This window comes from Sphingosinicella humi (genome assembly GCF_003129465.1).
Taxonomy (GTDB): domain Bacteria; phylum Pseudomonadota; class Alphaproteobacteria; order Sphingomonadales; family Sphingomonadaceae; genus Allosphingosinicella; species Allosphingosinicella humi.
Map to the genome: position 1 here is coordinate 55,360 of NZ_QFFF01000002.1, position 57,428 is coordinate 112,787.

The 57,428-nt window shown below is 66.5% G+C and carries 50 protein-coding genes and 1 riboswitch (2 of these 51 only partly in view); of the genes, 35 read left to right on the top strand and 15 right to left on the bottom strand.

What is annotated here, in order from left to right; all coding sequences use genetic code 11:
• The 4 genes in view from DF286_RS13605 to DF286_RS13620 are tightly spaced (at most 14 nt apart) and all read left to right on the top strand, a layout consistent with a single transcriptional unit that may run on beyond the window.
• Window positions 1–1,025 carry the 3' portion of a heavy-metal-associated domain-containing protein gene (locus tag DF286_RS13605; RefSeq protein WP_243444885.1) on the top strand. The gene continues 217 nt to the left of window position 1, outside the view, so the window shows 1,025 of its 1,242 coding nt (coding positions 218–1,242); the start codon falls outside the window, past its left edge; it ends in the stop codon at window positions 1,023–1,025.
• A gap of 7 nt (window positions 1,026–1,032) precedes the next feature.
• On the top strand, window positions 1,033–1,653 hold the full coding sequence (locus tag DF286_RS13610) for an HdaA/DnaA family protein (protein WP_109272471.1): 621 nt from the start codon (window positions 1,033–1,035) through the stop codon (window positions 1,651–1,653).
• A 2-nt stretch (window positions 1,654–1,655) separates the two neighbouring features.
• Window positions 1,656–3,827, top strand: a complete 2,172-nt coding sequence (locus DF286_RS13615) for an RNA degradosome polyphosphate kinase (protein ID WP_109272237.1) — start codon at window positions 1,656–1,658, stop codon at window positions 3,825–3,827.
• A 14-nt stretch (window positions 3,828–3,841) separates the two neighbouring features.
• Window positions 3,842–5,299, top strand: a complete 1,458-nt coding sequence (locus DF286_RS13620) for a Ppx/GppA family phosphatase (protein WP_109272238.1) — start codon at window positions 3,842–3,844, stop codon at window positions 5,297–5,299.
• A 142-nt stretch (window positions 5,300–5,441) separates the two neighbouring features.
• Here DF286_RS13620 and DF286_RS13625 read toward each other — a convergent pair whose 3' ends face one another.
• Window positions 5,442–5,693, bottom strand: a complete 252-nt coding sequence (locus DF286_RS13625; RefSeq protein WP_243444886.1) for an I78 family peptidase inhibitor — start codon at window positions 5,691–5,693, stop codon at window positions 5,442–5,444.
• Between the two features lie 47 nt (window positions 5,694–5,740).
• Window positions 5,741–6,925 (bottom strand): ribonuclease D, encoded by a 1,185-nt coding sequence (rnd, locus tag DF286_RS13630; protein ID WP_109272240.1) that lies wholly within the window; start codon window positions 6,923–6,925, stop codon window positions 5,741–5,743.
• A gap of 106 nt (window positions 6,926–7,031) precedes the next feature.
• On the opposite strand from rnd, the gene aspS reads away from it, so the two are divergent.
• The 3 genes from aspS (at window position 7,032) to DF286_RS13645 (ending at window position 10,244) form a co-directional block, all read left to right on the top strand.
• Window positions 7,032–8,846, top strand: a complete 1,815-nt coding sequence (gene aspS, locus DF286_RS13635) for an aspartate--tRNA ligase (protein ID WP_109272241.1) — start codon at window positions 7,032–7,034, stop codon at window positions 8,844–8,846.
• Window positions 8,847–8,969: 123 nt separating this feature from the next.
• Window positions 8,970–9,749 carry a polyphosphate kinase 2 family protein gene (locus DF286_RS13640; protein ID WP_109272242.1) on the top strand — a complete coding sequence of 260 codons (780 nt, stop codon included), beginning with the start codon at window positions 8,970–8,972 and terminating at the stop codon, window positions 9,747–9,749.
• 69 nt (window positions 9,750–9,818) lie between these two features.
• On the top strand, window positions 9,819–10,244 hold the full coding sequence (locus DF286_RS13645) for a hypothetical protein (protein ID WP_109272243.1): 426 nt from the start codon (window positions 9,819–9,821) through the stop codon (window positions 10,242–10,244).
• Here DF286_RS13645 and greB read toward each other — a convergent pair.
• Window positions 10,238–10,735: a transcription elongation factor GreB gene (greB, locus tag DF286_RS13650; protein WP_109272244.1), complete on the bottom strand. Its 498-nt coding sequence runs from the start codon at window positions 10,733–10,735 to the stop codon at window positions 10,238–10,240. The genes DF286_RS13645 and greB overlap by 7 nt on opposite strands.
• Before the next feature lie 42 nt (window positions 10,736–10,777).
• Window positions 10,778–12,823 (bottom strand): lytic transglycosylase domain-containing protein, encoded by a 2,046-nt coding sequence (locus DF286_RS13655; RefSeq protein WP_109272245.1) that lies wholly within the window; start codon window positions 12,821–12,823, stop codon window positions 10,778–10,780.
• 84 nt (window positions 12,824–12,907) lie between these two features.
• Between DF286_RS13655 and dapA the strand changes: the two genes are divergently transcribed.
• From dapA to recA, 8 genes are all read left to right on the top strand, one after another.
• Window positions 12,908–13,783, top strand: a complete 876-nt coding sequence (dapA, locus tag DF286_RS13660; protein WP_109272246.1) for a 4-hydroxy-tetrahydrodipicolinate synthase — start codon at window positions 12,908–12,910, stop codon at window positions 13,781–13,783.
• A 132-nt stretch (window positions 13,784–13,915) separates the two neighbouring features.
• Window positions 13,916–14,398, top strand: a complete 483-nt coding sequence (smpB, locus tag DF286_RS13665) for an SsrA-binding protein SmpB (RefSeq protein ID WP_109272247.1) — start codon at window positions 13,916–13,918, stop codon at window positions 14,396–14,398.
• Window positions 14,391–14,963 (top strand): DUF2062 domain-containing protein, encoded by a 573-nt coding sequence (locus DF286_RS13670; protein WP_109272248.1) that lies wholly within the window; start codon window positions 14,391–14,393, stop codon window positions 14,961–14,963. The genes smpB and DF286_RS13670 overlap by 8 nt, the downstream gene beginning before the upstream one ends.
• A gap of 35 nt (window positions 14,964–14,998) precedes the next feature.
• A complete protein-coding gene (locus DF286_RS13675; protein ID WP_109272249.1) occupies window positions 14,999–17,089 on the top strand; it encodes a M13 family metallopeptidase in 2,091 nt (696 codons plus the stop codon).
• Between the two features lie 38 nt (window positions 17,090–17,127).
• Entirely contained in the window at window positions 17,128–19,548 is a 2,421-nt protein-coding gene (locus tag DF286_RS13680; protein WP_243444887.1) for a hybrid sensor histidine kinase/response regulator, read from the top strand.
• A gap of 38 nt (window positions 19,549–19,586) precedes the next feature.
• Complete coding sequence (locus DF286_RS13685; protein ID WP_109272250.1) at window positions 19,587–19,946, top strand: response regulator; 360 nt, start codon at window positions 19,587–19,589, stop codon at window positions 19,944–19,946.
• 46 nt (window positions 19,947–19,992) lie between these two features.
• Window positions 19,993–20,811 (top strand): alpha/beta hydrolase, encoded by an 819-nt coding sequence (locus DF286_RS13690; RefSeq protein WP_109272251.1) that lies wholly within the window; start codon window positions 19,993–19,995, stop codon window positions 20,809–20,811.
• 89 nt (window positions 20,812–20,900) lie between these two features.
• Window positions 20,901–21,971: a recombinase RecA gene (gene recA / locus DF286_RS13695; protein WP_109272252.1), complete on the top strand. Its 1,071-nt coding sequence runs from the start codon at window positions 20,901–20,903 to the stop codon at window positions 21,969–21,971.
• Window positions 21,972–22,131: 160 nt separating this feature from the next.
• Here the strand turns inward: recA and DF286_RS13700 are convergent, their stop codons facing one another.
• On the bottom strand, window positions 22,132–23,385 hold the full coding sequence (locus DF286_RS13700) for a multidrug effflux MFS transporter (protein ID WP_109272253.1): 1,254 nt from the start codon (window positions 23,383–23,385) through the stop codon (window positions 22,132–22,134).
• A 119-nt stretch (window positions 23,386–23,504) separates the two neighbouring features.
• Between DF286_RS13700 and DF286_RS13705 the strand changes: the two genes are divergently transcribed.
• From DF286_RS13705 to DF286_RS13715, 3 genes are all read left to right on the top strand, one after another.
• On the top strand, window positions 23,505–24,350 hold the full coding sequence (locus DF286_RS13705; protein ID WP_109272254.1) for an agmatinase family protein: 846 nt from the start codon (window positions 23,505–23,507) through the stop codon (window positions 24,348–24,350).
• Window positions 24,347–24,970: a glutathione S-transferase family protein gene (locus DF286_RS13710; RefSeq protein WP_109272255.1), complete on the top strand. Its 624-nt coding sequence runs from the start codon at window positions 24,347–24,349 to the stop codon at window positions 24,968–24,970. The genes DF286_RS13705 and DF286_RS13710 overlap by 4 nt, the downstream gene beginning before the upstream one ends.
• A 94-nt stretch (window positions 24,971–25,064) precedes the next feature.
• Entirely contained in the window at window positions 25,065–26,387 is a 1,323-nt protein-coding gene (locus DF286_RS13715; protein ID WP_243444889.1) for a dicarboxylate/amino acid:cation symporter, read from the top strand.
• 103 nt (window positions 26,388–26,490) lie between these two features.
• Here DF286_RS13715 and DF286_RS13720 read toward each other — a convergent pair whose 3' ends face one another.
• Window positions 26,491–28,515 carry an elongation factor G gene (locus DF286_RS13720; RefSeq protein WP_109272257.1) on the bottom strand — a complete coding sequence of 675 codons (2,025 nt, stop codon included), beginning with the start codon at window positions 28,513–28,515 and terminating at the stop codon, window positions 26,491–26,493.
• Window positions 28,516–28,780: 265 nt separating this feature from the next.
• Between DF286_RS13720 and DF286_RS13725 the strand changes: the two genes are divergently transcribed.
• Entirely contained in the window at window positions 28,781–29,350 is a 570-nt protein-coding gene (locus DF286_RS13725; RefSeq protein ID WP_109272258.1) for a hypothetical protein, read from the top strand.
• 51 nt (window positions 29,351–29,401) lie between these two features.
• Window positions 29,402–32,062, top strand: coding sequence for an alanine--tRNA ligase (gene alaS / locus DF286_RS13730; protein WP_109272259.1), 2,661 nt, complete (start codon window positions 29,402–29,404; stop codon window positions 32,060–32,062).
• A gap of 62 nt (window positions 32,063–32,124) precedes the next feature.
• Here alaS and DF286_RS13735 read toward each other — a convergent pair whose 3' ends face one another.
• The 4 genes from DF286_RS13735 to DF286_RS13750 all read right to left on the bottom strand — a co-directional run bounded on the left by DF286_RS13735 (window position 32,125) and on the right by DF286_RS13750 (window position 38,350).
• Entirely contained in the window at window positions 32,125–33,414 is a 1,290-nt protein-coding gene (locus tag DF286_RS13735) for a DUF763 domain-containing protein (RefSeq protein WP_109272260.1), read from the bottom strand.
• A 61-nt stretch (window positions 33,415–33,475) separates the two neighbouring features.
• Window positions 33,476–35,260: a cation:proton antiporter domain-containing protein gene (locus DF286_RS13740; RefSeq protein ID WP_109272261.1), complete on the bottom strand. Its 1,785-nt coding sequence runs from the start codon at window positions 35,258–35,260 to the stop codon at window positions 33,476–33,478.
• A 253-nt stretch (window positions 35,261–35,513) separates the two neighbouring features.
• A complete protein-coding gene (locus DF286_RS13745) occupies window positions 35,514–37,025 on the bottom strand; it encodes a carbon-nitrogen hydrolase family protein (RefSeq protein ID WP_109272473.1) in 1,512 nt (503 codons plus the stop codon).
• 104 nt (window positions 37,026–37,129) lie between these two features.
• Entirely contained in the window at window positions 37,130–38,350 is a 1,221-nt protein-coding gene (locus DF286_RS13750) for an NADP-dependent isocitrate dehydrogenase (protein WP_109272262.1), read from the bottom strand.
• A gap of 147 nt (window positions 38,351–38,497) precedes the next feature.
• Between DF286_RS13750 and DF286_RS13755 the strand changes: the two genes are divergently transcribed.
• The 13 genes from DF286_RS13755 (at window position 38,498) to fabZ (ending at window position 51,332) form a co-directional block, all read left to right on the top strand.
• The gene (locus tag DF286_RS13755; protein WP_109272263.1) at window positions 38,498–39,232 is read left to right on the top strand and encodes a phosphatidylserine decarboxylase; all 735 of its coding nucleotides are present in this window, start codon (window positions 38,498–38,500) and stop codon (window positions 39,230–39,232) included.
• Entirely contained in the window at window positions 39,229–40,014 is a 786-nt protein-coding gene (locus DF286_RS13760; RefSeq protein ID WP_243444890.1) for a CDP-alcohol phosphatidyltransferase family protein, read from the top strand. The genes DF286_RS13755 and DF286_RS13760 overlap by 4 nt, the downstream gene beginning before the upstream one ends.
• A gap of 301 nt (window positions 40,015–40,315) precedes the next feature.
• The gene (gene rpsB, locus DF286_RS13765; protein ID WP_109272264.1) at window positions 40,316–41,074 is read left to right on the top strand and encodes a 30S ribosomal protein S2; all 759 of its coding nucleotides are present in this window, start codon (window positions 40,316–40,318) and stop codon (window positions 41,072–41,074) included.
• 118 nt (window positions 41,075–41,192) lie between these two features.
• Window positions 41,193–42,137 (top strand): translation elongation factor Ts, encoded by a 945-nt coding sequence (tsf, locus tag DF286_RS13770; protein ID WP_109272265.1) that lies wholly within the window; start codon window positions 41,193–41,195, stop codon window positions 42,135–42,137.
• 165 nt (window positions 42,138–42,302) lie between these two features.
• Window positions 42,303–43,022 carry a UMP kinase gene (gene pyrH, locus DF286_RS13775; protein ID WP_109272266.1) on the top strand — a complete coding sequence of 240 codons (720 nt, stop codon included), beginning with the start codon at window positions 42,303–42,305 and terminating at the stop codon, window positions 43,020–43,022.
• Between the two features lie 3 nt (window positions 43,023–43,025).
• Window positions 43,026–43,583 carry a ribosome recycling factor gene (frr, locus tag DF286_RS13780; protein ID WP_109272267.1) on the top strand — a complete coding sequence of 186 codons (558 nt, stop codon included), beginning with the start codon at window positions 43,026–43,028 and terminating at the stop codon, window positions 43,581–43,583.
• Complete coding sequence (locus DF286_RS13785) at window positions 43,580–44,335, top strand: isoprenyl transferase (RefSeq protein ID WP_424141260.1); 756 nt, start codon at window positions 43,580–43,582, stop codon at window positions 44,333–44,335. Before frr ends, DF286_RS13785 begins: the two co-directional genes overlap by 4 nt.
• Window positions 44,332–45,162 (top strand): phosphatidate cytidylyltransferase, encoded by an 831-nt coding sequence (locus DF286_RS13790; RefSeq protein WP_109272268.1) that lies wholly within the window; start codon window positions 44,332–44,334, stop codon window positions 45,160–45,162. The genes DF286_RS13785 and DF286_RS13790 overlap by 4 nt, the downstream gene beginning before the upstream one ends.
• Entirely contained in the window at window positions 45,159–46,319 is a 1,161-nt protein-coding gene (locus DF286_RS13795; RefSeq protein WP_109272269.1) for a 1-deoxy-D-xylulose-5-phosphate reductoisomerase, read from the top strand. Before DF286_RS13790 ends, DF286_RS13795 begins: the two co-directional genes overlap by 4 nt.
• A 23-nt stretch (window positions 46,320–46,342) precedes the next feature.
• Complete coding sequence (gene rseP / locus DF286_RS13800; protein WP_109272476.1) at window positions 46,343–47,452, top strand: RIP metalloprotease RseP; 1,110 nt, start codon at window positions 46,343–46,345, stop codon at window positions 47,450–47,452.
• Window positions 47,453–47,542: 90 nt separating this feature from the next.
• Entirely contained in the window at window positions 47,543–50,236 is a 2,694-nt protein-coding gene (gene bamA / locus DF286_RS13805) for an outer membrane protein assembly factor BamA (protein ID WP_109272477.1), read from the top strand.
• Window positions 50,236–50,844: an OmpH family outer membrane protein gene (locus DF286_RS13810; protein WP_109272270.1), complete on the top strand. Its 609-nt coding sequence runs from the start codon at window positions 50,236–50,238 to the stop codon at window positions 50,842–50,844. The genes bamA and DF286_RS13810 overlap by 1 nt, the downstream gene beginning before the upstream one ends.
• Window positions 50,844–51,332 carry a 3-hydroxyacyl-ACP dehydratase FabZ gene (fabZ, locus tag DF286_RS13815; RefSeq protein WP_109272271.1) on the top strand — a complete coding sequence of 163 codons (489 nt, stop codon included), beginning with the start codon at window positions 50,844–50,846 and terminating at the stop codon, window positions 51,330–51,332. The genes DF286_RS13810 and fabZ overlap by 1 nt, the downstream gene beginning before the upstream one ends.
• 14 nt (window positions 51,333–51,346) lie before the next feature.
• Here fabZ and DF286_RS13820 read toward each other — a convergent pair whose 3' ends face one another.
• The 4 genes from DF286_RS13820 to DF286_RS13835 are packed head-to-tail and all read right to left on the bottom strand — an operon-like array spanning window position 51,347 to window position 55,647.
• Window positions 51,347–52,063, bottom strand: a complete 717-nt coding sequence (locus tag DF286_RS13820; RefSeq protein WP_109272272.1) for an ABC transporter ATP-binding protein — start codon at window positions 52,061–52,063, stop codon at window positions 51,347–51,349.
• The gene (locus DF286_RS13825; protein WP_109272273.1) at window positions 52,060–53,028 is read right to left on the bottom strand and encodes a FecCD family ABC transporter permease; all 969 of its coding nucleotides are present in this window, start codon (window positions 53,026–53,028) and stop codon (window positions 52,060–52,062) included. The genes DF286_RS13820 and DF286_RS13825 overlap by 4 nt, the downstream gene beginning before the upstream one ends.
• Complete coding sequence (locus tag DF286_RS13830; RefSeq protein WP_158274702.1) at window positions 53,025–53,810, bottom strand: ABC transporter substrate-binding protein; 786 nt, start codon at window positions 53,808–53,810, stop codon at window positions 53,025–53,027. Before DF286_RS13830 ends, DF286_RS13825 begins: the two co-directional genes overlap by 4 nt.
• Window positions 53,779–55,647, bottom strand: coding sequence for a TonB-dependent receptor plug domain-containing protein (locus DF286_RS13835; protein WP_109272275.1), 1,869 nt, complete (start codon window positions 55,645–55,647; stop codon window positions 53,779–53,781). The genes DF286_RS13830 and DF286_RS13835 overlap by 32 nt, the downstream gene beginning before the upstream one ends.
• A 94-nt stretch (window positions 55,648–55,741) precedes the next feature.
• Window positions 55,742–55,946: riboswitch (cobalamin riboswitch) on the bottom strand.
• A 103-nt stretch (window positions 55,947–56,049) separates the two neighbouring features.
• Between DF286_RS13835 and rpmE the strand changes: the two genes are divergently transcribed.
• Together rpmE and DF286_RS13845 are read left to right on the top strand one after the other, a co-directional pair.
• The gene (rpmE, locus tag DF286_RS13840; RefSeq protein WP_109272276.1) at window positions 56,050–56,280 is read left to right on the top strand and encodes a 50S ribosomal protein L31; all 231 of its coding nucleotides are present in this window, start codon (window positions 56,050–56,052) and stop codon (window positions 56,278–56,280) included.
• 3 nt (window positions 56,281–56,283) lie between these two features.
• A complete protein-coding gene (locus DF286_RS13845) occupies window positions 56,284–56,826 on the top strand; it encodes a GNAT family N-acetyltransferase (RefSeq protein ID WP_207790053.1) in 543 nt (180 codons plus the stop codon).
• Here DF286_RS13845 and DF286_RS13850 read toward each other — a convergent pair.
• Window positions 56,823–57,428: the 3' portion of a helix-turn-helix domain-containing protein gene (locus tag DF286_RS13850; RefSeq protein ID WP_109272277.1), read on the bottom strand. It continues 141 nt past the right edge of the window; 606 of the gene's 747 nt are visible here — the last part of the coding sequence; the start codon falls outside the window, past its right edge — the gene reads right to left on this strand; its stop codon occupies window positions 56,823–56,825. The genes DF286_RS13845 and DF286_RS13850 overlap by 4 nt on opposite strands.

Sequence of the window (57,428 nt, forward strand, 5' to 3'; positions counted from 1 at the left end):
TCGGCTGGGCCGCGCTCTGGGCGAAGAGCAACGGGCGTCCCGCCTCGCAAGCACCGGCGCTTACCGACGCCGTACTCAACACCATCGTCGCCGGCATCGTCGTCGAGCAGGAGCAGATCGGTCCCAACCGCTACATCGCCCAGCTCGGCGTTCTGTTCGACCGTTCCCGCGCCGGGCAGATGCTAGGCGGCGCTCAAGGCCCCACGCGACGTTCGGCGCCGATGCTGGTCATTCCGGTCCTGCAGACGGGCTCCGGCGCCTACAGCTTCGAGTTCCAGAACGAATGGCAGAAGGCCTGGGCTCGCTTCCGCACCGGCGGCAGCGCCATCGACTATTTGCGCCCGACCGGCCTCGGGGTCGATCCGCTCCTCCTCAACGCCGCCCAGACGCACCGGCCCGGCCGCGCCTGGTGGCGCATGATCCTCGATTCCTATGGCGCTGCCGACGTGATCGTGCCCGAGGTTCATCTGAAGCGGCTCTATCCGGGCGGGCCCGCCATCGGCACCTTCACGGTTCGCTTCGGTCCCGACAATGTGGTCCTCGACCGCTTCACCTTGCGGGCCGAGAATAGCGGCGCCATTCCGCGCCTGCTCGACGAGGGCGTGCGCCGGATCGACCAGTCTTATACCCGCGCCCTGATGGCCGGCATGCTGACTCCCGACCCGTCGCTGATCGTCGAGGAGCCGGACATCGCGGCCGACCTGGCCGAGCAGATCGAGGCGGCGGGGGAGGCCTTCTCCACGCCGACCACGACGGCGCCGGTCCCGACCGGGGTCGCCACCAGCTTCAACATCCAGGTCGATACGCCGACCGCTGCGGCAGTGAGCCAGGCCGAGCTGTCGGTGAGCCGCATCAACGGCGTCACCTCCGCGCTCACGACCAGCCTGGCGCTCGGCGGCACTTCCGTCATGCGCGTCACCTTCGTCGGCGATTCGGCGTCGCTCCAGGCCGCGCTCCAGGCGCAGGGCTGGCAGGTGCAGGGCTCGGGCACCACGCTCCGAATCTCCCGCCCCGGTGGGCAATAGGCTGGACGTGGCCCAGATCGCGCTACCGCTCGACTGGCCGGTGGCGGACCGCGACGAGGATTTCCTCGTCTCCGACGCCAATCGCGCCGCCTTCGACCATTTCAAGCGCTGGTCGCTGTGGCCGGTCATGGCGACGATCCTCACCGGTCCCCGCAAGTCGGGGCGAAGCCTGCTCGGCCGAATCTTCGTGCGCAAGACCGGCGGCCGGCTGTTCGACGACGCCGAGGATCATGAGGAAGAGTCGCTGTTCCACGCCTGGAACGAGGCGCAGGAGCGCCGCAAGCCTCTGCTCGTCATCGCCGACGCGCCGCCGCCCGCCTGGGAGATCAAGCTTCCCGACCTCAAGTCGCGCCTCGCCGCCACTCCGCACGTGCACATCGAGGAGCCGGACGACGCGCTGCTCGGCGACCTGATCGTCAAGCTGCTCGCCGACCGCGGAGTCGCCGCCCCGCCGGAGCTGCCGGAATATCTGATCCCGAGGATCGAACGCAGCTATGTCGCCGTTCAGCGGGTGGTCGAGAGCCTCGACCGGGTAATGCTTTTGCAACATAGGCGTATGACGGTGCCGATGGCCCGTCGCGCCCTGGTCGAGTCGGGCCTGATCAAGCGAGCGAAGAGCCGAGCCTAGACATGGAAAAACCCGCGGCCTCACCCGCCAACGATCTCGGTCCCGGCAGCGGCGCCGGCGGCGAAGCGCGCGAGCGTTATTTCAACCGCGAGCTCTCCTGGCTCGCTTTCAACCGGCGCGTGCTGGAGGAGGCGAGCAACCCCGCCCATCCCTTGCTGGAGCGGCTGCGATTCCTCTCCATCTCCGGCAACAATCTCGATGAATTCTTCATGGTGCGCGTCGCCGGCCTGAAGGGCCAGCAGCTGCTCAACGTCGAGGAGCATTCGGCCGACGGCCTCACTCCGGCGCAGCAGTTGAGCGCGATCGGCGAGGAGGCGAATCGTCTCACCGCCGCCCAGCAGGATGTCTGGCGCACCCTTCGCAAGGCGCTCGCGGAAGCCGGAATCGAGGTCATCAGCAGCCGCGCCGAACTGGAGCCGGAAGCGGTGGAATGGCTCGACCGCTTTTTCACCGAGCAGATCTTCCCGGTCCTCACGCCCCAGGCGATCGACCCGGCCCATCCGTTCCCGTTCATCCCTAACACCGGCTTCTCGCTGGTCTTCGATCTGAAGCGGCGTTCCGACGGCGAACCGATCCGCGAGCTGCTGATGGTGCCCTCGACCCTGCAGCGCTTCGTCAGATTGCCCGGGGAGGCGGCGCGCTATGTGCCCGTCGAATCGCTCATCCGCCGCCATATCTCGACGCTGTTCCCCGACTACGACCTGCTTGGCGGCGGCGCTTTTCGCATCATCCGCGACAGCGACATTGAAGTGGAGGAGGAGGCCGAGGACCTCGTCCGCTTCTTCCGCAGCGCCATCAAGCGCCGCCGCCGCGGCCGCGTCATCCGCCTCGAGCTGGAGGAGGACATTCCCGACGGCCTTGAACTGGTCGTGCGCGAGGGCCTGGGCGCGGGCGAGGCGCTGATCTTCGAATCGACGGGATTCCTCGGCATCGCCGATCTCCAGGCGCTGGTCGAGGAGGACCGGCCCGACCTCAAATTCCCGCCCTTCTCGCCGCGCTTTCCGGAACGGATACGGGAGCATGGCGGGGATTGCTTCGCCGCGATCCGCGCCAAGGACATCGTCGTCCATCACCCTTATGAAAGCTTCGACGTCGTCATAGCCTTCCTGCGCCAGGCCGCCGAGGACCCGGACGTGGTGGCGATCAAGCAGACGCTCTACCGCGCCGGCAAGCAGTCCGCGATCATCCGGGCCCTGATCGACGCGGCCGAGGCGGGGAAGTCCGTTACCGCCGTGGTCGAACTGAAGGCCCGCTTCGACGAGGAGCAGAACCTGCTGTGGGCGAACGCGCTCGAGCGGGCGGGGGTGCAGGTCGTCTACGGCTTCATCGACTGGAAGACCCACGCCAAGACGTCGATGGTCGTGCGCCGCGAGGAGACGGGCTACCGCACCTACTGTCACCTCGGCACCGGCAATTACCATCCGGTGACGGCGCGGATCTATACCGACCTCAGCTTCTTCACGGCCGATCCCCGCATCGGCCGTGACGTGGCGCAGCTGTTCAACTACATCACCGGCTATGTCGAGCCGCGCGGGCTTGAGTTGCTCACCCTTTCGCCGCACGGCCTCCGGGACGAGCTTTGCCGGCTCATCGACGCGGAGATCGTCCATGTGAGGGCGGGACGGCGGGGCGTGGTCTGGGCGAAGATGAACTCCCTCGTCGACCCGGCGCTTATCGACAAGCTCTACGAGGCCAGTGGCGCCGGCGTGCAGGTGGAGTTGGTCGTGCGCGGCATTTGTTGCCTGCGGCCGGGGGTTCCGGGCCTGTCCGACAATATCCGGGTGAAATCGATCGTCGGCCGCTTCCTGGAGCACAGCCGCATCTGGTGCTTCGGCAATGGCGAGACGCTGCCCAATCGCGAGGCCGGCGTCTATGTGAGCTCGGCCGACTGGATGCCCCGCAACTTCGACCGCCGCGTCGAATATATGCTGAAGATCGAGAATCCCACGGTGCACGCCCAGATCCTCGATCAGGTCATGGTCGCCAACCTCATCGACAATGAGCAAAGCTGGCGGCTACGCCCCGATGGAAGCTATGAACGAATCTCCGCTGGCGACGACAAGCCTTTCAACCTTCACCACTATTTCATGACCAATCCATCGCTCTCCGGCCGCGGGGCGGCCCTTCGCGGCGGCGGCGCCGTTCCCAAACTGCGCTTCCGGCGCGCCCGCTGAGCCGCACATCCGGGATGCAGAAGCCGATCGCCATCGTCGACATCGGGTCGAACTCGGTCCGACTGGTCGTCTACTCCGGCGCGACCCGAAGCCCGTCGGTCATCTTCAACGAGAAGGTGATGGCGGGGCTTGGGAGGGGCGTCGTGACCGACGGCGCGCTGGCCGAGGAGGACCAGGAACGGGCGCTCGAGGCGCTCGCCCGCTTCCGCATCCTGAGCAAGCAGATGGGCGCGCGGCGGGTGCGCGCGGTGGCGACGGCGGCGGTGCGCGACGCCTCCAACGGCGCCACCTTTCTGGAAAGGGTGCGCAAGCTCGGCTTCGATCCGGAGATCCTGCCGGGCGACCAGGAAGGCTATATGGCGGGGCAGGGGGTCCTTTCCGGAATCCCCGGCGCCGACGGGCTGGTCGGCGATCTGGGCGGCGGCAGCCTCGAACTGGTCGATATCGCCGATGGCGAGGTGGGAAAGAGCGCGTCGCTCCCGTTCGGCGTATTGCGCCTTGCCCCCCTGATCGAGCGGGGCCGGTCGGTCCTGGTCAAACAGATCACGCAAGCCCTCGACGGCCGTGGTCTTCGCAAGCGCGCCGAGGGGCGACCCTTCTATCTGGTCGGCGGCTCCTGGCGCGCGCTGGCGCGGATCGACATGCTGCTCGTCGACTATCCGCTCCCCATCCTCCACCAATATCGCCTGGCGCCAGCCCGGCTGAAGGCGCTCGGCGAAGGCATGGCAGGCCTCGACATCGCCGTGCTGAAGCGGCTGCCGTCCTTTTCCATGACCCGCTGGCAGACCTTGCCGGACGCTCTCCGGCTCCTCCAGATTCTCGTCGACGAGCTTCGGCCGAGCGAGCTCATCGTCTCAAGCTTCGGCATCCGCGAGGGGCTGCTGTTCGACGCGCTTGATGGCGAGCATCAACTCCGCGATCCGCTGATCGACGCGGCCCGCGAAGTGGGCGAGGACCTCGGTCGCTTCCCCGGCCACGGCACGCTGCTCGACCGCTGGATCGCGCCGATCTTCGACGACGATCCCGACGCGGCCCGCCTGCGCCTCGCCGCCTGCCTGCTGAGCGACATCGCCTGGCAGGCCCATCCCGACTTCCGCGCCGAACGCGGCGTCGACATGGCGCTTTACGGCAATTGGGTGGGCATAGACGGGCCGGGACGGGTGATGCTCGCCCAGGCGCTGTTCAGCCATTTCGGCGGCGGCAAGAGCTTCTCTTCGCTCGACGTCGCCCGGCTCTGCACCAAAGAGGAACTGGCGCGCGCCGCCCTTTGGGGCCTCGCCATGCGCCTGGGGCAGCGGCTCAGCGGGGGCGTCGCCGCCAGCCTGGAGCGCAGCCGGCTCACCCGAAGCAATGGTGCGCTGCGGCTCGAGCTGCAAAAGCGGGACGCGGCTCTCTATGGCGAAGCGGTGGAGAAGCGTTTCAAGGCGCTAGCCACGGCAATGGGTTGCTCGGCGGAGATGGTGGCGATCTGACGCCATTCGTCATTCCAGCGCCTTTCGTCATTCCGGCGAAAGCCGGAAACCAAGAACACCGCCCCTTGGATCAAAGCTTCAGACTCGTCCCACGACCGCCCGTGTTCTTAAGTCCCGGCTTTCGCCGGGATGACGCTGCGGCCTAGCCGCAGGTGATAGCCTCGACCCGGTTCTCGGCGTCGAGCTTGATGTTCAGCCGGTCGGTCCGATAGTCCATCGTCACCGCCTGGCCCGGCTGTATCCAGCGCAGCGTCCGGGCGCCGCTGAGGCGCAGGGCTTCGGCGCCGAGCTCGGCCGCCGCCATCTGGCCGACCAGACCCTGGGCGGCGTTCGCGTCGCATTCGCCTTCGCCCATGACGGGGGGCGGCGCCTCGTTGTCGACCGGCGTCGTCATGCAACCCGCAGCCGATAGCAAAAGCGCGCTCGCGCCAAGTCTCAAGATCATCTTTCCGCCTCCGTTCCGGCCTCGGTCCTGGTCATCGCCAGCTTCCCGTCGCGGATGGCGAAGGCGAGGCGGCCCTCGACGAGATCGAGCGCGTCTCGGCCGAACTGCTCGTATCGCCATCCCTCCAGGATCGAGAGTCCCTGACGCTTGCCGGCGGCGAGAAGTTCCAGATCCTCGGACCGGGCTATGAGCCGCGCGGCGACATTGCTCTCGCGCGAGCGGATCTTGAGCAGCAGCTTCAGCAGGTCGGCGACCAGCGCGCCTTCCTTGCCGAGCCCGGGCTTGTCCTCGCGCTGGGGCATCTCGTCGGCGGGGAGGGGATGGGCGGCGGTGATCGCGTCCATCAGCCGCGCGCCGATGTCGTTGGACTTCCAGCCGGCGGACAGCCCACGCACCCGCGCCAACCCTTCCTGGCTCGTCGGCGGGTGGGCGGCGATGTCGGCCATCGTCTCGTCCTTCATGATCCGCCCGCGCGGCAGATTCTTCGATCGCGCCTCGATCTCCCGCCAGGCGGCGATCGCCTTGAGCCGCCCCAGCACCTCGGCCTTGCGGCTCGGGATGCGCACCCGCTTCCAGGCCTCGGCGGGATCGTTGGCGTAGTTGGACGGTTCGGCCAGCCGCTCCATCTCCTGGTCGAGCCACTCGCCCCGACCGGTCTTGCGCAGCTTCTTCAGCATCTTCGGGAAAATCTCGGCGAGATGGGTAACGTCGCCGATCGCATAATCGATCTGCCGCTGGTCGAGCGGGCGCCGCCCCCAGTCCGTGAAGCGGGCGCCCTTGTCGAGGCTCTGCCCGAGCAGGCTTTCGACGAGGTTCGAATAGCCGATCTGCTCGCCGAGCCCGAGGGCCATCGCGGCGACCTGCGTATCGAACAAGGGATGCGGCGTGCCCCCCGTCATGTTGAAGATGATCTCGAGGTCCTGCCCGCCGGCATGGAAGACCTTGAGCACATCCTCATTATTGACGAGGAGGTTGAGGAGCGGCGTCAGGTCCAATCCCTCGGCCTTGGGATCGATCGCCGCGGCCTCCTCCTGGTTGCCGATCTGGATCAGGCAGAGGTCCGGCCAATAGGTGTTTTCCCGCATGAATTCGGTATCGACGGCGACGAACTCGGATCGGGAGAGGCGTTCGCACAGGGCAAGCAGCGACTCGCTGTCGGTGATCAACGGATGAATATGCATCGGCCGCCTCTTAACGACGGGCTCCTCCCTTGACAAAGGGGCTGTGCCACCCGAAGCGCACGCCGGTTGAATTTCACTCTATAGTCGAACCGGGGACCGAGCCCTTATGCACGCCTATCGCACTCATAGCTGCGCTGAATTGCGCGCCTCCCACGTCGGCGAGCGCGTCAAGCTGTCGGGCTGGATCCATCGCAAGCGCGACCATGGCGGCGTGCTCTTCATCGATCTTCGCGATCATTTCGGGCTCACCCAGGTTGTCGCCAATGCCGATACAGAGGCGCTGAAGATCCTGGACCGGCTGCGGGCCGAGTCGGTGGTCACCATCACCGGCAAGGTCGTCGCCCGCGGCGCCGAGGCCACCAACCCGAACCTCGCCACCGGCGAGATTGAGGTCGTCGCCGAGGAGGTGACGGTCCAGTCCGCTGCCGAGGAGTTGCCGCTGCCTGTCGCGGGGGAGGCCGACTATCCCGAGGATATCCGCCTTCGCTACCGCTATCTCGACCTTCGCCGGGAGCGGCTGCACCGCAACATTGTCCTTCGCAGCCAGGTGATCAGCTCCATCCGCCGCCGCATGGTCGACCAGGGCTTCACCGAGTTCCAGACGCCGATCCTCACCGCCTCCAGCCCCGAGGGCGCGCGCGACTATCTAGTGCCGAGCCGCGTCCATCCCGGCAAATTCTACGCGCTCCCGCAGGCGCCGCAGATGTTCAAGCAGCTGATCATGGTCGCTGGTTTCGATAAATATTTTCAGATCGCGCCCTGCTTCCGCGACGAGGACGCCCGCGCCGACCGGAGCCCGGGCGAATTCTACCAGCTCGACCTCGAGATGAGCTTCGTCACGCAGGACGACGTGTTCGCGGCCCTGGAGCCGGTGCTTGGCGGCGTCTTCGAGGAGTTCGCGAACGGCAGACAAGTCACCAAGGCACCGTTCCCCCGCATCGCCTACAAGGAAGCGATGCTGAAATACGGCTCCGACAAGCCGGACCTGCGCAACCCGATCGAGATTTCCGACGTGTCGGAGCATTTCAAAGGCTCCGGCTTCGGCCTCTTCGCCCGTATGGTCGAGAGCGGCAGCGTGGTGCGCGCCATTCCGGCGCCGGGGACGGCGGACAAGAGCCGCAAGTTCTTCGATGACATGAACGACTGGGCGCGCAGCGAAGGCCATGCCGGCCTCGGCTACATCACGCAGAAGAATGGCGAGTTGGGCGGGCCCATCGCCAAGAACCATGGTGAGGAGGCGACTCGCAAGCTCATCGCGGAGCTCGGCCTCGGCCCCAATGACGGCCTCTTCTTCGCCGCCGGCAAGGAAGCGCAGGCCGCGAAGCTCGCCGGCCTCGCCCGCACCCGCGTCGCCGAACAGCTTGGCCTCATCGACGAGAACGAGTTCAAATTCTGCTGGATCGTCGACTTCCCGATGTTCGAATATGACGAGGATGCGAAGAAAATCGACTTCAGCCACAACCCCTTCTCGATGCCACAGGGCGAGCTGGAGGCGCTGGAGACCAAGGATCCGCTCGATATCCTCGCCTACCAGTACGACATCGTCTGCAACGGCGTGGAGCTGTCCTCGGGCGCGATCCGGAATCATCGACCGGACATCATGTACAAGGCGTTCGAGATCGCCGGCTACAGCAAGAGCCAAGTCGACGAAGACTTCTCCGGCATGATCAACGCCTTCAAATATGGCGCGCCCCCGCACGGCGGCTCGGCGCCGGGCATCGACCGCATCGTCATGCTGCTCGCCGGCGAGCCCAACATCCGCGAGGTCGTCCTTTTCCCGATGAACCAGCGGGCCGAGGACCTGATGATGAACGCGCCCAGCGAAGTCACCGCCAAGCAGCTCCGCGAGCTCCACATCCGCATCGTCGAGCCGGCCGGCACGGCAAAGCAGGACCCGGCACGGACGGTTGCGCTGGAGTAGACCCGAGCCGATTGTCACCGCCACCGTTCGGGCTGAGCTTGTCGAAGCCCTTCCCTATCTTCTAACCAGAGCAAGAGAAGGGCAGCCCTTCGACAGGCTCAGGGCGAACGGAGTGGGGGTGTCGTGACGATCAACCTCTCAGACTATGAATCCGGCGCGAAGTTCCGGGGCGACTATTCCAGCACTTTGGACACCCTCCAGGAGCGGCTCGCCCGAATCCTGGTCGCGCACGTCGTCCACAACAAGCGCAGCGTGGTGGTCGTCGAAGGCTGGGACGCTGCCGGGAAGGGCGGGGCGATCAAGCGCCTCACCGCCGAATGGGACCCGCGCTCCTATTCGGTCTGGCCGATCGGCGCGCCGACGGAGGAGGAGAAGGGCCGCCACTTCCTCTGGCGTTTCTGGCGGAGGTTGCCGGGCCAGGGCGAGATCGCCGTCTTCGACCGGAGCTGGTACGGCCGCGTCCTCGTCGAACGGGTGGAAGGGCTGGCGAGCGAGCGCGAATGGCGGCGCGCCTATGACGAGATCAACGAGTTCGAAAGCCAGCAGGTGGAGGACGGCACGGCGCTGGTGAAGCTCTTCTTCCACGTCACCCAGGAGACCCAGGACGAGCGCCTCCGCGCCCGGCTCGATCACCCGTGGAAGCGCTGGAAGGTCAACGCCGACGATTTTCGCAATCGGGCCCGGCGCGGGGATTATCTTAAGGCGCTCGCGGACATGTTCGCCCACACCGACACCCGCTGGGCTCCGTGGACGGTGATCGACGGCCACAACAAGAAAGCCGCCCGCATCGCCGCGCTCACCGCCGTAGCCGAAGCGCTCGAGAAGCATGTGCCGATGAAGCCGCCGCAGCCTTCTCCCGAGATCGGGGCACTCGCCCGCCAGGCTTTCGGAAAAGATGGTTGAGGGGGCGTAACGAGAAACTTTCCGGCTTAGTTATGGTTAAAGCGAAATCAACCATAAGGGAGGCGATCCATGCGAAGGATACACGCCATCGCGCTGCTGCTGGCGGCGACGGGCCTGTCCGCCTGCACCTATTATGACGATTACGGCTATGGCCCGGAATATGCCTCAGCCTGGGGCGAGTATGGCGACTATGGCTATGCCGGCGATTATTATCGACCGGACCGCTGGCGGGACCGCGACACCAATCTGAGCGGCGCCGGCGTCCGGCAGCTCGACCCGTGGCTCGCCTTGACGCCGGAGGGGAGGGACATCGTCGCCTTCGGGTTCGACACGGACGCCGACGGCTGGATCGCGGAGGACATAGCGGAGCGCGCGAACATCTGGTTCCGCCACTATGCCGACACGGACGAGGACATGCGGCTCACCGATCCTGAAATCCGGGTGGCGCTGGTACAGGGCTCGCGCGACCGGTCCTGGATGCCGGGCGGCTACTGAGCCGAGCCCGGCTCCGGGTAGCCGATCGCCATGATCTCGAATTCCTTTTCTCCGGCGGGGAGCTGGACGCGGCGGAGGTCTCCCACGGCCGCGCGGCGGATCGCCCGGGCGAGCGGCGAGTTCCAGCTGATCCTGCCCTCGCCCGCGTCCGCCTCGTCCTCGCCGACCAAGGTGACGATGCGGCGATTGTCCTCCTCGTCGGCGAGGGTCACGGTGGCGCCGAAATAGACGCGGCCCTGATCGGGCTGGTTCGCGGGATTGACGACCGAGGCCTTGGCCATCCGCTTCGACAGGAATGTGATCCGCCGGTCGATCTCGCGCAGCCGCTTGCGGCCGTAGATATAGTCGCCATTCTCGGACCGGTCGCCATTGGCCGCCGCCCAGCTGATCGTCTCGACCAGCTTCGGCCGTTCCACGGCGAACAGCGCCTCATATTCCTCGCGGAGGCGGCGATAGCCTTCGGGCGTGATGTAATTGGGTCTGTCGGTCATATGCGTCCGATGCCTTGCCGCCGCGACGCGCCGGGGAGGCTATCAGCCCGGCCGGCTCTTGCCGAGATAATAGGACAGCCGCGTGGCTTGCTGCGCATTGGTTCGGCCAGGGTTGAGCGCGTCATAGACCACGGCGTTCTCCAGCACCCGCTGCACATAGCCGCGGGTCTCGCTGAACGGGATCTGCTCGATCCAGGTCACCACGTCGACACCGGGCGTGCGCGGGTCGCCGAACTCGTTGACCCAGCGGCGGACATTGCCGGCGCCCGCATTGTAGCTGGCGATCGCGAGCGGGGCATAGCCGTTCCACTGGTCCATCAGCCGGGCGAAATAATGGCTGCCGAGCATGATGTTGTAGCCGGGATCGCTGGTGAGGCGCGACAGGTCGTAGGAAAGCCCCATGCGCGAGCTCGTCTCGCGTGCCGTTCCCGGCATCAGCTGCATCATGCCCCTGGCGCCGGCGTGGCTGACGGCTGCCCGATCGAAGGAGCTTTCCTGGCGGATGATGCCATGGGCGAGCGACCAGAGATGGTTTTGCGTCGGCGGGATCTGCACCTCGGGATAGCTGGCCGCGACGTAGAAGTCCGATCCGTCGTTGCGGGCATCGCGCGCCAGCCAGACGGCGAGGTCCTGCCGGCTCACCTGCCGAGCCAGCTCCGCCGCCAGCGCTCGCTCCCGGTCGTTGGTCGCCTGTTCCGACAAGGCGCGGATGAAGTCCGTCTGGTCCTTATGGCTGCCGAGCTGTCCCAGCAGCCGAATCGCCTGCACCAGATCCTTGGAATAAAAGGCCGTGCGCTCCCCCGGGCTGATGGCGATGGCGGTCAGCGGGCGCGGCGCCGGCACCGGCCGGTTGAGCTGCTCCAGCGCGAGCTGGCCGTAGAACAGCTCGGGATAAGCCGCCGCCTTGCCGAAATGGCTTTGCGCCTGGACGACCTTGCCCTGCGCCTGGGCGGCGCGGCCGGCCCAGTACATGCCCTTGGTCAGCACCTGCGCCGAACGCCCGCCATTGGCGTAGCGGACGAACATCGCCTCGGCGTCGGCAGGCCGGTTGAGGCGGTGCATGGCGGTCGTGCCGGCAAGCCAGGCGAGGCTCGTATAATCGTCGCGCTCGCCATAGGATTGGGCGCTGATATCCGTGCCCGCCGGATAGGCGTCGTCGATCTGCGAAGCGATCTGATAGGCCATCTGCCATTGCCGGTCGTTGGCCGCGCCGCGCGCCATGACGAGCAACGTCTCGTACCATTTCTCGACATCGTAGGGCCGGAAGGCGAGGGTGCGCGAGCGCGCCAGCAGCGCGCGCGCGGCATAGCCCTGGTTGTTGTTGCGCATGCGCTCGGCCCGGTCGCGCAGTACGCCGGCGTGGGTGTTGGCGAGATCGCCGAGCGCGGCCAAGCGAGCATCGGCATCCGGCATGCCCGACTGGACAGCAATTCGCGCTTCATAGACCGACCGCCGTGCCGGCGACGTCATCGGCAGCAGGCGGCGCGCGCTGGCGATATCATTGTTCGCGAGAAGCGTTTCCATCCGCCGGTCGTGATCGTCCATGGTCAAGGCGCCACCGAACAGCGCCAGGATGCGATCGAGATCAGTCTGCGGCAGAACCCCGCTCTGCCACGCCTGCCGGGCCGCGTCGCGCGCCGCCTGCGTCTGGCCCGTCGCGTGAAGCGCAAAGGCGTAGCGGGCCTGGCCGACTCCAGTCAGCGGCGGCATCACTCGAAAGTAGGAGACGACTTCGGCGGCGTTCATAGTGTTGGGATCGATCGCCCGTTCCGCGGTCTTGCGCATGGCCGTTTCACCCGGCCAGCCGCGATAGCTCGTCAGGAAGGAGGCGTAGGAAGAGAAGGGCAGATTGTCGCTTTGGCGCAGGCTGTTCCATCGGGCGAGTCCGGTGCTGACCCGGCTGCCGATCGCGGGCGCGGGCGGCACGGCGGCCTGGGACAGGGCGGCCGCGGCCGTCGCGGGGGCGCTCTGGACCGCGGCGGCGGCCAATGGAGTGACCGGCCCGCTGGTCTGGAGCGCCGCCGCGACCGTTCCGGCGGATGCGAGGAGGACGGCGAAAGCGACGGTATTTTTATGCATGCTGGACATTATGCCGACCCCCTCCTTATCAGGCCATGAACGATGGCGGATTAGCCTATGTCCGCACATGCTTCCGACGTGAAGGAGACTATCATGTTTCGCGGGTCGATACCGGCTCTGGTGACGCCATTTCGCGACGAAGCGTTTGACGAGTCCGCGTATCGCGACTTCGTCGAGTGGCAAATTAGTGAAGGAAGTCATGGTCTTGTACCCTGTGGCACGACGGGGGAGTCCGCGACGCTCCCGGTGGACGAACATTATCGGGTGATCGAAGTCTGCGTCGAGCAGGCCGCCGGTCGAGTCCCGGTCATCGCCGGCTGCGGATCGAACGACACGGCAAGCGCCATCCGCAGCATGAAGGCGGCCAAGGAGCGCGGAGCCGACGCGGCGCTGATCGTCCTGCCCTATTACAACCGCCCGAATCAGGAGGGGCTGGTCGCGCATTTCACGGCGCTGGCCGAAGCCTGCGACCTCCCCATCGTCGTCTATAATGTTCCCGGCCGCACCGTCACGGACATCAAGCCCGAGACCCTGGGGCGGATCGCCAAGCTCCCAACGGTCGTTGCCATCAAGGACGCGAGCGGCGATCTGCCGCGCGTCACCGCCCACCGGCGCCTTTGCGGCACGGATTTCGTGCAGCTTTCCGGCAATGACGACATGACGCTCGGCTTCATGGCGATGGGCGGCGTCGGCTGCATCTCCGTCACCGCCAATGTCGCGCCGCGTCTCTGCGCCGATTTCCAGAATGCCTGCCTCGGCGGCGACTGGCAGACCGCGCTCGCCCTCCAGGACAAGCTCTATCCGCTCCACGCCGCCCTGTTCAGCGACGCTTCACCGGGGCCCGTTAAATATGCCCTTTCCCGCGTGCGTCCCGAAATGCCTTCCGAGCTTCGCCTGCCGATGACCCCGCCCTCAGAAGCGAGCCGCAAGGCCGTCGACGCCGCGCTCGCGCATGCGGGGCTTGTGTGAACCGCCGTCCCTACACACACACCGTTCGCCCTGAGCCTGTCGAAGAGCTGCGCTCCCGTCTTTCGGCTGGAAGAGAAGGGAAGGGCTTCGACAAGCTCAGCCCGAACGGTCCGGGTACGGTGAACTGATCAAATGGCCCGTCCGCGTCCTGAGAGTTTCGACAAGGCGAAGGTTGTCGCTGAGAACCGGCGCGCGCGCTACGATTATGCCATTGAGGATAAATATGAGGCCGGCATCGCGCTCACCGGTACCGAGGTGAAGTCGCTGCGTTTCGGCGAGGGCTCGATCGCCGAGAGCTATGCCGAGGTGAAGGACGAGGAAGTCTGGCTGATCAACGCCAACATTCCCGAGTTCAGCCACGGCAACCGCTTCAATCATGAGCCGAAGCGTCCGCGCAAGCTGCTCCTGCACCAGCGCGAAATCGCGAAACTCCACGGCGCCGTCGCCCGGCAGGGCATGACGCTCGTGCCGCTCTCCATCTATTTCAACAGCCGGGGCCGGGCCAAGGTGGAGCTGGCGCTGGCGCGGGGCCGCAAGGCGCCCGACAAGCGCGCCCACGAAAAGGAAAAGGACTGGAAGAGGGAGCAGGGCCGCCTGCTCAGGCAGCATGGATAGGGACAAGGCGTGGCTCGCCCGCCTGATCAAGAAGAACATGCCGAGCCGGGAGGAGCTGGCGGAGAACCGCTGGATCAAGCCCTTCGGCCATCGTGTGCTCCACAGCGAATTCTGGCGCTTCACCCGCCGCTCGGTGCCGCGCGGCGTCGCGATCGGGCTGCTCGTCGGCATCTTCCTGATGATACCGGGGCTCCAGATCATCGGCGCCGCGCTGCTTGCCGTGCCGTTCCGCGCCAATATTCCGGTGGCCGCGGCGATGACCTTCCTCAGCAATCCGGCGACGACCCCCTTCATCCTCGGCGGCTCGTTCGTGGTCGGAAGCTTCCTTGGCTTCGGCGGCGACAAGGCCGCTTTCTATGCGATGTGGGAAGGGGACGCGAGCCTACGCGAATGGCTGTTCTGGTTCGCGTCCGATGCCGCACCAGCCGCCCTCGGCGGGCTGCTTGTGGTCGCCGTCGTGACGGCGGCCATCGGCTATGTTCTGGCCGATCATGGCTGGCGCTGGTGGCAGGCCCGTAAGTGGAAGCGGCGCTCGGCCGGACGCAATCCCGATCCAGCCGACTGATTCACAGCAATATTGATCGAGAGGAACCGAAGACGATGAAGCGGATATTGATCGCTCTGCTGGCTACAAGCACGCTGTCGGCCTGCGCCACGACGGGTACCGGGACGACGACGGCGGAAGTCGCCGAGCAGACGGCGACGGTAGCGGAAGGCGCTACCGGCCCGGTGGCGCCCGCCCCGGCCGACGCGCCGCAACTCGGCAGCTTCGGCTTCGACACGGCCGGCATGGATCGCAGCGTCGATCCGGGCGACAGCTTCTATGATTTCGCCAACGGCACCTGGGCGAAGACGACGCCGATCCCTGCCGACCGCTCCAACTACGGCATGTTCACCATGCTGGAGGATCTTTCGAACGAGCGCACCCGCGAAATCCTGGAGGAGCATGCGAAGACGCCCGGCTCCAAGATCGGCGACTTCTATACGAGCTTCATGGACCGCGCGGCCGTCAATGCCGAGGGCTTCCAGCCGCTCGTCCCCGTGCTCCAGACCATCGACCAGGCGAAGAACCATGCCGAGCTCGCCGCCATCATGGGGCGCCTCAATCGGCTCGGGGTGGGGGCGCCGTTCGCTACCTATGTCGATTCGGACGACAAAAATCCCGACGCCGCCATTTTCCAATTCTATCAGGGCGGCCTCGGTCTCCCGGATCGCGACTATTATCTGAGCGACGACGCGAACCTCGCCGGTAAGCGCAAGGCCTATCGCGACTATCTCGTCCAGCTGCTGAAGCTCACCGGCGAAGACAATGCCGAGGCGCGCGCGGACGCGATCATGGCGCTGGAGACCGACATCGCCGAGGCGCACTGGACCCAGGTCGACAGCCGCGACGCGCAGAAGACCTACAACAAGCTGACGCCCGCCCAGCTCGCCCAGGCCGCGCCGGAATTTGCGTGGGACGGCTATTTGAAGACGGCGGGCATCGCCGACCAGCCCAGCTTCATCGTCCGCCAGCCCACGGCGATCGGCGGCACCGCCAAGGTCCTGACCTCGGCGCCGCTGACCGTGCTGAAGGATTATCTCAAGCTGCATACGCTCGACACTTATGCGCCGTACCTGTCGGACCCGTTCGTCGATGCCAATTTCGCCTTCCACGGCACCGCCCTCAACGGTACGCCCGAGAACCAGGATTTGTGGAAGCGCGGCGCCAACCTCGTCACCAACGCGATGGGCGAGGAAGTCGGCAAATATTATGTCGAGCGCTATTTCCCGCCCGAGGCCAAGGCGGCCGCGGACGAGCTGGTCGGCAACGTGCTCGCGGCCATGGACCGGCGCATCCAGAACCTCAGCTGGATGGCGCCGGAGACCAAGGCGCGCGCCCGCGCCAAGCTCGCCGCTTTCACGCCCAAGATCGGTTATCCGGAAAAATGGCGGGACTATTCGGCGCTTGCGGTCGCCCGCGACGACCTGGCCGGCAACGTCATGCGCGCCAACGAGTTCGAACATCAGCGCAACCTCGACAAGCTCGGCAAGCCGATCGACCGCGGCGAATGGTTCATGACGCCGATGACCATCAACGCCTATGCGAACTTTACCTGGAACGAGATCGTCTTCCCGGCGGCGATCCTGCAGCCACCCTTCTTCGACCCGAATGCCGATCCGGCGGTGAACTATGGCGGCATCGGCGCCGTCATCGGCCATGAGGTCAGCCACCATTTCGACGACCAGGGCAGCAAATATAGCGAGACCGGCGCGCTCGAGGAGTGGTGGACGCCGGCCGACGTCAAGCGCTTCGAGGCGCTGACCCAGGCGCTGGTCGAGCAGTACAACCAGTACGAGCCGCTGCCGGGCAAGCATGTCAACGGCCAGCTGACCCTCGGTGAGAATATCGGCGACCTCGCCGGCGTCACCATCGCCTACGACGCCTACCTGACGTCGCTCGGCGGAAAGGAGCCGCCGGTGATCGACGGAATGACCGGGGCCCAACGCTTCTACCTCGGCTGGGCGCAAATCTGGCGGCGCAACTATCGCGAGGACAATCTTCTCCAACGCCTCATCACCGATCCGCATGCGCCGTCCCGGGAGCGGGCGTCGGTGGTGCGCAACTTCGACGAGTGGTACAAGGCCTACAACGTTTCCCCCGACGATACGCTCTATTTGTCGCCGGACGCCCGGGTTCGCATCTGGTAGGCGGCTTCCGCTGTTGACGGCGGGGAGAAGGGCGGCACATGAGTGACGGCATCGCCATGTCGTCGCTCAGCCCCGCCTCTCAAGCCGCCTTCGGCGCCGCCCGGCGCGGCGGCGGCTGGACGCTTGCCCTGGGCTTCGCCGCCGCTCTTGGCTCCGCCGCCCTGCTGCTGTGGGTGGTGGGCGACAGGCTGTTCGCCGGCGCCTTCCTGGCGGGCGTGGTCGGCATCGGCGCCCTCCTGCTCCTGAGGTCGCGATTTTCCACGCCCGCGATCATAGGGGAGGCGGCCCCCTGGCTGGACGTCTCGCTGCTCCGCGCCGCGCTCGACAGCTCTGCCGCAGCCGTGGCGATCACCGACGAAGCCGGGCTGATGGTGGTGGCGAATGACGGCTATGGCCAGTGGTTCGGTTCCGCCGCGCCTCTCGACCTGCCGCTTCCGGCCGACCCGGAATTTCTCGGCGTGGCGGCGGCTCAAGCCAGGCGCGAGGGAAGCATCGCCGCCGAGCGCATTCGCATCAACGGCCTGCTGCTGCGCCTCACCGTGGAGCGCGCCGGTTTTGCCGGAAATTATCTAGTCTGGACCTTTACCCGTTCGGAGGATCTGGACCTGGTGCGCGACGCGCGCCGGCTGATCGCGGGCGAGGCCGGCAACCGCATCGGCGAGGCGGGGGTGATGGCGGCGCTCGCCGACGGCGACGGCAAGCTCATCACCGCCAACCGCGCCTTCATCGCCCGGGCGGTCGGCCAGAGCGACGCGGCGATCGTCGGGACGCCGCTGGTTGGGCTGCTCGCCGCCAGCGAGGACGGCCAGTTCCATTTCGCCCATGAAGGCAAGGGCGCCTCGGCGCTCCGCATCGTGCAGATACCTGTGGCGGACGGGCCGGCGCCGCTCACCCTGTTCCTGCTGCTCGACGATCTGCCCGCCGGCGGCCGCCTCAGAGGCGAAGAGAGCGCCAGTATCAACGCCCTGCTCGATTTCCTGCCGCTGGGGCTTGCGCTGATCAATGTCGACGGCCGCTTCGTCTATTTGAACAAGGCTTTCCGCAAAGCCGCCGGCCTCAGCCAGGACACTCGCCCTCTCTATCCCGGCGATCTCGTCGTCGACGAGGACAAGGCTCCGGTGTCCGACGCCGTTCGGCGCTTCGCCCGCGGCCCCGCCACGTCCAGCGACATGGCCGTGCGCCTCAAATCCCAGCCCGACGAGCCGGTGGCCCTGACCCTCGCCGGTGCTCGCGGTCTGGGCGATGCCGCCGTCATCCTCTCGCTCAAGGACAATAGCGAGGCGGACCGCCTGAAACGCCAGGTCGCGCAGGCGACGAAGATGCAGGCGGTCGGCCAGCTCGCGGGCGGCGTCGCCCATGATTTCAACAATATCCTGACCGCGATCCTCGGCTATTGCGACCTGATGCTGATGCGCCATGCGCCCGGCGACAGCGATTATGACGACATCCAGCAGATCCGCAGCAACTCGAACCGCGCCGCCAGTCTCACCCGCCAACTCCTCGCCTTCTCGCGCCAGCAGACGCTGCGCCCGCAGGTCCTCCAACTGCCCGACGTCATCTCCGAGGTTTCGAACCTGCTGAAGCGCCTGCTCGGCGAGACGGTGAAGCTGCAGGTGAAGCACGGCCGCAACCTCGGCGCCGTACGCGCCGATCCCGGCCAGCTGGAGCAGGTCATCGTCAACCTCGCCGTCAACGCCCGCGACGCCATGCTCACCAAGGATCCGATGGGCGGCGGCACCTTGACGCTCCAGACCTTTTCGGTCTCGTCGGACGAGGCGCGCAAGCTCGGCGGAGACATCCTTCCGCCGGCCGAATATACCGGCCTTCGCGTGTCCGACACCGGCACCGGCATTCCGCAGAACCTGCTCAGCAAGATTTTCGAGCCCTTCTTTACCACCAAGGAAGTCGGCAAGGGGACCGGCCTCGGCCTCTCCACCGTCTACGGCATCGTCAAGCAGTCGGGCGGCTTCATCTTCGCCGAATCGGAGGAGGGGGAGGGGACGAGCTTCTCCATCTACTTCCCCGTCCACCGCGCCGAGGTGAAGAAGCGCCCGGCGCGCGACAAGGCAGCCGACGTTAGGGGCGAGCTTTGGGGCACGGGCACCATCCTCCTCGTCGAGGACGAGGCGATGGTGCGGGCGGTGGCGGAGCGCGCGCTCACCCGCCACGGCTACAAGGTTCTCACCGCGGAAAATGGCGAGGCCGCGCTCGAGATCCTGGCGCGGGAGGGGAAGGTGGACCTCATGATCTCGGACGTGGTCATGCCGACCATGGACGGGCCGACGACCGTGCGCGAGGCGCGCAAAACCCATCCGGACCTGCCCATCCTCTTCATCTCCGGCTATGCTGAGGAGCAGCTTCGAAAGTCGATCGACCTCGAACGCGTCTCCTTCCTCGCCAAGCCTTTCTCCGTGCAGACCCTCGCCGAAGCGGCGCGCGACACTCTGCTGTCGAAATAATCTTTGGATTTGAAGCGATAGCGCGCTAATCCACAGCTGTGAGTGAAAGCCGTTCCATTCTCGTCATCGAGGACGAGCCTCTGATTGCGATGATGCTCGAGGACTTCCTCGATACGCTCGGCCACAAGGTGATCGACACGGTGGAAACCGTCGACGCCGCGCTGGAGCGGATCGATCGCGGCGGCTTCGACGTCGCCATCGTCGACATCCATCTAAAGGATGGGGAGAAGGTCTGGCCGGTAGCCGACCGGCTCGCAGCCGTCGGCTGTCCGTTCATTCTGGCGACGGGCGGCCATGTCGAACCGCCGCCGGCTGAATATGCGTCCGTGCCGGTGCTCGCCAAGCCCTACACGATCGACGCGATACCTCCCGCGCTCACGGCCGCCTGCGGGGGATAGGCTCTCCCTGTTTCGACGGCGGCCCGTCCTGCCGTAGAAGCGCTCCATGTGGTTCGTGAAGCTGCTCGCTGTCGGCGCCGTCGCCTATCTGCTGATCCTCGCGGCGGCCTTCTTCTTCCAGACGTCGCTGCTTTTCCCTGTTCACCTCGCCGGGCCGTCGGGACCTCTGCCGTCCGGCGCCGAGCGCATCGGCGTCGAAATGGCCGATGGCGAGACGATCCACGGCGTCCACATTCCGCCGCGCCAGCGCTCCGGCGAGAGCAGGGCGCTCATCCTGGGATTCGGGGGCAATGCCTGGAATGCCGATCATGTCGCGGCCTATCTGAACGCTCTTTATCCCGACGCCGATGTGGTCGCCTTCCACTATCGCGGCTATGGCCCGAGCGGCGGCCGACCGAGTGCCGAGGCGCTGCTCTCGGATGCGCCGGGGCTCTACGATTTCGTGGTCGGACGGCTCGATCCGGACCGAATCGTCGCCATCGGCTTCAGCATAGGCGGAGGCGTCGCCGCGCATCTCGCCAGCCGCCGCCCTCTCGACGGGCTGATCCTGGTCACGCCCTTCGATTCGCTCGCGGCGGTGGCGCGCGAGCATTATGCATGGCTGCCGATCGGTCTGCTGCTCCGCCACCATATGGCGCCGGCCAAAGATCTCCGCCAGGCCGCGACGCCCGTCGCGCTGATCGCGGGGGCCCGGGACAGGATCATCTCGCCAGCGCGGACGGCCGCTCTCCGCGATGCCGTCCCCAGTCTCATGCTGGATCGCACCATCGCCAGCGCCGGCCACAACGACATCTACGACCGGCCGGAATTTCAGCAGGCCATGGTGGAAGCGATGCGCGGTTTCGAGGCGGCGAAAGGTCGTTGATGTTTCCTACTTGTTCTCACGGAACAAAGCATATACACCCTCTCGGAAGCGTTGAACGAGCGGCGCGGACATCCTAGGGGACACAGGCCATGGTGGCATCGTTGAAAGTCGTATCCGACAGGAATTCCGATAATATGGACAAGCAGAAAGCCCTCGATGCCGCGCTGGCACAGATCGACCGTGCGTTCGGCAAGGGGTCGGCGATGCGCCTCGGCTCGCGCGAGGCGGTTCAGATCGAAACTATTTCGACCGGTTCGCTGGGCCTGGATATCGCCTTGGGCGTCGGCGGCCTGCCGCGCGGCCGCGTCGTCGAGATTTACGGGCCGGAGAGCTCGGGCAAGACCACGCTCGCGCTGCACACCGTGGCCGAAGCTCAAAAGCTTGGCGGCACCGCGGCCTTCGTCGACGCCGAGCATGCGCTCGATCCGGTCTACGCCAAGAAGCTGGGCGTGGATGTCGACAATCTCATCGTCTCCCAACCCGACACCGGGGAGCAGGCGCTGGAGATCGTCGATACGCTGGTGCGCTCCAACGCGATCGATGTCCTCATCGTCGACTCGGTCGCAGCCCTGGTCCCGCGCGCCGAGATCGAAGGCGAGATGGGCGACAGCCATGTCGGCCTCCAGGCGCGGCTGATGAGCCAGTCGCTGAGGAAGCTCACCGGCTCCATCTCCAAGTCCAAATGCCTGGTCATCTTCATCAACCAGCTGCGCATGAAGATCGGCGTGATGTACGGCAATCCCGAGACCACGACCGGCGGCAATGCCCTCAAATTCTACGCGTCGGTGCGCCTCGACATCCGCCGCACCGGCCAGATCAAGGATCGCGACGAGATCGTCGGCAACACCACACGGGTGAAGGTGGTCAAGAACAAGGTCGCGCCGCCGTTCAAGCAGGTCGAGTTCGACATCATGTATGGCGAGGGCGTGTCCAAGCTCGGCGAGATCCTCGACCTCGGCGTCAAGGCCGGCATCGTCGAGAAGTCCGGCGCCTGGTTCAGCTACGATTCGATCCGCATCGGCCAGGGCCGCGAGAACGCCAAAAACTATCTCAAGGAAAATCCGGAGATCGCCGCCCGCATCGAAGCCGCCGTTCGCGGCAAGACCGAAGAGGTCGCCGAGGTCATGATGACGGGTCCCGGCGCGGACGACGATCTCTAAAGAGGGATCGTCCGACTCGCCATCCCGTCATTGCGAGCGGAGCGAAGCAATCCAGTTAAGCGCCGACGCAGGCAGATAAGCGCCGGCGGGGTCTGGATTGCTTCGTCGCTTCGCTTCTCGCAATGACGCCTATTCGGCGATCATTCGGGGACGCCGGCAATCATTCGGGAAGATCGATGATGCTGCCGGGCATCGTCTCTTCGGGCCGATTGGTCCACAGCGCGATGCCGAGCGCCGCTAGCCCGCACAAGGTGAAGCCGAGCAGGAACGGGACCGTGGTTCCGTTGAAGCTCTGGCCGATGGCGAGACCGACCAGCGATCCGCCGACCGTCGTGATCATGCCCTGCACGGACGAGGCGGTGCCGGCGATATGGCCCAGCGGCTCCATCGCAACGGCGCCGAGATTGGCCGAAATGAGGCCGAACGAGGCCATGGTCAGCGATTGGAGCAGGACGAAGGCGAGCAGCGTCTCGCCGTGGAAAGCGACGATCGCGAGGTGGAGCGCGGCGAAAGACGTGAAGACGCCGAGCGCCCAGAGCATGATCCGCCTGGAACCGATCCGTTCGACGATGCGCGAGTTGAGCCAGGAACTGAGCGCCATCGGCCCGGCGATGCCGGCGAAGACCCAAGCCATCAGATCGGCCCGACCGAACACGTCGAAGACGATCTGCTGGATCGAATTGATGAAGCCGAACAGCCCGCCCATCACCAGCGTCAGCGCGATGGTGTTGCCGATCGACAGCCGGTGGCTGAGGGTCGTTCCGATCGCATCGCCGATATGGCGGATGGACAAGGGGCGCCGGTTTTCGGGCATATGGGTTTCGGGCAAACGAATCAGCGCCCAGGCGAGCACGGTCGCGCAATAGACGCCGAGGCCGATGAAGATGAAGCGCCAACTGGCCACCGCCAGCACCGCCTGCCCGAAGGCCGGCGCCAGCACCGGCACGATCATGAAGACGATGAACACCAGGCTCATCAGCCGCGCCATTTGCGAGCCGCTATAGCGGTCGCGCACGATCGACACGACCAGGACGCGCGTCGCCGCCGCCGACACGCCCTGGACGAAGCGGGCGCCGAGCAGCATCTCGAAGCTGGTGGCGAGGCCGGACGCGATAGCAAAGAGGCCATAGAAGAGCAGGCTGACGGTGAGGATCGTCTTGCGGCCCAATCGGTCGGAGATCGGCCCGTAAAGCAGCTGCGCCCCGCCAAAGCCAACGAGATAGGCGGTGATGACCAGCTGCCGGCGATTGTCCTCCGAGACGTTGAGCGCCTCGCCGATGGCGGGGAGGGCCGGCAGCATCGAATCGATGGCCAGCGCATTCACCGCCATCAACGCCGCCATCATCGCCACGAATTCGCCCAGGCGGGGGCCGTGCCGGTCGGTCTCATGTGCAGCAGCGGCGCGCTCGGTCATTATGATCTCTTTCGTTGGCCGCGCCCCGCGGCGGCGTCGCCGGGGCCAGATGCGCCCGGGCCACCCCGGTTTCAACCCCGGCCAAAAGCTGCGATAGGCCCGTGACGAGGAAAGTCCCGATGATCGCAGACCCACTCCCAGAGCCATCGCGCTCCCAACCGCCGTTGATCCGGCTGATCGGTCTTCCGACCGACAGTCATTCGAGCTTCCTTCGCGGCGCAGCAGCGGCGCCGCCGCTGATCCGCGAGGCGCTTCGCTCCGATCATTCCAACCTGGCGGCCGAATCGGGTGCCGAGATCGGCGTCGATGTCCTCCTCGACGACGCCGGCGACCTGCCGCTTGCCGAGGAGCCGGCAGACGACGACCGCATCCGCGCCGCCGTGACGGACGCCCTCGCCGCCGGGGCGGTCCCGCTCGCACTCGGCGGCGATCATTCCGTCTCCTTTCCCGTCGTCGAAGCGGTGGCCGCCGCGCACGGGCCGGTCGACATCCTCCATTTCGACGCCCATCCCGATCTCTACGACGATTTCGAGGGCGACCCGCGCTCCCATGCCTCGCCCTTCGCCCGCATCATGGAAGGCGGCCATGCCCGGCGCCTGGTGCAGGTCGGCATCCGTACCCTCAACCGTCATTGCCGCGAGCAGGCCGAGCGATTCGGCGTCGAGATCGTGCCGATGCGCGGCTTTTCGCCGGAGCGGGTGCCCGTGCTCTCCGGTCCCGTCTATGTCAGCATCGATCTCGACGGCTTCGATCCGTCGATCGCGCCGGGCGTGTCGCATCACGAGCCGGGCGGGCTCACCGTCCGCGAGGTCCTGGCCGTGCTCGACCGCATCGAGGGCCCTCTCGTCGGCGCGGACATCGTCGAATATAATCCCGGTCGCGACGTGAACGGCGTCACTGCGGTGTTGGCCGCGAAGCTCGTCAAGGAAATCGCCGCGCTCGCCCTAAGGACCCGCTTGCCATGATCATCGTCCATCACCTCGAAAACTCACGTTCGCAGCGCGTGCTCTGGCTGCTCGAGGAGTTGGAGATGCCCTATGACATCCGCCGCTACGAGCGCGACCGGAAGACCATGCTGGCCCCGACCGAGCTGAAGCGGGTTCACCCGCTCGGCAAGGCGCCGGTGATCGAGGATGACGGCCGTGTCCTCGCCGAGACCGGCGCCATCGTCGAATATCTGGTCGAGAAGGCGGGCGGGAAGCTCGGGCCGCCGCCCAATCGCGAGGCGGTGCTGCGCTACCGCCACTTCCTCCATTATGCCGAGGGCTCGATGATGCCGCCGCTGTTCGGCCTGCTCATCATCAACCGCCTCGGCCTCCTCGGCAAGCCCGCCAAGGCGACCGTCCAGGCGATGCTCGACACGCATCTCGACTGGCTGGAGAGCGAGCTCGCCGCCCGCGCCTGGTTCGCCGGCGACGAGTTTACCGCCGCCGACATCATGATGAGCTTCCCGCTCGAAGCCTCCCGCGCCCGCGGCGGTCTCGGCCCGAGCCGGCCGCATCTGATGGACTGGCTGGAGCGCATCCACGCCCGCCCCGCCTATGGCGCCGCGCTGGGCAAGGGCGGGCCCTACGCCTACGCCTGATGCGGCTCTTCCCGTTGACAAGCCGACGATAAGCTGCACCGGTGCGCGCGCAATCCACGAAAGAATGAAAAAGTGAAGGGGGAGAGGAAAGCCCATGGCTGAAGACGGACGCCGCGTCTCGCTACAAATGAAAATGCTGATCGGCTTCATCGTCGGCCTGGTGGCGGGGCTGATCGCTCATATGACATCGCCCGGCGCCGCCTGGGTCGAGGCGGTGACGACTTATGTGACAGGCCCGATCGGCCAGATCTTCCTGCGGCTCCTTTTCATGCTGGTCATCCCGCTGCTCTTCTCGGCGTTGGTGGTCGGCATCGCGGAGATGGGGGACGTTCGCGCGCTGAAGCGGGTCGGCATCAAGACGCTGGTCTTCACGGTAGCCATCTCCTCCGTCGCCGTCCTGATCGCGCTGTCGATCGTGAACCTCTTCCAGCCCGGCGCCGGTGTCGATCCGGTGCTCGCCCGCGAGCTCCTCGTCGACGCGCGCGAAGGGGCGGGGGCGATCGTCTCGCAAAGCGCCGAATCGCCGTCGGGCGTCGAAGCCTTCCTCAACATCATCCCGAGCAACGTCTTCGCCGCCGCGTCGGCCAACGACATCCTCGCGATCATGTTCTTCGCGCTGTTCTTCGGCATCGGCCTGCTGCTGGTGAACACGCCGCAGGCCGAGCGCCTCCAGGAAGCGATCGAAGGCGTGTTCCACGTCGCGATGCGCCTTATCGGGATCGTCATCCGCCTGGCGCCGCTCGCCATCGCCTGCTTCATGTTCAACCTGGCGGCGGTGTTCGGATGGGACCTGCTGGTGCGGCTCGGCGCCTATGTCGGCGTCGTCATCCTCGCGCTCGGCGTCCACATGTTCGTCACCTATCCGCTGGCCCTGAGCCTGCTCGGCAAGATGTCGCCCGTCCGCTTCTTCCGGGACATTCAGGAAGCAATGGTGATGGCCTTCTCCACGGCCTCGTCCAACGCCACCCTGCCGACCGCGCTGCGCGTTGCCGACCAGAATCTGAAGCTGCCCGGCCGCGTCTCCCGCTTCGTCCTCACCATCGGCGCCACCGCCAACCAGAACGGCACCGCGATGTTCGAGGGCATCACCGTCCTTTTCCTTGCCCAGTTCTTCGGCGTCGAACTGACCTTGGCCCAGCAGGGCATGGTGCTGCTGGTCTGCATCCTCGGCGGCATCGGCACGGCGGGCGTCCCTGCCGGCTCGCTGCCGGTGGTGGCGCTGATCCTCGGCATGGTCGGCGTGCCGCCGGAAGGCATCGGACTCGTGCTCGGCGTCGACCGGCTGCTCGACATGTGCCGCACGACGCTCAACGTCACCGGCGACCTCACCGCCGCCGTTGTGATCTCGCGCGGGGAGGAGGATGTGCCGGCGGCCAGCGTCGATGAAGCGCCGCTCGCTGAAGCCCATCCGAGTTAAGTTCCTGCGTCATTGCGAGCGGAGCGAAGCAATCCAGGCAGCGCCGACGCCGACTGGATTGTTTCGTCGCTGCGCTCCTCGCAATGACGGTTGACCGCCGAACCTACGCCGGCTCCAGCTCGCGATGGACGACTTCGTCGGCAAGCTTGCCGTTGAGCTCGGCCAGGTGGTCGAACTCCGCCTCATAGGTGGCAAGACCCTGGCTTAGCGACCGCAGCTCCGCATCGAGGCCCTGCAGCTCCGATTCGGGCATCAGCGCCTCGATCCGGTCCCAGCGGGACCAGCCCTCGCGCGGCCCCATGCCGAGCATCTGGCCGCGCCGGCTCGAGATTGCGGAGGTGACGCGGGAGGTTGCCGTGCCCGGCGCGATGATCGTGACCTTATGGACCGGCTCCAGGAGGTGCGGCGCCGCCGCTTCCAGGGCTTCGCTCATCGCGATCCGGCCGGCGGTGCGGAAGGCCAGCTCCGAGCTGTCCACCGTGTGATAGCTGCCGTCGGTAAGGGTCACCGCCACGTCGACGACCGGAAAGCCGAGCGGGCCTTTCTCCATCGCGTCGCGGATGCCCTGCTCGACGGCGGGGATATACTGTCGGGGGACCGCGCCGCCATGGATCCGCTCGTCGAACCGGAAGCCTTCGCCCCGGCCGAGCGGCCGCACTTCGATCACGACGTCGCCGAACTGGCCGTGGCCGCCCGACTGCTTCTTGTGCCGCCCGCGCTGGGTGAGGCTCTTGCGGATCGATTCCTTGTAGCCGATCGTCGGCTCCTTCGAATCCACCGCAACCCCGTAGCGGCGTTTCAATCGAGCGATGGTGACCTTCAGATGCTCGTCGCTGACGCCCTTTAGGCGCGTCTCGTGCAGCGCCTCGTCCTGGTCCCAGTGCAGCGACGGGTCCTCCTCGACCAGCTTGTGAAGCGCGGAAGACAGACGGACATCGTCCTTCCGATCGCGAGTAGCGATGGCCAGCACGTAATTGCTCGCCGGCCGCTGGGCCTCCGGAGGGGGAGGGGCCTTGCCGGCACTCAGCCATTCGCCCGCGCCGATACCCTCGGCCTTGGCAATGGCGACGACGTCGCCCGCCTCCGCCTTTGCGAGCTTTGTGGTCTTCTCGCCCTGCACGGAGAAGAGCGTGCCGATACGCACCGGCTCGCCGGCGGCCGTCTTGAGCTCCGCGCCTTCGCTCAACGTCCCGCCGAACAGGCGGGCGAGAGCGAGGCGGCCCATGGCGCCGCCGTGCGAGATCTTGAAGACGAAGGCACAGCCGCCCTCCGCTTCCAGCCGTTCGGCCGTGGCCGCGGGGGAGGGGGTTTCGTGGCGGAGGGCCTTCAGCAGTCGCCGGACGCCGAATCCGTTGAGGGCCGATCCGAACAGCACCGGAACGCCCAGATTCTCGCGCGTTTCGCGGGCGAGGTCGGCGAGCACCGTCGGCAGGTCCGGCATTTCGTCCATCAGCAGCTGCTCGAGCAGCGCATCGTCATGGTCGGCGAGCTGCTCCAGCATGTGGAAGCGATCCGTTGCTTCACGATCGGCGAGATCGGCGGGAATTTCGGTCCGCTCGGAAGGCTTGCCGGGGCGATAGTGGAAGGCGCGCTCCAGGGCGAGATCGACGAAGCCGGTGACCGTCTCGCCCTCCCGAATGGGAATTTGCCGCGCGATGAGGGGAGAGGCGCTCATCGGCTGCAGGGCTTCCAGAAGTTCCCGGATCGAGCCTCGCGCCTGATCGATCTTGTTGACGAAGACGGCGTGGGGAACGCCCAAGGCCTCCAGCTGTCGCAGCGCCGGCTCGGCGAGAATGGCGCGGTCCGGCTCCGGATCGACGACGACCAGCGCGAGGTCGGCCGCCGCCAAGGCCAGCGCGCCGTCGGCTGAGAAGGCGACGGAGCCGGGGCAATCCAGGACCGCGAACTTGTCGCCCAGAAACTCGAAATGCATGAGGTTGAGCTCGGTCGATCCGCGGCGCGCCCTGGCTTCCGGGCTCGCATCGCCGACGCTGCTGCCATTATCGACGCTGCCTTGCCGGTCGAGGCTTCCGGACGCGAACAACAACGCCTCCGCCAGGCTCGTCTTGCCCGCGCCGCCCGGCCCGACGAGGGCAACGGTCCTGGTGCCAATCGATTTCTCCGGCATGATCCTCTCCTCTCGGTGTCGCCGCGCGAACCCGCCAGAGCCAGATCATCCCGGGGCCGAAGCATCGCGGGCTTCGACCGGAGGCGTGAACCAGGCTCTCGTTCCAAGAGCGCACCCGCGCCAGGCGCCCACCGTCCACCCATATTGGTTCCAGCGCAAGGGGGAGAAGGGCAGTCCGGCCCGACTTTGGAACGGTTGCCGCGCATCATGGGTTAGTCTGCGAGGCGAAACCGCGGCACCGGCCGTCGCTTCAATGGAGAGGGCCTTGGCACGACCCAGAACGCTTCCGGCACTGGCCGTCGCGACGCTGGCGGGCATCGGCCTCGGCGTCCATCTCGGCCGCGCCGCGATCGGCGCCGTCGACCCCTTCTACTTCACGAATCCCGCCGGCACCGAATCCTATGCCGAGCTGGTGCCCGCGGCCAGCCTGTCGCGGCCCTGGTCGAACGACCTCGAGCCCGATGGCGGCGATTATGGCTGGCCAGCCTCATGCATCGGCTGCGGCTCCGACCGGGCCGTCTATGAACCTGCCCCCTATGATGGTTTCCAGGACGCGTGGACGCCGTCTTCGGAGGCGGAGCCCCGCTATGCGGTGGTCGAGACGGTGCCCGCCCTCGACGACGAGATCGAGTCCGTCGCAGCCGACATCGAGAGGGAATTCCGGAGCGTCGAACGCTATGCCTATTATCCTGTGAGCCATGAGGCGGCTCGCGCGCAGGATGGCGCCGTGGCGGCCGTTCTGGAGGAGGAGCGATCGGCCGTCCCAACGATCGAGTCGCGCAGGCCGCTGGAGTCGATACTTCCGCAGGAACCGGTCAAGGCCAGCGCCTATTAGAATGACGCCCGGGCGCTTGCCGGCCCGCCGCGCCTCGCTTACATCGCGCGCATGACCTCGACCAACGACATCCGCCGCTCCTTCCTCGATTATTTCGGGGCCAACGGGCATCAGGTCGTCCCCTCGGCGCCGCTGGTGCCGCACAACGATCCGACCCTGATGTTCGTCAACGCCGGCATGGTTCCGTTCAAGAACGTCTTCACCGGATTAGAGACGCGTCCTTACTCGACCGCGACGTCCAGCCAGAAATGCGTCCGCGCCGGCGGCAAGCATAACGACCTCGACAATGTCGGCTACACGGCGCGCCACCACACCTTCTTCGAAATGCTGGGGAATTTCTCCTTCGGCGACTATTTCAAGGAACAGGCGATCCATCACGCCTGGACTCTGATCACGAAGGAATGGGGGCTCGATCCGAACCGCCTTACCACCACCGTCTTCCATACGGACGACGAGGCCTTCGACCTCTGGCGCGAGATTTCAGGCCTGCCGGAAAGCCGCATCATCCGCATCGCGACGTCGGACAATTTCTGGGCGATGGGCGACACCGGCCCCTGCGGGCCATGCTCCGAAATCTTCTACGATCATGGCGAGCATATCCCCGGCGGCCCGCCCGGATCGCCCGACGAGGACGGCGACCGCTTCGTCGAGATCTGGAACCTCGTCTTCATGCAATATGAGCAGATCGATCCCGAGACGCGGGTCGACCTGCCCAAGCCGTCGATCGACACCGGCATGGGCCTGGAGCGCATCGCCGCCGTGCTGCAGGGCGTCCACGACAATTATGACACGGACACCTTCAAGGCGCTGATCGAAGCCAGCGCGGAGCTGACCAAGGCCGAGGCCCAAGGCGCGCGCCAGGCGAGTCATCGCGTCATCGCCGATCACCTGCGCGCTTCCGGCTTTCTCGTCGCCGACGGCGTGCTGCCGGCGAACGAGGGCAGGGGCTATGTCCTGCGCCGCATCATGCGCCGCGCCATGCGCCATGCCCATATCCTCGGCGCGAGCGAGCCGCTGATGCATCGCCTGGTGTCGGCGCTGGTCGCCGAGATGGGCGCCGCCTATCCCGAGCTGGTCCGGGCGCAGCCGCTGATCGAGGAGACGTTGAAGCTGGAGGAGACGAAGTTCCGCCAGACACTCGACAAGGGTCTCCGCCTGCTCGAGGAGGCGACCGTCTCGATGAAGGCCGGCGATACTCTGCCGGGCGACGTCGCCTTCAAGCTCTACGACACCTACGGCTTCCCCTACGACCTCACCGAGGACGCCCTTCGAGCCCAGGATTTCGGCGTCGACCGCGCCGGCTTCGACGCCGCCATGGCCGAGCAGAAGGCCGCCGCCCGCGCCGCCTGGAAGGGCTCGGGCGAGAAGGCATCGGACGATCTCTGGTTCGACATCGCTGAGGAACATGGCTCGACCGAATTCACCGGCTATACCGGCCATGAGGGCGAGGGGCAGGTGCTCGCGCTGGTGAAGGACGGCGTCCGCGTCGACAGCGCCGAGGCGGGCGACGAGGTCATCATCGTCACCAACCAGACGCCCTTCTACGGCGAGAGTGGCGGTCAGATGGGCGATGCCGGAACTGTTCGCAACGACAGCGGCTTACTGGTCGAAGTTAAGGACACTTCAAAGCCGTTGGGACGGCTCCATGCGCATCATGCGGCCGTCAAGTCCGGTTCGATCAGGATCGGCGATGCCGTGCGCCTGGAGGTCGATGCCGAGCGCCGCACGCGCATCCGCGCGAACCATTCGGCGACGCACCTTCTGCACGCCGCGCTTCGCCACCGGCTCGGCACCCATGTGACGCAGAAGGGCAGCCTGGTGGCGCCCGACCGCTTCCGCTTCGACTTCTCCCATCCGAAGGCGCTCACCAGCGAGGACATCGAGGCGATCGAAGCGGAAGTGAATGCGCATATCCGCGAGAACCAGCCGGTCACCACCCGCCTGATGAGCCCCGACGAAGCCATCGCTGCCGGTGCCATGGCGCTGTTCGGCGAGAAATATGGCGACGAGGTGCGCGTGCTCTCGATGGGCCGCGGCAGCGAGGCCAGCTATTCGGTCGAACTGTGCGGCGGCACCCATGTCGGCGCCCTCGGCGATATCGCTCTGTTCAAGATCATTTCCGAAAGCGCCGTCGCCTCCGGCGTTCGCCGCATCGAGGCGTTGACCGGCGAGGCCGCGCGCCAGTGGCTGACGGCTCGCGAGGACAGGCTGAAGGAGGTCGCTTCGGCCCTCAAGGCGGCTCCCGAAGAGGTGCCCGGCCGCGTTGCCAGCCTGATCGAGGAACGGCGTCGCCTCGAGCGCGAGCTGGCCGAGGCCAAGAAGGCGCTGGCGCTCGGCGGGGGCGGCAAGGCCGAAGCCGCCGGGCCCGAGCAGGTGGGCGGCCACGGCTTCATCGGCCAGGTGATCGAGGGGCTGGAGCCCAAGGGCCTGCGCGGGCTTGTCGACGAAGCCAAGCAGCGGGTCGGTTCCGGCGTGGTCGCGCTCGTCGCCGTCAATGACGGCCGCGCGAGTGTCGCCGTCGGCGTCACCGACGACCTCACCGCCCGCCGCAACGCCGTCGACCTCGTCCGCAAGGCCGTGGCCGAGCTGGGCGGTCAGGGCGGGGGCGGCCGTCCCGACATGGCCCAGGGCGGCGGACCCGACGGCGGCAAGGCGCAAGCGGCGCTTGACGCGGTGAAGGCGGCTCTCAGCGAAGAGGCGGTCGCGGCTTAGGCGCAACCAGCGTCATCCCGGCGAAAGCCGGGACCCAAGAACACGGTGTTGATAATGTGGCGCTAGTGCCTTTTCGGCTGGCGGCGGTGTTCTTGGGTCCCGGCGTTCGCCGGGATGACGGGTGGGTCGTACGGTGGCTCCCAGCCGAAGACGCTCCGTCCGCCATATTCGTGTGAGCGTCGGCGTTCTTCGGCGATGAAGGCGTCCACCGATGGACCGGACGTGTAGGCCTCCAGACGCCGCGCCTGCTCGTCGAGGCGGCGGATGGCGCCGAGCTTCTCGTCCTGGCCGAGCTTGGCTTTCCCGACCGCCGACTTCAGCACGCCGATCGTCTTGTCGTAGACCTTGGTGGGAACGGGGAAAGGGTGACGGTCCTTGCCGCCATGGGCGAGCGAGAAGCGCGCCGGATCGGCGAAGCGGCAGGGCGCGCCGTGGATCACCTCGGCGACCATGGCGAGGGAGCGGACGGTCCGGGCGCCGACGCCCGGCACCAGCAGCAGCTCGGAGAAATCCTTCGGCCCGCATTCCGCCGCGGCGGCCAGGGTGCCGTGGAGCCTGCGCACGATGACGTCGTCCGCCCGCACGTCGTGATGATCGGGCAGCGACAGGTGTGGCAGCATCGGCTGGGCGGAGACGGCCTTGCGGCCCTCCATCGCCGCCGCCTCGCGGGCGAGCCGATCCGGTCCGAGCTCGGCAAGCAGCTCGAGCTGCGCTTGGCGCGAGGCGACGGCGCGGCGATCGGCAAGGTTGACGATCGTGCCCTGGCGCCGACCTTCGATGGCGGCGTGGGGAGCGTCGACGAAGCTCTCCAGCCCCTCCGAGAGCCAATGATAGCGCCGGGCCGTGCGGCTATCGCCGTTCATGCCCTGCTGCACCACGGTCCAGCCTCCCTCGTCGGTGACGATGAAGCCGTGCAGATAGAGGTCGAAGCCGTCCTGCACGGCGGCGCTGTCGACCTTGGCGACGAGGCGACTGGTCCTCGCGAGACCCGCGCCGTCGAAGCCGGCAGCCTCTCCGGCCGCGACCAGCTCCGCCGGAGTCTGCCGGGAGTGACGTCCGCGTCCGCCGCAGATGCGGACGCCGAGCTCCCCCGCGCGTGGGTTGAGGCCGCGCTTCAGCGAACCGATCACGCTGGTGGTGATGCCCGACGAATGCCAGTCCATGCCCATGACAGCGCCGAACGACTGGAACCAGAAGGGGTTGGCGAGACGGCGCAGCAATTCGTCCCGGCCATAATGATGGATGATCGCTTCGGCGATGACGGTGCCGAGCCGCGTCATGCGCTCGCCAAGCCAGGCGGGCACTCGTCCCCCGTGCAGCGGCAGATCGGCGCTGCCGGACCGTTTCGCCATCATCGCCTCCTACGGGAACGAACGGCGAACGTTAGCAGCTGTCCCGGGTCTTCGCCAGCGGCTATCGCGCCTTCAACGCATCGCGCAGTCGGCGGCGTTTCAGCGGCGGTTCCCGATCGAGCTGGCCGAGTTCCATGATTTTCTTGCGCAGCTCGGAGCGCTTTTCGTGGATCGAGGCGATCACCGGCCCCATGGCTATGCCCAAATCGACGAGCACCGCCTCGGAGAGCTGGAGCGAGGATTCGAGCGTCTCCGGCACCGCGTCAGTGGCGCCGGCGCGATAGAGCTCCGCGGCATGGAGGGAATCGCGGGCGCGGACGACGATGGTGAGGTCAGGGCACCAGCCCCTCACTTTCTTGACCAACCGCACCGACAGGACCGGCTCGTCCATGGTGAGGATGAGAGCGCTGGCACGGCCGAGCTGGAGCTTGTCGACCAGGATCGGCCGGGAGACGTCGCCGAACATCACCGGGTAGCCCTCGCGCCGCGCGGCGGCGACCGTGTCGATGTTGGAATCGACCGCGATATAGTTGCGCCCGTGGGTCGAGAGCATTTCCGCGACCAGGCGCCCGACGCGGCCGAAGCCGATAATGACCGCCGTCGTTCCCGTCTCTCCGGTCACCGTCGGCGGCATTTCCACGTCGCCTTGCATGTCCACGCGCCGCGCGGCGTCGCGGCCGAGGCGGGCGAGGAGGGGGGTGATGGTAAGGCCGATGGCGGTCACGATCTGCCAGAAGGCGGCCGTCTCCGGCCGGATGAGCTGCGCCGCGCTGGCTGCGGCGAGCACGATGAGGGTCGTCTCCGAGGGGGACGCCATGAGCAACCCGGTCTCGGCGGCCACGCCCTTGCGCGCGCCGCTCAGCCGAAGGGCGATGCCGGTGACGAGCGCCTTTACCGTCACCACGCCGAAGACGGCGGCGAGCAGGCTCGGCCAGTTGGCGATGATGAGTCGAAGGTCGAGGCTCATGCCGACGGTGATCAGGAAGACGCCGAGGGCCAGGCCCTTGAAGGGGGCGGTGATGACCTCGACTTCGGTATGATATTCGGTTTCCGCAATGAGCAGGCCGGCGAGGAGGGCGCCGACGATGGGCGATAGGCCGACGGCCGTCGTCGCGATGCTCGCCAGGATGACGACAAGCAGGCTCGCCGCAAGGAACAGCTCTGGGCTCTTCGTACGCGCTGCCTGTGCGAAGAGCGGCGGCAATAGATAGCGCCCCAGCACCAGCATCGCCCCGATCGTCAAACCGCCGAGCAACAGCGTCCGCCACAGCCCGTCCCAGCCTTCCGCGGAGGCATGGGGCGCGAGCGCGCCGAGCATGAAGATGATCGGCACCAGCGCCAGATCCTCGAACAGCAGCATGGAAAAGGCGCTTCGCCCGACCGGGCTCGTCGTTCCGACCATCGGCAGCACCAGCGCCGTCGAGGACAGGGCGAGGGCGAAACCGAGGCCTATGGCGCCCGACCAGCCTTGCCCCATGAAATGGAGAGCGGTGCCGATGATCGCGCCGGACACGAACAGCTCGGCCGCGCCGAGACCGAACACCAGGCTTCGCATCGTCCAGAGACGGCGGAAGGAAAGCTCCAGCCCGATCGAGAAAAGCAGCAGGATGATGCCGAGTTCGGCAAAGGGGCGGATCGAGGCCGGCTCGGTTATGGTGATGTAGTAGAGCCACGGAAATCGATCGACCATGGTTCCAAGGCCCGCCGGTCCGACGAGCAGGCCGACGAGGATGAAGCCGATCACTGGGCTCACGCGAAAGCGGGCGAAGGCCGGGATGACCAGGCCTGCCGCGCCCAGGATCACCAGTGAATCGCTGAACGCATCGGAATTCATTTCAAGCGCCATTGGTGTTTTTCTGGGGGAAGCCAGCGGCCATTTCCAGAAAAAATCCCGATACGGCCTGTCGCAAAGCCAGGTTTCCGTCCGTAGGCCTTCGGTTGCCGGATAGACATGATGTCTCACGCCACGCCGCTGATATCCATGATCGTTGCCGGGTTCGTCCTGGCACTATCTCGTCTCGCGCGGTGCGGACCTCGCAGTCATGGGCGAGAAGGAGATCGCCAAGCGGATGATCGAGCAGGCGTGGGCGGTGAAATAGTCAGCCGCCGCCGGGACCGCCGGTGCCGCTGGTCGGCGGCGGGGCCGGGGCGCGTTCGCCGGTCGGGTTGCGGGTCCAGGAGACGCGATAGAGATCGAAGCGGCGGTCGGCGAGATTCTGCACCGTGCCTTCGGCGCGGGCCCAGGTGAGGTCCGCGAGATTGACGTCGCTGATCGTCAAGGTTTCGACATTCTCGCTCGCCTCCGCGGCGATGCCGTCGCGGGCGAAGGGGAAGTCGCACGGCGTCAATATGCAGCTCTGGGCATATTGGATGTCCATATTGTCGACGTTCGGGAGGTTACCGACATTGCCCGACAAGACGACATAGCATTGGTTTTCGATCGCACGGGCCTGGCTGCAATAGCGCACCCGCAAATAGCCCTGCCGGCTGTCGGTGCAGAAGGGGACGAAGATGATCCTGGCGCCTTCGTCGACGAGGCGGCGGGCCAGCTCCGGAAACTCCGAATCGTAGCAGATGAGCACGCCGATCGGCCCGCAGTCGGTCTGGATCGCGTTGATCCGGTCGCCGCCCTTGATCTTCCACCAGTAACGCTCGTTGGGCGTCGGGTGGAGCTTCTCCTGCGCGTGGACGGAGCCGTCGCGGAGGCACACATAGGCGACGTTCTGGATGTCGCCGTCATCGGCGACGGTCGGATGGGAACCGCCGACGATGTTGATGTTGTAGCGCAGCGCCATCCGGCTGAGCTCGGCCGTCAGCCTGGGCGTATGCTCGGTGAGGCGATCGATCGCCTCCATCGGCGTCAGATGCTCATTCTCGTAGGCGAGCAGCTGGAGCGTGAAGAGCTCGGGAAAGACTATGAAGTCCGATCGGTAATCCGATGCGACGTCGACGAAATATTCTACATTGTGAATGAACTCCTCGAAGCTCTTCACCGCCCGCGCCTGGAACTGGCAGGTCGCGATGCGGACGCTCTCCACGTCGCGTGGGACGCGGAAGCGCGGCGGCTCATCCGGGTCCACATAGGGGTTGCGCCAAACCATGTGGGCGGCGAGCCCGGCGGACTGCTTGTCCTCAGGGAGATAGTCCTTAAGGACGCCGATCGGCTCGAAGCCGTTGCGCACCTGGAAGCCGATGGTCGGGTCGCGGATCACGCCGGCGAGCACCTTCTCCAGATAATCCTCCGGCCCCTTCACCTTGCGGCGATTGCGGGCATAGGCCGGCATCCGCGCGCCGAAGACGATGCCCTTCAGCTCCAGCCGCTCGGCCAGCGCCTTGCGGGCGTCGTAAAGCCGCTGTCCGATGCGGACGCCGCGCGCCTCCGGATCGACGCACGTTTCGTAGCCGTAGAGCCAGTCGCCGGTCGGGTCGTGACGCGATCCGAACCCGTCGTTGGTGATCTCCTCCCAGCTATGCGAGGAGAGCGCCAGCCGCTCGTCGAGGCGCATCGAGGCGCAATAGCCGACGATCGTCCCCTCATAGAGGGCGACGAACTGGCCCTCGGGGTAATTGTTGATCTGCGCCCGGATCATCTCGCGGCTGTAGCCGGACATCCGGTCGGCATAGACGCGCTCCACCAGTGCGACGATGCCCGGGGCGTCGGCCGGCCTCGCCAGCCGCACCTCGAGCTTCGCCTTGCGCCGGGGAGTCGCCTCGTTCACGCTGCGGTGGCCATCGCCTTTTCAAGGTTGACGCGGATCGCCTCGAAGAACTGCTCGGTCGTCATCCAGCTCTGCTCGGGTCCGATCAGGATGGCGAGGTCCTTGGTCATCTGGCCCTGCTCGACCGTCTGGACGCAGACGCGCTCGAGCGTCTCGGCGAACTCCGTGACCTCCGGGGTGCCGTCGAACTTGCCGCGATATTTGAGGCCGCCGGTCCAGGCGAAGATCGAGGCTATCGGGTTGGTCGACGTCGCCTTGCCCTGCTGGTGCATGCGATAGTGGCGGGTGACGGTCCCGTGCGCGGCCTCGGCTTCGACGGTCTTGCCGTCCGGGGACATCAGGACCGACGTCATGAGGCCAAGCGAGCCGAAGCCCTGCGCCACCTGATCGGACTGGACGTCGCCGTCGTAATTCTTGCAGGCCCAGACGAACTTGCCGCTCCACTTGAGGGCGGAGGCGACCATGTCGTCGATCAGCCGGTGCTGATATTCGATCTTCGCCTTGGCGAACTGGTCCTTGAACTCGGTGTCGAACACCTCCTGGAAGATGTCCTTGAAGCGGCCGTCATAGGCCTTGAGGATGGTGTTCTTGGTCGAGAGATAGACCGGCCAGCCGCGGTTCAGGCCGTAATTCATGCTGGCCCGGGCAAAATCGCGGATGGATTCGTCGAGATTGTACATGCCCATGGCGACGCCCGAACCGGGGAAGTCGAACACTTCCTCCTCGATGCGCTCGCCATTCTCGCCTTCCCAGACCATGCGAAGCTTGCCGGGGCCGGGCACCTTGAAGTCGGTGGCCTTATACTGGTCGCCGAAGGCGTGGCGGCCGACGACGATCGGGTCGGTCCAGCCCGGGATCAGCCGGGGAACGTTGTCGATCACGATCGGCTCGCGGAAGACGACGCCGCCGAGGATGTTGCGGATCGTGCCGTTGGGCGAGCGCCACATCTTCTTGAGGCCGAATTCCTCGACGCGGGCCTCGTCAGGCGTGATCGTCGCGCATTTGACGCCGACGCCATATTTCTTGATCGCCTCGGCCGCCTCGACGGTGATGCGGTCATCGGTCTCGTCGCGCTTTTCGATGCCAAGGTCGTAATAGACGAGGTCGATGTCGAGATAGGGCTGGATGAGCCGCTCCCGGATCCACTGCCAGATGATGCGGGTCATCTCGTCGCCGTCGATTTCGACGACGGGCGTCTTCACTTTGATCTTGGCCATGTAGTTGCGTGCTTTCCCTCTGCGAGTGTGGTTTGGCGGGCGGTGTAGGCGGTGAACGCGCTGCGATCAACCGGAGCGGCACCCGCCCTATTGCCGGCGCAGCCGGTCGCCATTGTCTCGCCCACGCTTGCCGCCTAAAGACGGCGCATGACATCGCTCGACAAGCCCGACCTCGTCACGACGACGGTCCGCTGGCGCTGGCCCTCGGTTCATCCCGAAGGCCGCAAATTCGTCGTGATCGCGGGCGCGATCGCCGCAGCTTTCCTTTTCTTCATCTCGGATGAGATCGGCTGGCCGCTTCTGGGCGTAACCATTTGGGTAGCCGCCTTTTTCCGAGATCCGGTGCGGACGACGCCGACAGGGGAGGGGCTGATCATCGCCCCCGCCGACGGCCTCGTCACCATGATCGCAACCGTGCCGCCGCCGCGCGAACTCACCGGCGATGACGCGCTGGCGGACGGGCTCTACACCCGCGTCTCCATCTTCATGAGCGTGTTCGACGTCCACATCAATCGCACGCCGATCCCAGGCACGGTCATCCGCGTCGCCTATATTCCGGGCAAGTTCCTCAATGCCGATCTCGACAAGGCAAGCGAGGATAATGAGCGGCAGCATATCCTGGTCGAGGGGGCGAACGGCCTTCGCATCGGGTTCACCCAGATCGCCGGCTTGGTGGCACGCCGCATCGTGCCCTGGGTGAAGCCGGGCGACGCGGTCGCCGCCGGCCAGCGCGTCGGCCTCATCCGCTTCGGCAGCCGCGTCGACGTCTATCTTCCCGCCGGCATCGCGCCGCAGGTGATCCTCGGCCAGCGCACCATCGCCGGCGAGACGATCGTCGGTCGTGCCGGCGTCGCCGAAGCGCCGGAGGGCGTCAGCCAGTGAAGCCGTCGGTCCGGCGGCCGAGGGGCATCCCGCTGAGGGCGCTGGTGCCCAATGCCGTGACGGCGCTGGCGCTGTGCTCCGGCCTGACCGGTGTGCGTTACGCGATAGCCGAGGATTGGGAGCGGGCGATCACCTTCGTGATCATCGCCGCCGTGCTCGACGGCATGGACGGCCGCATCGCCCGCATGCTGCGCGGCCAGAGCCGCTTCGGCGCCGAGCTCGATTCGCTCTCCGACGTCATCGCCTTTGGCGTCTCGCCGGCGATCATCCTCTATCTCTGGGCGCTTCAGGAAGTCCCGCGCTACGGCTGGATCTTCGCGCTCGCCCATGCCGTCTGTGCGGCGCTCCGCCTGGCGCGCTTCAACGCCGCTATCGACGTCGAGGACCAACCCCATAAATCGGCGGGCTTTCTGACCGGCGTTCCGGCCCCCGCGGGGGCGGGGCTCGCCTTCCTGCCGATCTATCTCTGGCTCTGGACCGAAAGCGACGTCTTCCGCCAGTTCTGGGTCGTCGCGCCCTGGGCTGCCCTGGTGGCCATCCTCATGATCTCAAACGTGGCGACCTTTTCCTGGACCTCTCTCCGCCTCAGGAGCCATGTCCGGCTCTGGGCGCTGGGCGTGATCGCCGTCGTCGGCGGCGCGCTCTTCTCGGCGCCCTGGCCGACGCTCAGCCTCGCCGCCATGCTCTATGCGGCGCTGATCCCGGCCAGCGTCTACGCCTATGGCAAGGTCAAACGATCGCGCCGAGCCGCCGCTGCAGCCGCACCCGCGACGGAAGCCTAGGCGTCCAGGATCGCCATCCGAATGGCGATCGGGGCGAGCAGGATCACGAAGCTGAAGAACAGGATTGCCAGGAAGTGTATCACATTTAGTCCCCTTGCTGTCGGCGGCGTTGATCCGCCTATGTTCTCCCGGCTCTTCTATGTTCCTCCTTTGTTCTTCTGTCAACGCTTGATTTGAGCGGGGAGAGCGGGTAAGCGCGCGAGCATTCCACATGCGGGTCACACATACCGGTGGCTGCTCCCGAGCGCAGGCGAAGGACGGTCTCTCGGCCCGCAGAGGATTAACCGGAAGGAGAAGACCTATGGCGTCCACCGACGTCACCATGCAGCAATTGCTCGAGGCCGGAGCGCATTTCGGCCACCAGACCCACCGCTGGAACCCCAAGATGAAGCCGTATATTTTCGGCGATCGCAACGGGGTCCACATCATCGATCTCTCGCAGACCGTTCCGCTGTTCGCCCGCGCGCTCGATTTCGTGCGCCAGTCGGTCGCGGCCGGCGGCAAGGTGCTGTTCGTCGGCACCAAGCGCCAGGCGCAGGAGCCGATCGCCGAGGCTGCGCGCCGCAGCGGCCAGCATTTCGTCAACCACCGCTGGCTGGGCGGCATGCTCACCAACTGGAAGACGATCTCCAACTCGATCAAGCGCTTCAAGGCGCTCGAGGAGCAGCTGTCGGGCGACACCGCCGGCCTCACCAAGAAGGAAGTGCTCCAGCTGACGCGCGAGCGCGACAAGCTCGAGCTGTCGCTGGGCGGCATCAAGGACATGGGCGGTCTGCCCGACGTCATCTTCATCATCGACGCCAACAAGGAAGAGCTGGCGATCAAGGAAGCGAATGTGCTCGGCATTCCAGTCGTCGCCATCCTCGACACCAACGTCAGCCCGCAGGGCATCGCTTTCCCGGTGCCGGCGAATGACGACGCCAGCCGCGCCATCCGCCTCTATTGCGATGCGATCGCCGACGCGGCGCTCGCAGGCAAGCAGGGCGGCGCCGCCCGCCGCGGCGAGGACATCGGCTCGATGAGCGAGCCGCCGGCCGAAGCCGCGCTGGCCGAAGCCTGAGAAACCTCTCCCCTCCCGCTTGCGGGAGGGATCAAGGGGAGGGCCTGTCATTCGGGCACATTCCCTCCCCCAGCCCCTCCCGCAAGCGGGAGGGGAATTAATTGAAAGGATCAGAGATATGGCGGAAATCACAGCCGCATCCGTGAAGGAACTGCGCGAGCGCACCGGCGCCGGCATGATGGACTGCAAGAAGGCGCTGAACGAGACGAACGGCGACATGGAAGCCGCCATCGACTGGCTCAGGACTAAGGGCCTCGCCGCCGCCGCCAAGAAGGCCGGCCGCACCGCTGCCGAGGGCCTGGTCGGCGTCGCCGTCGAGGGCACGAAGGGCGCTGCCGTCGAGGTCAACTCGGAAACCGACTTTGTCGCGAAGAACGAGCAGTTCCAGGAATTCGTGCGCACGGTTGCCGGCCTGGCGCTCACCAACGGGGGCAATGCCGAGAGTCTGCTCGTCGCGAGCTGGCCGGCGGGCGGGACCGTACAGGAAAAGCTCACCGACAATATCGCCACCATCGGCGAGAACCAGTCGCTCCGCCGCTCTGCGGTGCTCGAGGTGAGTGATGGCGTCGTCGTGCCGTACGTTCACAACGCCGTGACGGCGGGTCTTGGCAAGATCGGCGTGCTCGTCGCGCTCGAATCGACCGGCGACAAGGAGAAGCTGGAGACCGTCGGCAAGCAGCTTGCCATGCACATCGCCGCGGCCAACCCGCTGGCCCTGAAGGGCGAGGATCTTGATCCGGCATTGATCGAGCGCGAGCGCGCTATCGCGTCTGAGAAGGCCGCCGAGTCCGGCAAGCCGGCCGACATCGTCGCCAAGATGGTCGAAGGCACGATCGCCAAGTTCCGCAAGGAAAACGCACTGATGAGCCAGCTCTTCGTCATGGACAACAAGACGAAGATCGAGGACGTCGTCGCCGCCGCCGGCAAGGACGCCGGCGCGCCGGTGACGCTCGCCGCCTATGTCCGCTTCCAGCTGGGCGAAGGCATCGAGAAGAAGGAAAGCGACTTCGCCGCCGAAGTCGCCGCCGCCGCCGGCACCAGCAAGCCCGAACCGGTTGCGTAACTTGTGTCCCCTCCTGCTTGCGGGAGGGGAATGAGGGGAGGGGCTGTCGGTCGACAGGTTCCCTCCCCAGCTTCCCGTGAGCGGGAAGGGAGGCTTGGCATCGCCGCAGCCGCTAACTAAGGTGCGCGCCGCCTCACCTTAACCATCGATTGGACCAGACACCCCATGCCGCGCCCGCGCTTCAAACGAGTCCTGCTGAAGCTTTCGGGTGAAGTGCTGATGGGGCCAAGCCAGTTCGGCATCGATCCCGACACCGTCGCCCGGATCGCCGAGGAGATCGCCGGCGTCGCCAAGGACCATGAGCTCTGCATGGTCGTCGGCGGCGGCAACATCTTCCGCGGCCTCGCCGGCGCCGCCAAGGGCTTCGACCGCGCCAGCGCCGATTATATGGGTATGCTCGCGACCGTCATGAACGCGCTCGCCATGCAGAACGCGTTGGAAAAGATCGGCGTCGACACCCGCGTCCAGTCCGCCATCCCGATGGCGACCGTCTCCGAACCCTATATCCGCCGCCGCGCCGTACGGCACATGGAGAAGGGCCGGGTGGTGATCTTCGCCGCCGGCACGGGCAATCCCTTCTTCACCACCGACACCGCCGCGGCCCTCCGCGCCGCCGAGATGGGCTGCGAGGCGCTGTTCAAGGGGACTTCGGTGGACGGCGTCTATGATGCCGATCCGAAGAAGGTGCCGGACGCCAAGCGATATGAAAGTGTGAGTTTCAACAAGGTGTTGAGCGACGATCTTCGCGTCATGGATGCGAGCGCTGTCGCTCTGTGCCGCGACAACAACATTCCGATCGTCGTCTTCAATATCCGCGAGCGCGGCAACCTCGCCAAGGTGCTCGGCGGAGAAGGCACGGCGACGATCGTGCAGAACGGGGAGTGAGAGATGCCAGCCTATAACAAAGCCGACATTCAGCGCCGCATGCACGGCGCCGTCGAGGCGCTGAAGCACGATCTCGCGGGCCTGCGCACCGGTCGTGCCTCGACGGCCTTGCTCGATCCGGTGACGGTCGAGGTCTATGGCGCGAACATGCCCTTGAACCAGGTGGCCACCGTCTCGGCCCCCGAGCCGCGCATGCTGTCCGTTCAGGTGTGGGACCGCTCCAACGTCAACGCCGTGGAAAAGGCAATCCGTTCCGCCGGCCTCGGCCTCAACCCGATCTCCGACGGGCAGAACATCCGCCTGCCGATCCCCGACCTTACCGAGGAACGCCGCAAGGAGCTGGCCAAGCTCGCCGGCCAATATGCGGAGAAGGCGCGCATCGCCGTCCGCAACGTCCGCCGCGACGGCATGGATTCGTTGAAGACCGACGAAAAGAAGCACGAGATCAGCGAGGACGAGCACAAGCGGCTCGGCACCGAGGTCCAGAAGATGACCGACGACACGATCAAGGAAATCGACGCGGCGGCGGCGGCGAAGGAACAGGAAATCCTGCAGCCGTGACCGCGTCCCCGGCCGGCGCGCCGTCGCGGCCGGACAGCGCCCGCGCTTCCGGCTCCGCAGTGCCGCGCCACGTCGCCATCATCATGGACGGCAATGGCCGCTGGGCGAAGGCAAGGGGCCTGCCCCGCGCCGCGGGTCACAAGGCAGGCGCGGAGGCCGCCCGCAAGGTATTGCGCGCCGCCGGGGAAGCCGGAGTCGAGTGCCTTACCCTCTACGCCTTTTCGTCGGAGAATTGGCGCCGGCCGCAGACCGAGATCAACGATCTCATGGGCCTTCTGCGCCTCTATATCGGCTCGGAGCTCAACACCCTTCACCGCGAAGGCATCCGCCTCAAAATCCTGGGCGATCACAAGGCGTTCAAGCCCGATGTTGCCAGGATGATCGATGAGGCCGTGGCGCGGACGGCCGCGAACCGGCGCATGACCTTGGCGGTGGCGCTCAACTATGGCGCCCGCGCCGAACTGGTGAAGGCGACCCAGGACCTGGCGAGGCGCGCCGCCGCCGGGGAGGTCGCTGCCGAGGCGATCGACGAGGCGATGGTCGACGCCGCGCTCGATACGGCCGATCTGCCGCCGCTGGACCTGATGATCCGGACTTCGGGCGAGCATCGGCTATCCAATTTCCTGCTTTGGCAGGCGGCCTATGCTGAGCTGCTGTTCGTCGACACCTATTGGCCGGATTTCGACGGCGATGCGCTGCGCGCCGCCCTGGATGCCTTCGCCGGCCGCGAGCGACGATATGGTGGCCTATGAGCGAGGCTGAAGCGTCCTTGGCCCGATCGGACCTTCCGACCCGCTTCATCATGGGCGTGGTGATGGTCGCCGTCGCCTGCGCCGCCATCTATTTCGGCGGCTGGGTCTTCCGCCTGCTCGTCCTCGCCGGTGCGGCGGTGATGCTGCTCGAATGGGCCGACATGCACCGGGTGCCCAGGCTCTGGGGCTATGTCGGTGCGCTCTTTCTTGCGGGGAACCTGCTCGTCCTGTCGGAGATGCTTTTCCCGGTGGACATGATGGACGCGGCGATCGGCGCCGCGAGCTTCTCGCCCGCCTGGACGGGCTTCGCCGCAGCGCTCGGCCTGGCTCTTCTGCTCGGCCTCATGGCACGGCGCACCACCATGTTCGGCGGCTATCTCTACGTCGCCATCCCGGCATTCGCCCTGCTTGCGATCAACTGGGCCTGGTTCGGCCTTACCTTCTGGATGATGCTGATCACCTGGGCGACGGACATTTTCGCCTATTTCGCCGGCCGCTCCATCGGCGGACCCAAGCTCGCGCCTCGGATCAGCCCCAACAAGACCTGGGCGGGCCTCGGCGGCGGCTTCCTCGGCGCGGCGGTCGTCGGCGCGCTCGCGGCCTGGTTCTTCGATCTCGGCTCGCCCTTCTTCTACATCGGCGGGCCGATGGGCCTCATCGCCCAGGCGGGCGACCTCTATGAGAGCTGGCTCAAGCGTCGCGCGGGCGTGAAGGACAGCGGCACCATCCTGCCCGGCCACGGCGGCGTGCTCGACCGGCTCGATGGGCTGCTCCCGGTCATCTTCGTGACCTTCCTGATTCTGGTCGGCGGGCTGTGGACCGGGTGACCCGCACCGTCGCCATTCTAGGCGCCACCGGATCGGTAGGACAATCGACCCTCGATCTCATCGAACGCGACAGGGAGCGGTTCAACGTGCTGGCGCTGACCGCCCGCCGCGACGTCGCCGGCCTCGCCGCCGCCGCCCGCCGCGTCGGCGCGCGCCGGGCCGTCATCGCCGACGAAAGCCTGTTCGACGCGCTGAAGGACGCGCTGGCCGGAACCGACACCGAAGCCGCGGCCGGCCATGAAGCGATCGTCGAAGCGGCCGCTTCGGGGGCCGACTGGACGATGGCGGCGATCGTCGGCTGCGCCGGCCTCCGGCCTGTTATGGCTGCCCTCCGCCAAGGCAAGACCGTGGCGCTCGCCAACAAGGAAGCGCTCGTCTCGGCCGGTGACGTCATGACGCAAGCGGCATCCGAAAGCGGGGCGACCCTGCTCCCGGTGGATTCGGAGCACAATGCGATCTTCCAATGCTTCGACCGGGCGCGGCCACAGGCGGTGCGGCGTGTCATCCTCACGGCCAGCGGGGGTCCGTTCCGCGGCCGCAGCCTGGAGGAAATGCGCGGCGTCACGCCGGCCCAAGCGGTCGCCCATCCCAACTGGTCGATGGGCGCCAAGATTTCGGTCGATTCCGCGACCTTGATGAACAAGGGGCTGGAACTGATCGAGGCCTTCCACCTCTTCCCGCTTTCGGCGGAAGCCTTCGACGTCGTCGTCCATCCCCAGTCGGTGATCCACAGCCTGGTCGAATATGTCGATGGCTCCTTCCTCGCCCAATTAGGGGCGCCCGACATGCGCATCCCGATCGCGCACACGCTGGCCTGGCCGGAGCGGATGGAGACCCCGTGCGAACGGCTGGATCTCGTCAAGGTCTCGCGGCTCGATTTCGAGGAGCCCGATCTTGAGCGCTTCCCGGGCCTGGCGCTCGCCAAGGAGGCGCTGAGGGCAGGGGGCGCGAAGCCCGCAATTCTCAATGCTGCCAATGAGGTAGCGGTCGCTTCCTTTCTGGACTCTCGGCTCGCTTTCCTCGATATCGCCAAAATCGCTCGTCAAGCGTTACACCATTATGATCCGCCCGCGCCGGCCTCGCTCGACGATGTGCTCGCGATCGATGCCGAAGCACGGCGGCGCGCCCAGACCCTCGTTGGAAAGTTCGCCATTTGAATAGCCCTGACCCCGGCCTCTTGATGACGATATTGAGCTTCCTGCTCGTCATCGGGCCGCTCATCTTCATCCACGAGCTCGGCCATTATTTCGTCGGCCGCTGGTTCGGCGTGAAGGCGGAGATTTTCTCGATCGGCTTCGGGCGGGAGATCGGCGGCTGGACGGACCGCCGCGGCACGCGCTGGAAAGTGGGCTGGATGCCCTTGGGCGGCTACGTCAAGTTCAAGGGCGACATGAACCCGGCGAGCGCGCCCACCGACGAATGGCTGTCGCTGCCGCCGGAGGAGCGCGCCGAGACCTTCCAGGCAAAACCGGTCTGGCAGCGCTTCCTCATCGTCGCGGCAGGACCGGTCACCAACTTCCTGTTCGCGATCCTGGCCTTCATGATCATCTTCGCCGCCATTGGCTATCCGACCACGCCGGCTGTCGTGCACGGCGTCGTGGAGGCCGGCCCTGCGGACCGCGCCGGCTTCCAACCTGGAGACCGGGTTGTCGAAGCCAATGGGCGCGGCATCGATATTTTCGCCGATCTTCAGTCCTATGTCCGCCTGCGGCCTGACACACCGATCCGCTTCACCGTCGAGCGGGGCGGCGAGACGATCCCGATCAAGGTCGTGACCGACGCGACTGTGGTGCAGGACAATTTCGGCAACGAAGCCCGCATGGGCTCTCTCGGCGTGACCTCGGGTCCACCCGCATTCGAGACGCTTCCGCCGCTTCAGCTGTTCGGCGCGGCCGTTAGCCAGACGGTGGAGACGGTGCGAGCGATGATCGTGACGCTGGGGCAGGTCATCACCGGCCAGCGCTCGATGAAGGAGATGGGCGGGCCGCTCAAGATCGCGCAATATTCCGGGCAGCAGGCAAGCCTCGGCTGGATCGCCTTCGTCTGGTTCATGACCGTGATCTCGATTAATCTCGGATTCATTAACCTCTTGCCAATCCCGCTGCTCGACGGTGGCCACCTGCTCTTCTACACGATCGAGGGCGTGCGTCGGAAACCCCTGAAGCCGGAGGCACAGGAATGGGCGTTCAGGACGGGGCTTGCCGCGCTTCTCGCGCTCATGATCTTCGTAACCCTGAACGATTTGGCCTCTTTTGGGGTCTGGACGAAGCTTGGCGGGTTGATTGGTTGAGCGGCTTGGGGCAGGGCGGAGCCCGACAGGGATCATGAGCCGGGCGGATAACCGGCATTCCAGCGTAAAGGGCGGGGACGCGTGACAGCGATCAAAGCATCTTCCTACAATCGGCGGCTTTGCTCCGCACTCCTGGTCGGCACGATCCTGGGCGGCATCGCCGTGCCTGCGTACGCCCAGGAGACGGTTCCGGCCGATACCGCGCCTCCGGCTGACACGCCCCCCCAATCCGAGGCGCCCGCCACTACTCCGCCGGTGGCGCCGGGGAGCGCCCCCGCCGCCAGCATCCTCGCGCCGCCCACGCCGATCGGCACGATCCGGTCGATATCCGTCACCGGCGGCCAGCGGCTCGAGGCGCAGACGGTGCTTTCCTACACCGACCTTCGCGTCGGCGAGCCCTATACCCGCGAGCGGCTCGACGAGGCGCTGCGCGACCTTTACGCGACGGAACTCTTCTCCGACGTCCAGATCCGCGACAATCAGGGCGCGCTCACCATCCAGGTGACCGAGAACCCGGTCATCAACCGCATCATTCTCGAGGGCAATGAGCGGCTGAAGAACGACAAGATCTCGCCGGAAATCCGGCTCGCTCCGCGCGAGATATTCACCCGGTCCAAGGTCCGGGCCGACGTCGCCCGCATCATCGAACTCTATCGCCGCCAAGGGCGCTTCGCCGCCACGGTCGAGCCCAAGATCGTCGAGCTCGACCAGAACCGCGTCGATCTGATCTTCGAGATCAACGAGGGTCCGCGCTCCAAGGTCCGGCAGATCAATATCCTCGGCAACGAGGCTTTCTCCGACGGCGACCTGCGCGACGAGATGGCGACGAAGGAAACGGGCCTGCTCAGCTTCCTCGGCTCGAGCAACACCTTCGACCCCGACCGTCTAGCCTTCGACCAGCAGAAGCTGAGGCAGTTCTACCTGACGGAAGGCTATGCCGACTTCCGCGTTATCTCGGCGGTCGCCGAGCTGACGCCCGACAAGCGCGACTTCATCATCACCTATGTGGTGGAGGAGGGCGAGCGCTACCGCTTCGGCGACGTCAACATCGAGAGCGAATTGCGCGACCTGGACCCCCAGGTAATGCGGCGCTTCGTGTCGATGGAAACGGGCGACTGGTACAATGCCAAGAGGGTTGAGGATACGATCACGCTCCTCAACGAAACGGCGGGCCTCTACGGCTATGCCTTCGCCGACGCGCGACCTCAGTTCAAGAGGAACGAAGACGAGCGCACGATGGACGTCACGTTCCGCATCGCCGATGCGCCGCGCGTCTATGTCGAGCGCATCGACATCAACGGCAACACGGTCACGCGCGACAAGGTGATCCGGCGGGAGTTCCGCCTGGCGGAGGGCGATCCCTTCAACAGCGTGCGCGTGAGGCGCTCCCGCGATCGCATCCAGTCGCTCGGTTTCTTCCAGGAAAATCTGGAGATCGAGCAGCAGCAGGGCTCCAGCCCCGACCGCGTCGTCCTGGCGGTCGATGTGGAGGAGCGCGCAACCGGCGAGTTGCAGGTATCGGCCGGCTTCTCAAGCCTGGAACGGTTCCTGGTCAACCTGTCCATCCGTCAGCGCAACTTCATGGGCAAGGGCCAGGAACTGCGCGCGGCGGCCAACTATTCGAGCTACTCGAAGTCGGTCGAGCTCGGCTTCACCGAGCCCTATTTGTTCGATCGGAACATCTCGCTTGGCGGCGACATCTACCGGCGCGACTTCAGCAGCTTCAACTTCGTCAACAACAGCCGCAACACCACTTACGAGCAACTCCAGACCGGCGGCCAGATCCGACTGGGCATTCCGCTCACCGAATATATGTCGCTCGCAATGCGTTACGGCCTGAACCTCGACGACATCACGCTCGACCGGGATATCTTCTTCACCGACCCCGACGGGGACGGCCCGCTGCCGCCTGTCTGCGACCCGTTGAGAGCCGGCCGTTATCTTTGCGACGCCATCGGCGAGCGAACCACCTCGTCGATCGGCTACTCACTGCTCTACGACACGCTGGACAACCGCCTTCGCCCGACACGCGGCGAGCGGCTGATCCTGAGCCAGGATTATGCGGGGCTTGGCGGCAGCGTGAACTATGTTCGCACCCGGGCCAGCGCCGATAAATATTTCCCGATCGACGATAGCGGTTTCGTCTTCGCGGCCACCATCGAAGGCGGCTACATCCACAGCTTCGAGGATGCGCCGGGGCCGGGCCGTGACCCGGTGCGCCTGATCGATCGCTTCTTCCTCGGCGAATCGCAGATGCGCGGCTTCGACATTCGCGGCATCGGACCGAGGGTGATCCGCCGGCGCTTCGACGCGGACGGCAACATTATCCCGGGCAAGGATGGCATCATCGCCGACGACGCCCTCGGCGGCCGCGCCTATTATATGGGCCGGGCGGAAGTCCAGATACCGTTCGGCAAGGATATGGGCCTCCGCCCGTCCGTGTTCGTCGACGTCGGCGCGGTGTTCGGGCTCGACGATCCGACCTTGGTCGGCATATCGCCGGATGATCCCCGGGCTCGCAACCGCTGCGTCGACGTAAACGGCAACAGCACGCCGGCACCCACCACCGGCGGTTGCCCGACGGGATCGATTCCGGTGGCCGGCGTCGCGCCGTTCCAGGAATTTTATGTCGGCGACACGCCCAAGCCGCGCGTCTCGGTGGGCTTCGGCGTCAACTGGATCTCGCCTTTCGGGCCGTTCAGGATCGATATAGCCAAGGCGCTTATTACCGCCGAAGGTGACGATACCAAGCTCTTCACATTCAACGTAGGGACCGCATTCTAATGAACAAATTCGTTTTCGGCGCCGCTCTGGCCGCGCTCGCCACCGCCATTCCCGCGGCTGCGCCCGCGCAGCGCACGGCCGCGGCCGTGATCGTCGTCATCGACACGCAGCGCGTCTTCTCCGACTGCAACGCCTGCAAGGCGGCGCAGACTCAGCTCCAGACCCAGCTCCAGCAGATCCAGCAGCGGGCTGAGCAGCTCAACCAGCCGCTCCAGACCGAAGCCCAGTCGCTCCAGGCAGCGGCCCAGGCCCTCAACGGCAAGGAGCCCGATGCCGCTCTTCAGCAGCGCGCGACCGCTTTCCAGCAGAAGCAAAGCGCCGCCGCGCAGGAGATCGCCCAACGCGAGCAGGCTTTCACCCGCAACCGCGCCTATGTCGCGCAGCAGATCAACGCTCGTCTGGATCCGATCATCAACCAGGTGATGTCGACCCATGGCGCGACGGTCGCGCTCGACACCCAGGCGACGCTCGCCCGATCGGCTTCGCTCGACGTGACGAACGAGGTGCTCGCGGCGCTCAATCAGCAGCTTCCGAGCGTCAATACGACGGCGCCGGCTCAGACCCAGCAGCAACAGCCGCAGCAACAGCAGCAGCCCCAGGGTCGCTAATGTCGGACGAAAGTGGCGCCGCCGTTCCCGAGTCGAAGCGGGGTCCGCTCGACGTGAAGCGGGTGATGGCGGCGCTGCCGCATCGCTACCCGATGCTCCTCGTCGACCGGGTCGAGTCGATCGTTCCCGACCAGTCGATCGCGGCCATCAAGGCCGTGACGATCAACGAGGACTTCTTCAACGGACATTTCCCCGGGCGGCCGATCATGCCGGGCGTCCTGATCGTCGAGGCGCTGGCCCAGGCCGCCGGTGTGCTCGCGGTCGAATCGCTCGGCCTCGCCGGCTCGGGGAAGCTCGTCTATTTCATGGCGATCGACGGCGCCAAGTTCCGCGCGCCGGTCGAGCCGGGCTGCCTGCTCCGGCTCGAGGTCGAGTTCGTCCAGAAGCGTTCGTCCGTCTGCAAGTTTGCCGGCAAGGCCCTGGTGGACGGCAAGGTCGCGGCCGAGGCGAACTTCACTGCAATGATCGCCGACCCGCCGGCGGCGTAATCGAGACGCAATCGTCAGGGCGTCACCGGGCGCCAGGCGCCGCCGACTTTCTCTATTCCGAATATCGATCGGATGTGCGGCCCGTCGAGCAGTTCGGCGGGTTCGCCATCCGCGGCGACGGTTCCGTCCTGCATGATGATGAGCCGATCGGCATAAATCCGCGCTAGTTCTAGATCGTGCATGGCGACCAGCAGGGCGCGACCATCGCTGCGGGCGATGGCGCGAAGCCTGTCCATCAATCGCAGCTGCCAGAGCGGATCGAGGTTCGTCACCGGCTCATCGAGAAGCAGCAGCCTGGGCTTCGCTGCCAGCACCCGTCCGATGAACACCCGGCTCCTTTCACCCGTCGACATGCGGTCGAGGCGCCTGTCGGCCATGGCGGCGAGGCCCAGCTCATCCAGCACCTCGTCGACTCTGCCTTGGTCATCATCCTCGGCAAGGCCGAGCGCGATCACATCGCGGGCCGTCAACGGCCAGGCGATGTCGCGAGATGCGGGGAGATAGGCGCAGAAGCGCGGTCGCTGCCCCGGCCCGAGTGTCCGCGGGTCCACTCCGGCCACGCGCACCTCGCCGAGCGGACCGCCAATGCCCGCGAGCGCGTGGAGGAGGCTGGTCTTGCCGCTGCCGTTCGGACCGACGAGACAGGTCAGCGTCCCGGCGTTCAGGTCGATCGCCGTGTCCTGGAGCCGGCCCGGCATGACCAGGCCCCACGCGGTGACGAGAGCGGTCATCGATTGAGCCTCCACCGCATATGCGCGACCAGCCAGAGGAAGAAGGGAGCGCCGAGGAGGGCGGTGACCACGCCGATAGGCAGGGTCCGCCCGTGCGGCGCCAGCCTCACGGCGAGGTCGGCGGACAGCAACAGGGCTCCGCCGATCAGCGCCGCGGGGGCGATGGCGCGCCCCGGATGTCCGCCTGTCAGCCGCCGCGCGAAGATCGGTGCGATCAGGCCGACGAAACCGATCGCCCCGCAGATCGCGACGCAGGCGCCGACCCCCAAGGCCGTCAGGCAGACGATCCACAGCCGCAGCGACGCGACATCATGTCCCAGCGACTGCGCCACTTCCTCGCCGAGCGTCAGGCTGTCGAGCGGCCGCGCCAGGCGCAGGAGCAGGGCTATGCAGATGAAGGTCGGCACGGCGGCGAACGCCGCCTGGGGGAGGCTGCGGTCGATCAGCGAGCCCATGAGCCAGTCATAGGCGTCGTAGAAGGCGAAGGGGGAGGGGGCGAGGGCCAGAGCCAGGGTCGTCAGGGCGCCCGCGAGGGCGCTGATCGCGAGCCCGGAGAGCAGCAAGGTCGCCGTCTCCGCCTTCGGCCCTGCCAACGCCAGCAGCAGCGCGAGCGCGGCGAGAGCACCGACGATCGATCCGACCGACAAGGCGAGCGGTGCGGCAAAACCGAAGATATAGGCGGTCACGACTGCGCCCAGCGCTGCGCCGCTGGTCGTGCCGGTGAGGTCCGGGGAGGCGAGGGGATTGGCGAACAGCGCCTGGATCGCCGCCCCCGAGGCGCCCAGCATCGCGCCGTAGACGAGCGCGAGCACCGCGCGGGGCAGCCTGAGCTGGACGAGAACGGCCAGGCCGAGCTCCCGGTCCTGCGCCATGAGGTCCGCCATCGCGCTCCACGGTGCCGCGACCGAGAAGAGAAACAGGGCAAGGAGCAGCGCCCCCAGCAGCGCGGAAGACCGCGCGCTCATTTCGCACCCGCCCGAAGGCGAACGATCTCGCCTACCATGAGCGGCCCCATGCACGTCCACACACGCCCATCCGTGACGACCGTGCGCGAGCGCGAGGTGCCCTTCGCCAGCGGGTGGTTCAGCCAGCGCTGCTCGCCCGAATATTGGCCGCTGCGATAGTCGCTGCGCAGCAGGATTTCGGGCGGCGCCACGAGCAGTTGCTCGAGCGAGATCCGGTCGCCCCGCAGCGGCCGCTGGCGAAATCCGGCGAGCGCCATCCATCGCGCCGCCAGGGAATCGGCTCCGACGCTCCTGCCTCCACCGCCCAGCCAGACCGTGTCGCGCTGCACCTCGGGCCTCGTCCGTTGCAGCTCGTCGATACGGGCGATGAGGTTCCGGCCCGCGTCCTCGCGTCCGAGCGCCCTTGCCACGGCGCGGATGCCCGCTTCCACATCCTCGAGGCTCTGCGGAAAGGGAAGATCCAGCGTCTCGATCCCGAGGCGCTCGGCGATCCGTGCCCGATCGCGGGCGCCGCCGCCCATGGTGAGGACAAGGTCCGGCCGCATCCCGACGATGGAGAGGAGACTCCCGTCATTGTCCGGATAGCGGCGCGCCTCTCGCCACAGCGGCGTCTCCGCCTTCTTGTGGGCGAGATGGGTAACCGAGGCGATCTGCCCGGGCCGGGCCAGCATCAGCAACAGCTCGTCCGTGCACAGGTTGAGGGAGGCGACCCGCCGGGGAGCCGCCTCCGCCACGCCCGGAAGGGCGAGGCTAATCGCCAAAATACAGGCGAAGACCCGCATAGACCGTCCGTCCCGGCGTGTTGTAGCCGACCACATCCCGATAGTCGGCGTCGAAGGCGTTCTCGACGCGGGCATAGGCCTGCAACGAAGGCGTCACCCGATAGCCGAGGTTGAGCGACGTCAGCACATAGTCACTCAGAGTTACTCGCTCCGCGGGGAAGAGGTCGAAATCCGTGTCCTGGCGCTTGCCGACATAGGCGAGGCTGGCGCCCACATCCAAAGCGCCGAGCGAACCTGTCGCAATGAAATTGGCGCTGTGCCGGGGCCGCCTGACCTCGCGCACCGACGCTGATCCCGACACCTGCCGCTCGTCGGCGTCGAGATAGGTGTAGTTGGCGCCAAGCGTCAGCCATCCGAGCCGATAGCGGCCGTCGACCTCCACGCCCCGCCGCCGGCTCTTGCCGTCGACATTGGCGGTGCTGGAGAGGAAGCTGGAGGGGTCGAACGTATCGACGATCTCATTCTCCAGCTCGCCGGTGAAGCCGGTCACGCTGAGCGATACCGCGCCTTCCACCCAGCGAACGCCCGCTTCGAAGCTTTTGGAGCGTTCCGGCAATAGCGTCGGATTGCCGACGAACGATCCGGGGAAGAAGCCGTAAAGGTCGTAGAAGGTCGGCTGGGCGATCCCCTCGCCATAGGCGGCGTGAAGCGTCCAGTCCTCGGCCGGCCTCACCAGCGCCATCGCCCGAAGCGTGGTCGCGTCGGCGAAGGCACTGAAGCTATCGTGCCGGACGGCCACATCCGTGGCGAAGACCGGCGACCAGTCCGCGCGCCACTCACCCACAAAGGCGGTGAGTTCGCGCGACCGGTCCTGGTCCGTCGCGCCGAAGAAGGACTGGTCTCGCGCCCTGAAATCCTCCGCTTCATGTTCGACGGCCGCGGTAAGGCGATGTCTTCCCACGGTGCGGCTGAGCTGCCCGCCTAGGGTGAAGCGCTGGCCGAACGTGCTGTTGAGCGGTGCCTCATCCAGCCGGTTGCGGTTGGCGCTGTCGAGATAGCTGGCGTCGGCGAGGAGCGACCACCCGCCTTGCTCGATGCGGGTCCAAGCGCGGACGGCGAAAAGCCTGTTGTCGGTCGAATCCAGCGTATCGGCGCGGCGGAAGGTCAGGGGATCGAAGCCATCGAACTCGCTCTCGCCTTCGATCCAGTGGCCGACGACGCCAATCTCATGGGCATCGATCGGGCTGAACACGACCTTGGCGCTGGCCGAGCGGTTCTCGAAGCCGTCGCGCTCCCCGCCCGTGCCGAAGCTGTCGATGCCGTCGCTCTTCAGCCACCCGGCCGATCCGCTGAGGCCCCCATCGCCGCTTCGCACGGCAAACTGCGTCGAGGCGCGGGCGCTGTCATGGCTGCCATATTCGGCCAGCGCGGAAAGGACGGTCGCACCCAGCGGGTCCGCCGTTTCCAGCGCGACCACTCCACCGAGCGCCTCGGAACCCCACAGCGCCGACTGCGGCCCCCGCACGACTTCCAGCCGGCTGAGGCTGTCGTTGGTCAGCAGCTCGAACCGCGCCTCATTGCCGGCAGCGGGATCGTTGAAGCGGATGCCGTCGACGAACAGCAGCGTGTGATTGGCCTCGGCGCCCCGGATACGCAGCTGGCTCTGGGTGCCGCGCGGTCCACTGGTCGAGACGGAAACGCCCGGCGCCAACCGCAATATGTCGCTCGTCGAGGGGAGAGCGAGCGCTTCCAGCGTCTGCTCATCGAACAGGGTGGCCGACACACCCGCCTCGGCCCTGGATACGGGCTCGCGCGACGCTGTGACGACGATATCCTCGTCCGCGCCCGGCGGGCTCTGCTGGGCAGCGAGAGCGGTTACCAACAAAATCGGATTCATGGACTCTACCTCCTTGGCGACACATGTCGTCTCGGAGGTATCGGCGGCGCCTGGACGCCTTCGATGCCACGCGCGTCGGCTGATCCCGGCCGGGCGCGGACGACGGGCGGAGGCAGGTCTCCTGGCTCGCGGCTCCCGGGGACCCACGAAAGTACTACTTTCGTGGGCGCCCTCTATGCTCCGTCACCCTTTGCGGATGGGGAGCTTGCCGCTTACAGTTGCGGGCACAGCGCCGGTTTTCCACCGGCTTCCCTTTTCACCGCTCCCGTAAGAGCGGCACCTTCGCCGATCCGGCCGCTAGGCGGGCTGGGCCTGGCTTGTCAACTCCACGCCGAGGCGCTAAGGGCGCGCTTCGCTTCCATGAGGCTGGTCGGAACCAGCCAAACCCCAGGAAATACCACCATGAAGACCGATACCCATCCCGACTATCACATGATCAAGGTCCAGATGACCGACGGCACCGTGTTCGAGACCCGCTCGACCTGGGGCGCTGAGGGCGAAACGCTGCAGCTGGACGTCGATCCGACCTCGCACCCGGCCTGGACAGGCGGCACCGGCAAGATGGTCGATTCGGGCGGCCAGGTCGCGCGCTTCAACAAGCGCTTCGGTGGCCTCACCCTCGGAAAGAAGTAAGCCTTGGACAAGGGGGGCGTAATTCCGGTCCTGGAGACCGAACGCCTCCTCTTGCGCGCGCCGTCGGCGGACGATCTCGCCGCCTCCACAACGATGTGGAGCAATCCCGAGGTCGTTCGCCATATCGGCGGCAAGCCTTTCACCCGCGAGGAAGTCTGGTCGCGCATCCTCCGGGCGCGCGGCCTCTGGTCGATGCTCGGCTATGGCTATTGGGCGGTCTACGACAAGGCGAGCGGCCGTTTCGCCGGCGACATAGGCTTCGCCGATTTCCACCGCGACTTTTCGCCGTCGATCGAGGGCATTCCGGAGATGGGCTGGGTGCTCGATCCCTGGTGCCACGGCCGCGGCTATGCCAGCGAAGCGGTGACGGCGGCGATCCGCTGGGCCGAGGCGGAGCTCGATGCCCCGGAATATAGCTGCATCATCGATCCCGACAACGCTTCCTCGATCAACGTGGCGCTGAAGGCGGGCTTCGTGGAAGCCGCCAAGACCCGCTACAAGGGCGGCCGCACCCTGATCTTTCGCCGCTCCGCCCGTCGGACTTAGCCGATAAGCCGAGCAAATCCGCCCGCGACGATACGGTCGAGGCGAGTGCGATACTCTTCGAAACGCGAATGGCCGGGTTCGACGAGCCCGAACTCCGGCTCCATCCCCGCCCGGCAGGGTATCAGCGCGAGCGGCGTCGCGGCCGGCAGCAGCTGCGAGCCCTCGCCCACCACGAGGGTCGTGAGGATGCCGTTCAGCTCACCGCTGATCGTCGGCCGGCCCAAAATGGCAACGCGATATTGGCCGGATTCCTGCGTCACCAGATAGATATGTCCTGAAAGGTGCGGAAAGGACACGCGCCCCGCCTGGGTGAAGGCGGCATCCACCCGGGCCGATTCCTGGAAGGTGAGGCAGTGACAGGCCTCGTTCCACTCGATCAGCAGCCGATAGGCATAGACCGCGCCCGGGTTGTTGAAGGAAGGCCGCAGCGTCAGATAATCGCCCTCCAGCCAGCGAACGCCGGCTCTGGCATAGGCGCCAAGTTCGGCCGGCGCCATCTCGGGAGGCTCGCTCGACAGACGCGGCGTGGCGCCGGCGCGCAGCGGCCGGCCGAGCGCTTCCTCGAGGCGCACGACGGTGGCGAGGGTGAAGGGGCGGCGCCC

Coding starts and splice junctions, on each gene's coding strand:
- DF286_RS13615 (WP_109272237.1), top strand. CDS start 1,656: ATGGAAAAACCCGCGGCCTCACCCGCCAACGATCTCGGTCCCGGCAGC.
- DF286_RS13620 (WP_109272238.1), top strand. CDS start 3,842: ATGCAGAAGCCGATCGCCATCGTCGACATCGGGTCGAACTCGGTCCGA.
- DF286_RS13625 (WP_243444886.1), bottom strand. CDS start 5,693: ATGACGACGCCGGTCGACAACGAGGCGCCGCCCCCCGTCATGGGCGAA.
- rnd (WP_109272240.1), bottom strand. CDS start 6,925: ATGCATATTCATCCGTTGATCACCGACAGCGAGTCGCTGCTTGCCCTG.
- aspS (WP_109272241.1), top strand. CDS start 7,032: ATGCACGCCTATCGCACTCATAGCTGCGCTGAATTGCGCGCCTCCCAC.
- DF286_RS13645 (WP_109272243.1), top strand. CDS start 9,819: ATGCGAAGGATACACGCCATCGCGCTGCTGCTGGCGGCGACGGGCCTG.
- greB (WP_109272244.1), bottom strand. CDS start 10,735: ATGACCGACAGACCCAATTACATCACGCCCGAAGGCTATCGCCGCCTC.
- DF286_RS13655 (WP_109272245.1), bottom strand. CDS start 12,823: ATGTCCAGCATGCATAAAAATACCGTCGCTTTCGCCGTCCTCCTCGCA.
- dapA (WP_109272246.1), top strand. CDS start 12,908: ATGTTTCGCGGGTCGATACCGGCTCTGGTGACGCCATTTCGCGACGAA.
- smpB (WP_109272247.1), top strand. CDS start 13,916: ATGGCCCGTCCGCGTCCTGAGAGTTTCGACAAGGCGAAGGTTGTCGCT.
- DF286_RS13670 (WP_109272248.1), top strand. CDS start 14,391: ATGGATAGGGACAAGGCGTGGCTCGCCCGCCTGATCAAGAAGAACATG.
- DF286_RS13675 (WP_109272249.1), top strand. CDS start 14,999: ATGAAGCGGATATTGATCGCTCTGCTGGCTACAAGCACGCTGTCGGCC.
- DF286_RS13680 (WP_243444887.1), top strand. CDS start 17,128: ATGAGTGACGGCATCGCCATGTCGTCGCTCAGCCCCGCCTCTCAAGCC.
- DF286_RS13690 (WP_109272251.1), top strand. CDS start 19,993: ATGTGGTTCGTGAAGCTGCTCGCTGTCGGCGCCGTCGCCTATCTGCTG.
- recA (WP_109272252.1), top strand. CDS start 20,901: ATGGTGGCATCGTTGAAAGTCGTATCCGACAGGAATTCCGATAATATG.
- DF286_RS13700 (WP_109272253.1), bottom strand. CDS start 23,385: ATGACCGAGCGCGCCGCTGCTGCACATGAGACCGACCGGCACGGCCCC.
- DF286_RS13705 (WP_109272254.1), top strand. CDS start 23,505: ATGATCGCAGACCCACTCCCAGAGCCATCGCGCTCCCAACCGCCGTTG.
- DF286_RS13710 (WP_109272255.1), top strand. CDS start 24,347: ATGATCATCGTCCATCACCTCGAAAACTCACGTTCGCAGCGCGTGCTC.
- DF286_RS13715 (WP_243444889.1), top strand. CDS start 25,065: ATGGCTGAAGACGGACGCCGCGTCTCGCTACAAATGAAAATGCTGATC.
- DF286_RS13720 (WP_109272257.1), bottom strand. CDS start 28,515: ATGCCGGAGAAATCGATTGGCACCAGGACCGTTGCCCTCGTCGGGCCG.
- alaS (WP_109272259.1), top strand. CDS start 29,402: ATGACCTCGACCAACGACATCCGCCGCTCCTTCCTCGATTATTTCGGG.
- DF286_RS13735 (WP_109272260.1), bottom strand. CDS start 33,414: ATGGCGAAACGGTCCGGCAGCGCCGATCTGCCGCTGCACGGGGGACGA.
- DF286_RS13740 (WP_109272261.1), bottom strand. CDS start 35,260: ATGGCGCTTGAAATGAATTCCGATGCGTTCAGCGATTCACTGGTGATC.
- DF286_RS13745 (WP_109272473.1), bottom strand. CDS start 37,025: ATGTCCGGCTACAGCCGCGAGATGATCCGGGCGCAGATCAACAATTAC.
- DF286_RS13750 (WP_109272262.1), bottom strand. CDS start 38,350: ATGGCCAAGATCAAAGTGAAGACGCCCGTCGTCGAAATCGACGGCGAC.
- DF286_RS13755 (WP_109272263.1), top strand. CDS start 38,498: ATGACATCGCTCGACAAGCCCGACCTCGTCACGACGACGGTCCGCTGG.
- rpsB (WP_109272264.1), top strand. CDS start 40,316: ATGGCGTCCACCGACGTCACCATGCAGCAATTGCTCGAGGCCGGAGCG.
- tsf (WP_109272265.1), top strand. CDS start 41,193: ATGGCGGAAATCACAGCCGCATCCGTGAAGGAACTGCGCGAGCGCACC.
- pyrH (WP_109272266.1), top strand. CDS start 42,303: ATGCCGCGCCCGCGCTTCAAACGAGTCCTGCTGAAGCTTTCGGGTGAA.
- frr (WP_109272267.1), top strand. CDS start 43,026: ATGCCAGCCTATAACAAAGCCGACATTCAGCGCCGCATGCACGGCGCC.
- DF286_RS13790 (WP_109272268.1), top strand. CDS start 44,332: ATGAGCGAGGCTGAAGCGTCCTTGGCCCGATCGGACCTTCCGACCCGC.
- rseP (WP_109272476.1), top strand. CDS start 46,343: ATGACGATATTGAGCTTCCTGCTCGTCATCGGGCCGCTCATCTTCATC.
- DF286_RS13810 (WP_109272270.1), top strand. CDS start 50,236: ATGAACAAATTCGTTTTCGGCGCCGCTCTGGCCGCGCTCGCCACCGCC.
- fabZ (WP_109272271.1), top strand. CDS start 50,844: ATGTCGGACGAAAGTGGCGCCGCCGTTCCCGAGTCGAAGCGGGGTCCG.
- DF286_RS13820 (WP_109272272.1), bottom strand. CDS start 52,063: ATGACCGCTCTCGTCACCGCGTGGGGCCTGGTCATGCCGGGCCGGCTC.
- DF286_RS13825 (WP_109272273.1), bottom strand. CDS start 53,028: ATGAGCGCGCGGTCTTCCGCGCTGCTGGGGGCGCTGCTCCTTGCCCTG.
- DF286_RS13830 (WP_158274702.1), bottom strand. CDS start 53,810: ATGCGGGTCTTCGCCTGTATTTTGGCGATTAGCCTCGCCCTTCCGGGC.
- DF286_RS13835 (WP_109272275.1), bottom strand. CDS start 55,647: ATGAATCCGATTTTGTTGGTAACCGCTCTCGCTGCCCAGCAGAGCCCG.
- rpmE (WP_109272276.1), top strand. CDS start 56,050: ATGAAGACCGATACCCATCCCGACTATCACATGATCAAGGTCCAGATG.